This is a genomic window from Cryobacterium serini, assembly GCF_004404025.1.
Taxonomy (GTDB): Bacteria; Actinomycetota; Actinomycetes; order Actinomycetales; family Microbacteriaceae; genus Cryobacterium; species Cryobacterium serini.
In genome coordinates, this window is the sequence record NZ_SOHN01000007.1 from 1 (window position 1) to 56648 (window position 56648).

General features: G+C 63.9%; 54 protein-coding genes, 1 pseudogene and 1 riboswitch (1 of these 56 running past the window's edge). Of the genes and pseudogenes, 20 read left to right on the top strand and 35 right to left on the bottom strand.

Annotated features, from left to right (window positions below; genetic code table 11):
• Positions 1–168: 168 nt before the first annotated feature.
• From E3T51_RS17055 to E3T51_RS02370, 6 genes and pseudogenes are all read right to left on the bottom strand, one after another.
• A complete protein-coding gene (locus E3T51_RS17055) occupies positions 169–1299 on the bottom strand; it encodes a hypothetical protein (protein WP_241989131.1) in 1131 nt (376 codons plus the stop codon).
• 98 nt (positions 1300–1397) lie between these two features.
• Positions 1398–2885, bottom strand: a complete 1488-nt coding sequence (locus tag E3T51_RS02350; RefSeq protein ID WP_241989132.1) for a nitronate monooxygenase — start codon at positions 2883–2885, stop codon at positions 1398–1400.
• A gap of 245 nt (positions 2886–3130) precedes the next feature.
• The gene (locus E3T51_RS02355) at positions 3131–4417 is read right to left on the bottom strand and encodes a citrate synthase (protein ID WP_134527502.1); all 1287 of its coding nucleotides are present in this window, start codon (positions 4415–4417) and stop codon (positions 3131–3133) included.
• A 231-nt stretch (positions 4418–4648) separates the two neighbouring features.
• Positions 4649–5749: a succinyldiaminopimelate transaminase gene (gene dapC, locus E3T51_RS02360; RefSeq protein WP_277613340.1), complete on the bottom strand. Its 1101-nt coding sequence runs from the start codon at positions 5747–5749 to the stop codon at positions 4649–4651.
• 9 nt (positions 5750–5758) lie between these two features.
• Positions 5759–6090 (bottom strand): annotated as a pseudogene (gene fdxA, locus E3T51_RS02365) (ferredoxin).
• A gap of 80 nt (positions 6091–6170) precedes the next feature.
• Complete coding sequence (locus tag E3T51_RS02370) at positions 6171–7139, bottom strand: PIG-L deacetylase family protein (RefSeq protein WP_166806359.1); 969 nt, start codon at positions 7137–7139, stop codon at positions 6171–6173.
• A gap of 161 nt (positions 7140–7300) precedes the next feature.
• Between E3T51_RS02370 and efeU the strand changes: the two genes are divergently transcribed.
• The 3 genes from efeU to efeB are packed head-to-tail and all read left to right on the top strand — an operon-like array spanning position 7301 to position 10729.
• Positions 7301–8170: an iron uptake transporter permease EfeU gene (efeU, locus tag E3T51_RS02375; protein ID WP_134527068.1), complete on the top strand. Its 870-nt coding sequence runs from the start codon at positions 7301–7303 to the stop codon at positions 8168–8170.
• A 28-nt stretch (positions 8171–8198) separates the two neighbouring features.
• Complete coding sequence (gene efeO, locus E3T51_RS02380) at positions 8199–9371, top strand: iron uptake system protein EfeO (protein ID WP_134527071.1); 1173 nt, start codon at positions 8199–8201, stop codon at positions 9369–9371.
• Entirely contained in the window at positions 9368–10729 is a 1362-nt protein-coding gene (gene efeB / locus E3T51_RS02385; protein WP_255453207.1) for an iron uptake transporter deferrochelatase/peroxidase subunit, read from the top strand. Before efeO ends, efeB begins: the two co-directional genes overlap by 4 nt.
• Here efeB and E3T51_RS16660 read toward each other — a convergent pair.
• The 4 genes from E3T51_RS16660 to E3T51_RS02400 form a co-directional block, all read right to left on the bottom strand.
• Positions 10726–10866: a hypothetical protein gene (locus E3T51_RS16660; RefSeq protein WP_166806360.1), complete on the bottom strand. Its 141-nt coding sequence runs from the start codon at positions 10864–10866 to the stop codon at positions 10726–10728. The two genes, efeB and E3T51_RS16660, sit on opposite strands and share 4 nt — an antisense overlap.
• Positions 10867–10886: 20 nt before the next feature.
• Positions 10887–11189: a hypothetical protein gene (locus tag E3T51_RS02390; RefSeq protein ID WP_134527073.1), complete on the bottom strand. Its 303-nt coding sequence runs from the start codon at positions 11187–11189 to the stop codon at positions 10887–10889.
• Between the two features lie 106 nt (positions 11190–11295).
• Entirely contained in the window at positions 11296–13206 is a 1911-nt protein-coding gene (gene typA, locus E3T51_RS02395; protein ID WP_104192989.1) for a translational GTPase TypA, read from the bottom strand.
• Between the two features lie 145 nt (positions 13207–13351).
• Positions 13352–15040: a dipeptide ABC transporter ATP-binding protein gene (locus tag E3T51_RS02400; RefSeq protein ID WP_104193193.1), complete on the bottom strand. Its 1689-nt coding sequence runs from the start codon at positions 15038–15040 to the stop codon at positions 13352–13354.
• Positions 15041–15107: 67 nt separating this feature from the next.
• On the opposite strand from E3T51_RS02400, the gene E3T51_RS02405 reads away from it, so the two are divergent.
• Entirely contained in the window at positions 15108–15716 is a 609-nt protein-coding gene (locus tag E3T51_RS02405; protein ID WP_134527076.1) for a PH domain-containing protein, read from the top strand.
• Positions 15717–15733: 17 nt separating this feature from the next.
• Here the strand turns inward: E3T51_RS02405 and E3T51_RS02410 are convergent, their stop codons facing one another.
• From E3T51_RS02410 to E3T51_RS02420, 3 genes are all read right to left on the bottom strand, one after another.
• A complete protein-coding gene (locus E3T51_RS02410; protein ID WP_134527079.1) occupies positions 15734–16798 on the bottom strand; it encodes an ABC transporter permease in 1065 nt (354 codons plus the stop codon).
• Positions 16798–18330 carry an ABC transporter permease gene (locus E3T51_RS02415; protein ID WP_134527082.1) on the bottom strand — a complete coding sequence of 511 codons (1533 nt, stop codon included), beginning with the start codon at positions 18328–18330 and terminating at the stop codon, positions 16798–16800. Before E3T51_RS02415 ends, E3T51_RS02410 begins: the two co-directional genes overlap by 1 nt.
• Positions 18331–18425: 95 nt before the next feature.
• Entirely contained in the window at positions 18426–20231 is a 1806-nt protein-coding gene (locus E3T51_RS02420) for an ABC transporter family substrate-binding protein (protein ID WP_134527085.1), read from the bottom strand.
• Between the two features lie 533 nt (positions 20232–20764).
• Here E3T51_RS02420 and E3T51_RS02425 point away from each other — a divergent pair.
• Positions 20765–21556, top strand: coding sequence for a CPBP family intramembrane glutamic endopeptidase (locus tag E3T51_RS02425; RefSeq protein ID WP_134527088.1), 792 nt, complete (start codon positions 20765–20767; stop codon positions 21554–21556).
• 84 nt (positions 21557–21640) lie between these two features.
• Here E3T51_RS02425 and gcvP read toward each other — a convergent pair whose 3' ends face one another.
• The 5 genes from gcvP to E3T51_RS02450 form a co-directional block, all read right to left on the bottom strand.
• A complete protein-coding gene (gene gcvP, locus E3T51_RS02430; RefSeq protein WP_241989148.1) occupies positions 21641–24538 on the bottom strand; it encodes an aminomethyl-transferring glycine dehydrogenase in 2898 nt (965 codons plus the stop codon).
• Between the two features lie 27 nt (positions 24539–24565).
• Positions 24566–24937, bottom strand: coding sequence for a glycine cleavage system protein GcvH (gene gcvH, locus E3T51_RS02435; RefSeq protein ID WP_134527094.1), 372 nt, complete (start codon positions 24935–24937; stop codon positions 24566–24568).
• A gap of 53 nt (positions 24938–24990) precedes the next feature.
• Positions 24991–26154 carry a glycine cleavage system aminomethyltransferase GcvT gene (gene gcvT / locus E3T51_RS02440; RefSeq protein ID WP_134527097.1) on the bottom strand — a complete coding sequence of 388 codons (1164 nt, stop codon included), beginning with the start codon at positions 26152–26154 and terminating at the stop codon, positions 24991–24993.
• A gap of 184 nt (positions 26155–26338) precedes the next feature.
• Positions 26339–26434, bottom strand: a riboswitch (glycine riboswitch).
• A 34-nt stretch (positions 26435–26468) separates the two neighbouring features.
• The gene (locus E3T51_RS02445) at positions 26469–27074 is read right to left on the bottom strand and encodes a DNA-3-methyladenine glycosylase I (protein WP_104192998.1); all 606 of its coding nucleotides are present in this window, start codon (positions 27072–27074) and stop codon (positions 26469–26471) included.
• Positions 27075–27156: 82 nt separating this feature from the next.
• Entirely contained in the window at positions 27157–27759 is a 603-nt protein-coding gene (locus E3T51_RS02450) for an LON peptidase substrate-binding domain-containing protein (protein WP_134527100.1), read from the bottom strand.
• Between the two features lie 130 nt (positions 27760–27889).
• On the opposite strand from E3T51_RS02450, the gene E3T51_RS02455 reads away from it, so the two are divergent.
• A complete protein-coding gene (locus E3T51_RS02455) occupies positions 27890–28240 on the top strand; it encodes a LysR family transcriptional regulator (RefSeq protein WP_134527102.1) in 351 nt (116 codons plus the stop codon).
• Positions 28241–28440: 200 nt separating this feature from the next.
• Here the strand turns inward: E3T51_RS02455 and E3T51_RS16665 are convergent, their stop codons facing one another.
• Positions 28441–28584, bottom strand: a complete 144-nt coding sequence (locus E3T51_RS16665) for a hypothetical protein (protein WP_166806361.1) — start codon at positions 28582–28584, stop codon at positions 28441–28443.
• Positions 28585–28794: 210 nt separating this feature from the next.
• Here E3T51_RS16665 and E3T51_RS02460 point away from each other — a divergent pair, with 210 nt between their 5' ends.
• Both E3T51_RS02460 and E3T51_RS02465 read left to right on the top strand, forming a co-directional pair.
• A complete protein-coding gene (locus E3T51_RS02460; protein ID WP_134527105.1) occupies positions 28795–30003 on the top strand; it encodes a lycopene cyclase family protein in 1209 nt (402 codons plus the stop codon).
• Positions 30000–30941: a Brp/Blh family beta-carotene 15,15'-dioxygenase gene (locus E3T51_RS02465; protein ID WP_134527108.1), complete on the top strand. Its 942-nt coding sequence runs from the start codon at positions 30000–30002 to the stop codon at positions 30939–30941. Before E3T51_RS02460 ends, E3T51_RS02465 begins: the two co-directional genes overlap by 4 nt.
• 18 nt (positions 30942–30959) lie before the next feature.
• Here the strand turns inward: E3T51_RS02465 and E3T51_RS02470 are convergent, their stop codons facing one another.
• On the bottom strand, positions 30960–32624 hold the full coding sequence (locus E3T51_RS02470) for an ABC-F family ATP-binding cassette domain-containing protein (protein ID WP_134527111.1): 1665 nt from the start codon (positions 32622–32624) through the stop codon (positions 30960–30962).
• 194 nt (positions 32625–32818) lie between these two features.
• On the opposite strand from E3T51_RS02470, the gene E3T51_RS02475 reads away from it, so the two are divergent.
• Complete coding sequence (locus E3T51_RS02475) at positions 32819–34090, top strand: MFS transporter (RefSeq protein WP_134527114.1); 1272 nt, start codon at positions 32819–32821, stop codon at positions 34088–34090.
• Between the two features lie 77 nt (positions 34091–34167).
• Here E3T51_RS02475 and E3T51_RS02480 read toward each other — a convergent pair whose 3' ends face one another.
• The 10 genes from E3T51_RS02480 to E3T51_RS02530 all read right to left on the bottom strand — a co-directional run bounded on the left by E3T51_RS02480 (position 34168) and on the right by E3T51_RS02530 (position 40079).
• Entirely contained in the window at positions 34168–34887 is a 720-nt protein-coding gene (locus tag E3T51_RS02480) for a DUF2461 domain-containing protein (RefSeq protein WP_134527117.1), read from the bottom strand.
• A gap of 9 nt (positions 34888–34896) precedes the next feature.
• Positions 34897–35466 (bottom strand): HhH-GPD-type base excision DNA repair protein, encoded by a 570-nt coding sequence (locus E3T51_RS02485; RefSeq protein WP_104193006.1) that lies wholly within the window; start codon positions 35464–35466, stop codon positions 34897–34899.
• Between the two features lie 297 nt (positions 35467–35763).
• Positions 35764–35991 (bottom strand): DUF4177 domain-containing protein, encoded by a 228-nt coding sequence (locus E3T51_RS02490; RefSeq protein ID WP_174844552.1) that lies wholly within the window; start codon positions 35989–35991, stop codon positions 35764–35766.
• A 231-nt stretch (positions 35992–36222) separates the two neighbouring features.
• Positions 36223–36897 (bottom strand): SDR family NAD(P)-dependent oxidoreductase, encoded by a 675-nt coding sequence (locus tag E3T51_RS02495; RefSeq protein WP_134527119.1) that lies wholly within the window; start codon positions 36895–36897, stop codon positions 36223–36225.
• 123 nt (positions 36898–37020) lie between these two features.
• Entirely contained in the window at positions 37021–37269 is a 249-nt protein-coding gene (locus tag E3T51_RS02500) for a HepT-like ribonuclease domain-containing protein (protein ID WP_166806362.1), read from the bottom strand.
• A gap of 81 nt (positions 37270–37350) precedes the next feature.
• Positions 37351–37815: a nucleotidyltransferase domain-containing protein gene (locus E3T51_RS02505; RefSeq protein WP_241989149.1), complete on the bottom strand. Its 465-nt coding sequence runs from the start codon at positions 37813–37815 to the stop codon at positions 37351–37353.
• A 636-nt stretch (positions 37816–38451) separates the two neighbouring features.
• The gene (locus tag E3T51_RS17480) at positions 38452–38994 is read right to left on the bottom strand and encodes a DUF2695 domain-containing protein (RefSeq protein WP_134527128.1); all 543 of its coding nucleotides are present in this window, start codon (positions 38992–38994) and stop codon (positions 38452–38454) included.
• Complete coding sequence (locus E3T51_RS02520) at positions 38952–39506, bottom strand: GNAT family N-acetyltransferase (protein WP_134527131.1); 555 nt, start codon at positions 39504–39506, stop codon at positions 38952–38954. The genes E3T51_RS17480 and E3T51_RS02520 overlap by 43 nt, the downstream gene beginning before the upstream one ends.
• Positions 39503–39823 (bottom strand): HigA family addiction module antitoxin, encoded by a 321-nt coding sequence (locus E3T51_RS02525; protein ID WP_134527134.1) that lies wholly within the window; start codon positions 39821–39823, stop codon positions 39503–39505. The genes E3T51_RS02520 and E3T51_RS02525 overlap by 4 nt, the downstream gene beginning before the upstream one ends.
• Positions 39798–40079: a type II toxin-antitoxin system RelE/ParE family toxin gene (locus E3T51_RS02530; RefSeq protein ID WP_134527137.1), complete on the bottom strand. Its 282-nt coding sequence runs from the start codon at positions 40077–40079 to the stop codon at positions 39798–39800. The genes E3T51_RS02525 and E3T51_RS02530 overlap by 26 nt, the downstream gene beginning before the upstream one ends.
• 401 nt (positions 40080–40480) lie before the next feature.
• Between E3T51_RS02530 and E3T51_RS02535 the strand changes: the two genes are divergently transcribed.
• Positions 40481–41428 (top strand): SMP-30/gluconolactonase/LRE family protein, encoded by a 948-nt coding sequence (locus E3T51_RS02535; RefSeq protein WP_134527140.1) that lies wholly within the window; start codon positions 40481–40483, stop codon positions 41426–41428.
• 347 nt (positions 41429–41775) lie between these two features.
• Here E3T51_RS02535 and E3T51_RS02540 read toward each other — a convergent pair whose 3' ends face one another.
• Both E3T51_RS02540 and ychF read right to left on the bottom strand, forming a co-directional pair.
• The gene (locus tag E3T51_RS02540) at positions 41776–43227 is read right to left on the bottom strand and encodes a DUF2971 domain-containing protein (RefSeq protein WP_134527143.1); all 1452 of its coding nucleotides are present in this window, start codon (positions 43225–43227) and stop codon (positions 41776–41778) included.
• A gap of 109 nt (positions 43228–43336) precedes the next feature.
• Positions 43337–44410 (bottom strand): redox-regulated ATPase YchF, encoded by a 1074-nt coding sequence (ychF, locus tag E3T51_RS02545; RefSeq protein WP_134527146.1) that lies wholly within the window; start codon positions 44408–44410, stop codon positions 43337–43339.
• 64 nt (positions 44411–44474) lie between these two features.
• On the opposite strand from ychF, the gene E3T51_RS02550 reads away from it, so the two are divergent.
• Complete coding sequence (locus tag E3T51_RS02550; RefSeq protein WP_134527149.1) at positions 44475–45089, top strand: exonuclease domain-containing protein; 615 nt, start codon at positions 44475–44477, stop codon at positions 45087–45089.
• A 74-nt stretch (positions 45090–45163) separates the two neighbouring features.
• A complete protein-coding gene (locus tag E3T51_RS02555) occupies positions 45164–46597 on the top strand; it encodes a DNA recombination protein RmuC (RefSeq protein WP_134527152.1) in 1434 nt (477 codons plus the stop codon).
• Positions 46598–46713: 116 nt separating this feature from the next.
• Here the strand turns inward: E3T51_RS02555 and glpX are convergent, their stop codons facing one another.
• Complete coding sequence (gene glpX / locus E3T51_RS02560; protein ID WP_134527511.1) at positions 46714–47646, bottom strand: class II fructose-bisphosphatase; 933 nt, start codon at positions 47644–47646, stop codon at positions 46714–46716.
• A 208-nt stretch (positions 47647–47854) separates the two neighbouring features.
• On the opposite strand from glpX, the gene fbaA reads away from it, so the two are divergent.
• Both fbaA and E3T51_RS02570 read left to right on the top strand, forming a co-directional pair.
• Positions 47855–48880: a class II fructose-bisphosphate aldolase gene (gene fbaA / locus E3T51_RS02565; protein ID WP_134527154.1), complete on the top strand. Its 1026-nt coding sequence runs from the start codon at positions 47855–47857 to the stop codon at positions 48878–48880.
• 17 nt (positions 48881–48897) lie between these two features.
• Positions 48898–49479 carry a DUF6264 family protein gene (locus E3T51_RS02570; RefSeq protein WP_134527157.1) on the top strand — a complete coding sequence of 194 codons (582 nt, stop codon included), beginning with the start codon at positions 48898–48900 and terminating at the stop codon, positions 49477–49479.
• 18 nt (positions 49480–49497) lie between these two features.
• Here the strand turns inward: E3T51_RS02570 and E3T51_RS02575 are convergent, their stop codons facing one another.
• Positions 49498–50538: a 4-hydroxy-3-methylbut-2-enyl diphosphate reductase gene (locus E3T51_RS02575; RefSeq protein WP_104193195.1), complete on the bottom strand. Its 1041-nt coding sequence runs from the start codon at positions 50536–50538 to the stop codon at positions 49498–49500.
• A 135-nt stretch (positions 50539–50673) separates the two neighbouring features.
• Between E3T51_RS02575 and xseA the strand changes: the two genes are divergently transcribed.
• The 6 genes from xseA (at position 50674) to E3T51_RS02605 (ending at position 55569) form a co-directional block, all read left to right on the top strand.
• Positions 50674–51894: an exodeoxyribonuclease VII large subunit gene (xseA, locus tag E3T51_RS02580; protein WP_134527160.1), complete on the top strand. Its 1221-nt coding sequence runs from the start codon at positions 50674–50676 to the stop codon at positions 51892–51894.
• Positions 51895–51899: 5 nt separating this feature from the next.
• On the top strand, positions 51900–52154 hold the full coding sequence (locus E3T51_RS02585; RefSeq protein ID WP_104193023.1) for an exodeoxyribonuclease VII small subunit: 255 nt from the start codon (positions 51900–51902) through the stop codon (positions 52152–52154).
• The gene (locus E3T51_RS02590) at positions 52151–52804 is read left to right on the top strand and encodes a DUF4245 domain-containing protein (RefSeq protein ID WP_134527162.1); all 654 of its coding nucleotides are present in this window, start codon (positions 52151–52153) and stop codon (positions 52802–52804) included. Before E3T51_RS02585 ends, E3T51_RS02590 begins: the two co-directional genes overlap by 4 nt.
• Positions 52801–53451, top strand: a complete 651-nt coding sequence (locus E3T51_RS02595) for a carbonic anhydrase (RefSeq protein WP_104193025.1) — start codon at positions 52801–52803, stop codon at positions 53449–53451. The genes E3T51_RS02590 and E3T51_RS02595 overlap by 4 nt, the downstream gene beginning before the upstream one ends.
• Before the next feature lie 59 nt (positions 53452–53510).
• Positions 53511–54935, top strand: a complete 1425-nt coding sequence (locus tag E3T51_RS02600; RefSeq protein ID WP_134527165.1) for a class II fumarate hydratase — start codon at positions 53511–53513, stop codon at positions 54933–54935.
• 412 nt (positions 54936–55347) lie between these two features.
• Complete coding sequence (locus tag E3T51_RS02605; RefSeq protein WP_134527168.1) at positions 55348–55569, top strand: hypothetical protein; 222 nt, start codon at positions 55348–55350, stop codon at positions 55567–55569.
• A 123-nt stretch (positions 55570–55692) separates the two neighbouring features.
• Here E3T51_RS02605 and E3T51_RS02610 read toward each other — a convergent pair whose 3' ends face one another.
• Positions 55693–56648, bottom strand: the 3' portion of a protein-coding gene (locus E3T51_RS02610) for a PhoH family protein (RefSeq protein ID WP_420898400.1). 394 nt of this gene lie beyond the right edge of the window; only the last 956 of its 1350 coding nucleotides appear in the window; its start codon lies beyond the right edge, outside the window; it ends in the stop codon at positions 55693–55695.

Genomic DNA, 56648 nt, shown 5'->3' on the forward strand with positions numbered 1-56648 from the left:
CGTCGCCGTCGCCACTCCTCGATCGGGCACGTCACGCCTGTGGCCTTCGAGCTGCAATACTCGTCACAGGCCGCAAAGATCCAACTCGCCGCTTAACCCGTGTCCACTCTCCGGGGTCAAGGCCACACCGCCGGGCGGTGCCCGCCGAAGAGTGTGTTGGGGTCAGCATCAGCGCCGAGTTTGAGAAGTTGGGTGAAGGAATCCGCGGCGATCTGGTCGAGCGTGCGTGGGTCGTCTTTGACGCTCTTCGCCCACGCTGCCCGTTCCGGATCGACAAACCGCACCCCGCCACGCCGCGGACTGGTCAGGGCGTCGTAGGTTGCTATCCACATTTCGCCCTGCTCCGCCGGTAGTAGTGCGTGCAGGGTCACCATGCCGTCGGCCCGACGCCAGAGCGACCACGTCGTATCGTCGCGCCTGCTTCTCCCTCGCCAAAATACCGGCCGCATCCAGCTCGTCACGCAAGCGCCTGGCTCGTTTGAAGGCCTGCTCGGTATTCATTTTGGGGGCGTCGACGAGCAGCACGCGTAGGGCTGAGGCGAGCCTGTCAGCGGTGATGGCCTGGTCGAGGGTGCCCAGCCCACGAAGCAGGGCATCGCCGACGCCGGGTGAGAAAGCACCAGCGGCGACGGCGTGCATGATCGGTGCCTGCCAGGGAATGATTACCGGTTGCAGCACCGGCTGCAGCACCGGCACCGGCACCACCGGTGCGACCAGCACGACCGGCACGGCCGGCACGGCCGGGACGGCCGGGACCGCTGCGACAACCGGCAAGACCGGGCGAAGCGGGGCGTCGGGGAGCGGCTGATCGGGGTTCAACTCAGCCCAGACTGCCGCCCGATCTGCCTCCCGAGCCTCCCACTGGGCGGTTTGCCACTCCGTCTCCCGCTGTGCGTCGGCTGCCGTAGCCGCTTCCCTCGCGGCGGCCTCAGCCGCAGCCTGCGTGGCACGCACCGCTCTACGCTCAGCCTCCCGCACCTCGACCGCGCGGCGTTCAGCCTTTTCGGTCTCGCTCATCAGCACCCCAATGGCGAGCAGCCGACCAGCCTCGATGCGGCTCAGGCCGGTGGCGTGCTGCACCATCAGTGTCGGGTTGCCATACCCGTGCCGCGCCGCCAAACCCGACTGGCCCAGTTGCGGCCGGGATCGCTCGGCGATGGTGCCCGCCAGCAACGCCGCCACCGTGTGGCTTAGTCGCAGCAGATCCGCGATCGGACCACGCGCAGCGAGCACCTCGGCATCACTGAGACCGGAGAATTCGGCACTGGAGCCGCCGAGTGCGGCGACACCGGCCGCCACCTCGCCCGTGAACTCGGTCGCTAGGACTGTTCCGTGCCCCGCTGTCCGGAGGTAGCGCCCGACTGAACCGGCACTGCGCCGGTTCAGTTCGTAGGCTGCTATCGAGATTTAGATTCGAGGTAGGCTACAGCTTCGGTGGCGGACCAGCCTTGGGGGTGCGCGGCACGCAACGCGTTGACCCCGTCGAGGTCAGTACCGAGAGTGACCAACGGCAACTCCTCGTATCCATTTCGCCGGGTCTGGCTGAGTCCGACGTTGGCCGTGAGGGCGTTGCACAGGCATTTGCGGCCGGCGGCTTCTTCGCTGGAACCGCCCTTGCGCACAAACGTCGCGACCGGTTCGGCCGGGCAACGATAACCGAGCACTCCGGGGGCGCGTTCGTACGGCACCCGCAGATAACCGAGATCGCACAGGCGCGGGCGCTCTTCGTACAGGGTGCCCTCGGACAAGGTTCCGGGCAGCGTTGCGACTTTGAACGGGAATCCCGTCGAGGATGCCAGCGGATCGGTACGAATCTCCAGCCCCTGGCCGTCGATTTGGCGGAGCAGCTGCTCCCGCAGGGTCTCGTCGAGGCCGGATTCGGCCGCGAGGGCGAACAGCGTTCCCACCTGAACGCCGGCGGCGCCGATTGCGAGGGCTTCACTGACCCGCTCGGGGGTGCCGTAACCGCCGGCGACCCAGAACGGCAGGCCGACCGCTGCGACCTTCGCCAGATCGGCGTCATCCCGGGGGCCATAGACCGGTTGGCCGTCGTCGTCGAGCACGGCGCGTCCGCGCGGCGGAGCGTTGTGCCCGCCGGCCCGCGGCCCTTCAATGATGAAGCCGTCGGGACGGGTCGACTCCTCCCGGGTCAGGTACACAGCAAGCACATGGGCAGCGACGATCGCCAGAAAACGAGGCCGGTGTAACGGCGGCAGTCCTCCACCGGTCAGGGCTTCTGGATTGAACTCGACGGAATACCTGGTGGTGGAGTTCTCGACGTGCAGGTCGAGCGCCCGGGTCTCGTGCTGGGCCAGTCCGGTCAGCAGGGCAGGAATCTCGGCCGGAATTCCCGCCCCCATCAGCACATAGTCGACACCGGCCAACATCGCGCCGTAGGCCGCGCTCGGAGTGGCCAACTGCACCTTCTCGAGAAAATTGATACCGACCAGACCATCGTGGCCCTCCTTGGCCAGCCAGACTTCAACGAAGTTGGCCACGACACTCAGCTCGAGCGATTTTGCGAGCGGATGCTGGCTGACCTTGGCGATGGGAAGGTACGGATTTCCAGGGCCGCGACCGCCGAGGCGCAGGTACTTCCGCAGCACCCGGTCGGCGAGGGCCGGAACCGGGAAGTGAGCCAACGCTCGGCGCACGTGGCCACCCGCGTCGCCGTCCTGCAAGCGCCGAGCGATCACGGTGTCGAGAGCGGTACCGCTGACGACACCGAGCTGCCCCGCTTTCGACACCGCTCGGGCGAGCTGCCACGACGATACGGCAACGCCCATGCCGCCCTGGATGATGGTCGGCAGGGTCTGCGTCGGGCGCGCAGTCGTGGGGGTTGCCGTCGCGAGTGTCGCGGGCGCAGTCATCTCGAGCACAGTCATGGGCGAACCTTTCAGTGACGGACACCTCGGCTGGGCGCCCTCTCAAAGCGTATTCCCGTGCATATTCCGCCTCACGAATACGTTCCACCGATCCATTCCAAATCCGACGAAAGGTGAACGACGAAGGCGAACGGTGCGCGGCGAAAGGCGACGCATCCGTTGTCAACGAAGTAAAGTCGCCAAGGAACCGGCCGTGACGCCATCAATGCAAGGCCCGTGGATCAAGCCGCCGAATAAAAGCGGTGCTACCGCAGCGGGTAGTCTCGCGCCGGGGAGCCCACATAGAGCTGCTGCGGGCGACCGATCTTGGAAGCTGGATCCTCGTTCATCTCACGCCAGTGCGCGACCCAGCCGGGCAGACGCCCGATTGCGAAAAGCACGGTGAACATGCGCGTCGGAAAGCCCATCGCCTTGTAAATGACACCGGTGTAGAAATCGACGTTGGGGTACAGGCGACGTTCCTTGAAGTAATCGTCGTTGAGCGCGATGTGCTCGAGTTCCTGAGCAATGTCGAGCAGGTCGTCCTTGACGCCGAGAGCAGCCAGCACCTCGTGAGCGCTCTCCTTAACCAGGGTGGCGCGCGGGTCGTAGTTCTTGTAGACCCGGTGCCCGAAGCCCATGAGCTTCACGCCGTGTTCTTTATTCTTGACGCGTTCGACGTACTTTTCGACGCCCTGACCGGATGCCTGGATCTCACCGAGCATCGCCAGCACGGCTTCGTTAGCTCCGCCGTGCAGCGGTCCAAACAGCGCGTTGATGCCGGAGGAGACTGACGCAAACAGGTTGGCCTCGGTCGAGCCAACCATGCGCACCGTCGAGGTCGACGCGTTCTGCTCGTGGTCTTCGTGAAGCATGAGCAGGCGTTCAAGGGCCTTGCTGACGACGGGGTTGATCTCATAGGGCTCGGCCATGTTGCCGAAGTTGAGCTTGAGAAAGTTATCGACGAAGCTCAGGGAGTTGTCGGGGTAGAGAAAGGCCTGCCCGACGCTCTTCTTGTGCGCGTAGGCGGCCATGACCGGCAGCTTGGCCAGCAGACGAATGGTCGAAATCTCGACCTGCTCCGGGTCCTTCGGGTCGAGCGAGTCCTGGTAGAACGTGGACAGGGCCGAGACGCCCGACGCGAGAACGCTCATCGGGTGCGCCTTGTGCGGCAGGGAATCAAAGAACCGACGCATGTCTTCGTGCAACAGCGTGTGATGACGGATGCGATCGTCGAAGTTGGCCAGTTCGCTCGCGCTGGGCAAATCACCGTAGATCAGCAGCCAGGCCGTCTCGAGGAAGTTCGAGTTCTGGGCGATCTGTTCGATCGGATACCCGCGATAGCGCAGGATGCCGGCGTCACCGTCGATGTAGGTGATCGCGGAGCGGGTTGCCGCCGTGTTCACGAACCCGTAGTCCAGCGTGGTGAGGCCGGTCTTCTTCGTCAGGGTGGAGATGTCGATGCTCGACACGCCTTCCACACTGGTCAGGATCGGGAACTCTGCGCTCCCGCCGGGGAAAGTGATGGTGACCTTGTTGGGGTCAGCGCTCATCGGTTCGCCGGATGTTGTCTGCTGCGCGACGTCGGTCACGGAGCCTCCTCGGGTATCTCTGCCGGATGAAATGTGGCGACGCGTCACTGAATCGGCAAGTGATTAAGCTGCTGTGGTCGATTCCGCCGCGATTACAGCCTAATCGGCCTGACCACCTACTGTTGCATCAGCTAAGACTTCGCGCGGTTCGTTGGTGGAAGCCTACAGACCTCCGCCCAAACAGACCCTGTTTTAGACCAATAAGCGTGCCACGGCCGCGGCGATACGCTCGTCGGTCGCGGTGAGCGAGAATCGCACGTGCTCGGGGTAGACATCGCCATAGAACGGACCGGGACCGGCCAGAATGCCTAGGTCGGCCATCCGTTCGATGGATTGCCATGCGGGACGACCCTCGGTCGCCCACAGGTAGAGTCCGGCTTCGCTCTGATCGATGCGAAAGCCGGCCGCCTCCAGCGCGGGACGCAGCGCGGCGCGGCGCGCGCGATAGCGCTCCTTCTGCACGGCAACGTGCTCGTCGTCGCCGAGAGCGGCGATCATTGCCTCCTGCAGGGGCGCCGGAAGCATGAGCCCGGCATGCTTGCGCACCGTCAGCAGCCGCTTCAGTACGCCGCTGCAGCCGGCCGCGAAGGCTGCTCGATAGCCGGCCATGTTGGACTGCTTGCTCAGCGAGTAGATCGCGACGATGTTGCGCAGGTCGCCGTCAATAACTCGGGGGTCGAGGATGCTCGGGATTGCCTCGGCGTCCCAGGGGGCGTCCCAGCCGAGCTCGGCGTAACACTCGTCGCTCACGATCACCGCGTCGAGTTCGCGGGCACGGGCAACAGCAGCGCGCAGGTGATCGACCGACAACACTCCGCCGTCCGGGTTTCCGGGGCTGTTCAGCCAGATCAGCTTGGTCGATTCGGGCCACTCGGCCGGATCATCAGAGGCCAGGGCCGCCGCGCCGGAGATAGCGGCACCGATCGCGTAGGTCGGGTAGGCCGCCCGCGGGTGCACGATCGTGTCGCCCTCGCCGAGGCCAAGCATGAACGGCATGAGGGCCACGAGCTCCTTGGAACCGATCGTGGGCAACACGTTCTTCGGTTCGAGGCCGGTGACACCGCGGCGCCTTGCATACCAGGCGATGATCGCCTGCTGCAGGGCAGGCGTACCGACGGTTTGCGGGTAGGCGTGGGCATCCGTTGCAGCGCGCAGCGCATGCTGTACCACGTCGGGCGTGGCATCGACCGGCGAACCGATCGACAGGTCGACAATGCCGTCGGCGTGTTGCCGTGCCTGGGTCGCGAAAGGCACCATCTGATCCCAGGGGTAATCCGGCAGCGGCTTCAGCACGAAAATCGCTTAGTGCGCAACCTGCGGGGGCAGTGCGGAGATGACGGGGTGGTCCTTGGCGAGCACGCCGATCTTGGCGGCGCCTCCCGGGGAGCCGATGTCATCGAAGAATTCGACGTTGGCTTTGTAGTAGTCGGCCCACTGTTCGGGCAGGTCATCTTCGTAGTAGATGGCCTCGACCGGGCAGACCGGCTCACAGNCTCACAGGCCCCGCAGTCGACGCACTCGTCAGGATGAATATAGAGCGAGCGTTCGCCCTCATAAATGCAGTCCACCGGGCATTCATCGATGCAAGCACGATCTTTCACATCGACGCACGGCAGAGCGATCACATACGTCACAGGCTGGGGATTCCCTTCAAGAGCGGACTTCTGATTCTACGCCCCCTCGGTCAGGCCCCTTTCCGTATGACGCGGTGCGGCTAGGGTCGGCGCGGCGGAAGTTTCGGCCAGGCCAGCACGAAAGCCGCGATCAGCGCAGGAACAACGGTCCACAGGGTTCCGGGCAAGCCAGCCGGTACCAGGACCGACCCTCCGGAACCGCGCAGTGAGAGCACGAAAATGGTCAGGAGCAATCCCGTCGCGGCGAGGCCCACCACGAACCTGTCCCCCACTACAAGCCGCAGCCCGAGCAGTAACGCGCCGATGCCGACGAACGCGATTGCCAGGCCGATCGGAAGCGCCACACCGAACAGGGTCAGGGTGACCTGGTGAGCGATTGTTCCCAGCACACCAAAGAGGATGCCCAGAAGCAGTCCGCCGAGACCGCCCAAAGACCGGTTTGTTAGGGTCGGGCGAGCGGGTCGTTCGGTGGGCGCGGGCAGCGCTGTGCGCGGGGCATCCGTTCTCAGGAACGTTTCGGTGTCGGTGACGACATCGGTGGCCCCGTCAGCCAGGATGCGAGTGCGCTCGGCCAGGGTCCAGCGCGCGGGAAAGTGCGAGAGTGCGCGCAGTTTCTGGTCGAGGTGCGCGCCGACGTCGATTGCAATGAGACGCTGGCCGGCTGCCTGCCGAACCGTGCAGGCCAGAAACACCGGCAGGCCGGCCTCGTGCGCGGCGGCCTGCGCGACCACACGCAGACCGTCATCGACGGTGCCGACAACCACTGCGGTTGCGTCGAACGCGTCAATGGCCTCTCGAATGGTCGATTCGAATTCCTGCGCGGAGGCCTGCGGCAAGCGATGCCAGACACGCGCCCCGAGTTCGGCCAGCGCCGCGGAGATTGCGGCATCCATTTCGGTGTGAGCAACGGCGTAGAGCACAACCACCCGGGATCCATCGGCGCGCAACCGGGCGATCGTGCCGCCGGTAAGAGCGGATTCGTCGCCGGGCCGAGCATGCACGAACAGGATTCGCTCGCCGCTGCCGGACATGACCATGGGCGTACGCACCGTTTCTGCTCTGCGGGCTGTTCGTCTTGCCGGGTACTATCTGTCCCCGAAATGAATCATAACTAGACACGATCGCACCGGTCGGACTAGAGTCAAACTCGGTAAGGTTAGCCTTACCAATATGTTACCGAAACTGTCGGCCGAATCATTCAAGGAACCCCGTGCTCGCAAACTACCTGATCGGCCTGCGCGAAGGCCTTGAGGCCGCGCTGATCGTGACGATCCTCATCGCCTACGTCGTGAAGATCAACCGGCGCGACGTGCTGCCGCGCATCTGGCTCGGCATCGGCCTCGCCGTGCTGCTCGCCCTCGGCATCGGTGCTCTGCTCACCTACGGAACCTACGGGCTCTCGTTCACCGCGCAGGAGACCATCGGCGGGGTGCTGTCGATCATCGCGACCGGCCTCGTGACCTGGATGGTGTTCTGGATGCTGCGCACCGCGCGCGACCTCAAGGGACACCTGCAGGGCAACATCGATAAATACCTCCTCGGCACCGGCCTCGGACTCGTGCTCGTCGCGTTTCTCGCCGTCGGCCGTGAGGGCATCGAGACCGCCCTGTTCCTGTGGGCCGCCGTGCAAGCCACCGGCGCAACGACCATGCCGCTGCTCGGCGCTGCCCTCGGCATCGCGACCGCGATCGGCCTCGGTGCTCTGATTTACGCCGGCATGCTCAAGATTAACCTGTCGAAGTTCTTCACCTATACCGGGGCCATCCTCATTGTCGTTGCCGCTGGCGTGCTCTCCTACGGTGTGCACGACCTGCAGGAAGCCGGCATTCTGCCCGGCCTGCACGCCCTTGCCTTCAATGTGAGCGCCGCCGTGCCGCCGGACAGCTGGTACGGCACTCTGCTCAAGGGCACCTTGAACTTCTCCCCCGCCACCACCTGGCTGGAGATGTTCGCCTGGCTGGCCTACGCCGTGCCCACCCTGACCCTCTTCATCAAAAAGAGCCGCCAAGGTCGCACGAGCACTCACCCGGTTCAGGCCGCACCCCGGACGCCGGCGCCCGTTCCGGTTTCCGCGCACTGACTTCTCGTTTCTCTGCCAAAGGATCTTCATGCCTCGTGTCTTGCGTTCTGCCCGCCTGCTCGGCGTCGGTGTTCTCGGCGTCTCTCTACTCAGCGGCTGCGTCGCAAACGACCCGGCAGCCTTGCACACAGCCCTTACCGTAGACAGCAGCGCGACGGAGTGTGCGATATCAGCAAATGAGGCGCCGGCTGGCAGTATCCGCTTTTCGATCACCAATTCCGGCGATCAGGTGACCGAGTTTTACCTGCTCGCCGACGACGGCCTGCGCATCGTCGGCGAGGCGGAGAACATTGGCCCCGGACTCAGCCGCGACCTCGTCGTGCAGCTTGACGCCGGCAACTACTTCACCGCCTGCAAGCCGGGGATGACCGGCGATGGCGTCGGCAAGGCCGAATTCACCGCCACCAAAACGGATGCCGCCGCCGCCGCCGTCGACGTCGACCTTGCGGCCCAGATCGACACCGCCAACTCCGACTACGCCTCGTACGTCAGCGATCAGATCGACCAGCTCGTCACCGGCACCGACTCGTTCGCCGCCGCCTATATAAATGGGGACGACGACACGGCCCGCAGCCTGTACGCGTCGACCCGGGTGCACTGGGAGCGGGTAGAGACCATTGCCGAATCGTTCGGCGACCTCGACCCCAAGCTCGACCTGCGCGAGGCCGACCTCGAAGTGGGCCAGGACTGGACCGGCTGGCACGCGATCGAGAAGGACCTCTGGCCGACCGAAGCTGAAGCCGGCTTCGAGGCGTACAGCACCGAGAAACGCGCAGCCCTCACGCAGCAGCTCGTCGCCGACACCGCCACCCTGCACTCGAAGGTGCAGGGTTTGAGTTTTACCCTGTCGCAGCAGACCAACGGTGCCATCGGCCTGCTCGACGAGGTCGCGACCGGCAAGGTCACCGGCGAGGAAGAGACCTGGTCGCACACCGACCTCTGGGACTTTCAGGCCAACGTCGATGGAGCCCAGGTGCTCTACGACGGCGTGCGCCCAATCCTGCTGCAGACGGATGCCGAGCTGGCCGCTTCGCTCGACGCCGAGTTCGCCTCCCTGCAGGCGCTCCTGGACGTCCAGCGCGTCGGCGACGGATTCAAGCTCTACACCGATCTCACTCCGGCCGAGATTCGTGCCCTCGCCGATCAAGTCAACGCGCTCGGTGAGCCGTTGAACCAGCTCACCGCCGCGCTCGTACTGTGACGCGCAGCCTGAAGAGCAGCAGCACACGCGGTAAGCGGGCCCAGCCACGTGCGGCGCTCTCCGCCGGGCCCACCTCGGCCGCTCCGGCCACGGCAGCACGCGGCCTGTCGCGGCGGGGGCTCCTCGGCCTCGCCGGGGCCGGTGTCGCCGGGATCGGGCTCGGTGTAGCCGGGGATAGAGCTGCGGTGGCGGCGTCGTCGGGATCGGAGGCGGCATCCGTTTCGCCGGTCTACCCGTTCTATGGCAACCACCAGGCCGGCATTGTCACGCCAGCGCAGGATCGCCTGCACTTCGCCGCTTTCGACGTCTCCGCCGGCACCACGCGCGCCCAGCTGATCGAGCTACTGCGGGATTGGACGGTCGCAGCCGCTTCGATGGCCGCCGGGCAGGATATCGGGGAGTACGGCGCTGTCAGCGGCCCCTATGACGCACCGCCTGAAGATACCGGCGAGGCACAAGGCTTGCCAACGGCTGGCCTCACCATCACGTTCGGTTTCGGGCCGACCCTGTTTGAAACAGCGGATGGCGTCGATCGCTTCGGCATTGTCGGCCGCCGGCCGGCCGATCTGGCGCCGCTTCCGCACTTTCCCGGCGACGACCTCGACGCCGGCCGCAGCGACGGTGACCTGTGTATCCAGGCCTGCTCGAACGACCCCCAGGTGGCCGTGCACGCCATTCGCAACCTGTCCCGCATCGCGTTTGGGCGGGCCGCCCTCCGCTGGTCCCAGCTCGGATTCGGTCGCACCTCATCGACGTCAACGGCTCAGGCCACCCCGCGCAACCTGTTCGGCTTTATGGACGGCACGTCTAATATCAAAGCCGAAGAGCCTGAGGTCGTCGCCGACCAGGTGTGGGTGGCGACGTCCGACGGCCCGGCCTGGCTGGCGGGCGGCTCCTACCTGGTGGCGCGGCGCATCCGCATGACGATCGAGACCTGGGACCGCTCTATTCTGAGTGAGCAAGAGGCCGTGTTCGGTCGCACCAAGGGGTCAGGGGCGCCGCTCTCCGGCGGAACCGAATTCACCGAACCCGACTTCGTTCTGACCGGCCGGGAAGACCGTCCGCTCATCGGCGCCGCTGCACACGTGCGGCTCGCGCATCCAACCCAGAATAAGGGCATGAAGTTACTGCGCCGCGGCTACAACTTCGTCGACGGCAATGACGAGCTGGGCCGGCTTGAAGCCGGGCTGTTCTTTATCAGCTTTCAACGCTCGCCCGCCCAGTTCACCGCGGTGCAGCTCAACCTCGCCAAGCACGACGCACTCAACGAGTACATTCGGCACGTCGGCAGTGCCCTATTCGCCGCTCCGGGCGGCATCTCCGACGGTAGTTACGTCGGCGCGGCCCTGTTCGCCTAACCGAGCGCCGGAACCGGAGTGACGGTGTAGACAACGCCGTCGGGATTGCCAGCGACGACGACGCCGTACGCCGCGTTGGCCATTGTGACCACCTCAGCATCGACTCCGGCTACAACTTCGGTGAAGCCAGCCGCCAAAAGCTCAGTGCGCGCCTCCTTCAGGGGGTCGTTGAAGTGGCATTGACGGTGACCACCCAGGCACCGACTCCACTCTCGCCCAGGCCACCGGTCGCGAAGAGAATCTCTCCGTCGACCACGGGAATATCGGTCGGCCAGTCGGCGGGAAGTTGCCCGCCCAGGCTGACGTCGCCGCCCGTCGCGTCCTGCACCGCGCCATTCACGGCACCACTCACAGAGTCGCGCGCGTTTTCGCCCAGGGAGCAGCCCGCCAACAGCGGTAATGCGACTGCGGCTACAAGGAGGCCAAGCGTAACTCGTCGTGCCGGTCGGCTGGCAGTCATGTGAAACCTCTCAAATTCAAAACACCGGTATATCGCAGGAGCGCAAAAAGTGCTGCTTCGACTTGGTCAAAGCAGCACTTTTTGCGCTCGCGCAGAGGGGAACTGGCTAGTTCGCGTCCATCTTCTTCACGCGTGAAACCTGGCGTGAGCGAGCGGATGCCGTCAGCTCTACCTTGCGGATACGCACGGCGGCGGGGGTGACCTCGACGCACTCGTCTTCGCGGGCGAACTCGAGGCACTGCTCGAGCGAAAGCACCTTGGGCGGCGTCATCGACTCGAACGTGTCGGAACTGGACTGACGCATGTTGGTCAGTTTCTTTTCCTTGGTGATGTTCACGTCCATGTCGTCGGCGCGCGAGTTCTCGCCGATGACCATGCCTTCATAAACCTCACTGGTCGGCTGCACGAAGAACGACATGCGCTCCTGCAGGTTGATGATCGCGAACGGCGTGACAGCACCGGAGCGGTCGGCCACGATGGAACCGTTCGTGCGGGTGTTGATCGTGCCGGCCCAGGGCTCGTAGCCGTGCAGGATCGCGTTGGCGATACCGGTACCACGCGTGTCGGTGAGGAACTGCGTGCGGAAGCCGATCAGGCCGCGCGACGGAACGATGAATTCCATGCGAACCCAGCCGGTGCCGTGGTTGGCCATGTTCTCCATGCGACCCTTGCGGGCGGCGAGCAGCTGCGTGATGGCACCGAGGTATTCTTCGGGCGCATCAATGGTGAGGTGCTCGTAAGGCTCGTGGATCTTGCCGTCGACGCGCTTGACGACTACCTGCGGCTTGCCGACAGTGAGTTCGAAGCCTTCGCGCCGCATTTGCTCGACCAGGATGGCGAGGGCCAATTCTCCACGGCCCTGCACCTCCCAGGCGTCCGGGCGTCCGATGTCGACTACTTTGAGCGAGACGTTACCGACGAGCTCGCGGTCGAGGCGGTCCTTGACCATGCGGGCGGTGAGCTTGTGGCCCTTGACCTTGCCCATAAGCGGCGAGGTGTTGGTTCCGATGGTCATTGAGATGGCCGGGTCGTCGACCGTGATGGTCGGCAGGGGGCGCACGTCGTCGGGGTCTGCGAGGGTCTCACCAATGGTGATGTTCTCGATACCGGCTACGGCCACGATGTCGCCGGGGCCGGCGCTCTCGGTCGGGTAGCGGTCCAGAGCCTTGGTGATGAGCAGCTCGGTGATCTTCACGTTGCTGACGGTGCCGTCCTGCTGCACCCAGGCCACGGTCTGGCCCTTCTTGATGGTGCCCTGGAAGATGCGCAGCAGCGCGAGGCGGCCGAGGAACGGCGAGGCGTCGAGGTTGGTGACGTGCGCCTGAAGCGGGTGCGTGTCATCGTACGTCGGTGCCGGGATGTGCTTGAGGATGGCGTCGAACAAAGGCTCGAGGTCGTCGTTGTCGGGCAGCGTGCCGTCTTCAGGCTTGTTCCAGCTGGCGGCGCCGTTACGGCCCGACGCGTAGACGACGGGTACGTCGAGCACGGCGTCGAGGTCGAGGTCGGGAAAGTCATCGGCCATGTCGCTCGCGAGACCGATGAGCAGGTCCTGGCTTTCGGCCACAACCTCGTCGATGCGCGCGTCGGGACGGTCGGTCTTGTTGACCAGCAGGATGACGGGAAGCTTGGCTTCGAGCGCCTTGCGGAGCACGAAACGGGTCTGCGGCAGCGGGCCCTCTGAAGCGTCAACGAGGAGCACAACACCGTCGACCATCGACAGTCCGCGCTCGACCTCGCCACCAAAGTCGGCGTGGCCCGGGGTGTCGATCACGTTGATCGTGATGGGACCGTCCGCAGCGTGGATGCCCTTGTACGAAACTGCCGTGTTCTTGGCGAGAATCGTGATGCCTTTTTCGCGCTCGAGTTCGTTCGAGTCCATCGCGCGCTCTTCAACGTGGGAGTGGTCCGCGAAGGAGTCGGTCTGTTTGAGCATCGCGTCGACCAGTGTCGTCTTACCGTGGTCAACGTGAGCAACGATTGCAACATTTCGGAGGTTATTGCGTGTAGCAATCGCCATAAAAATAGATCCTTACGAAGAATGAGTGCCGCAGAGTCTCGCGCGCGACGAAGAATGGATACCAGGGGTCATAATGTGACCCAAAGTACTATCCTATCGTATCCACGTCAGCGCATCGGTGGGAGTGTCTGCTGCCCCGGTGCTGTCACCCCTTGGCGGCGTGACGGGCCTCGCGACGGAGGCGCTGTTCCACCGGATCCGGCACCGGGACCGCGCTGATCAATCGCTGCGTGTACGGGTCCTTCGGGGCACGCAGAATTTCGTCGCTCGTGCCCTGCTCCACAAGTTTGCCCTTATGCATCACCGCGATACGGTGGGCCAGTGCGTCGACGACCGCCAGGTCGTGGCTGATGAACAAGCACGCGAACCCAAGACGTTCCTGCAGCTCGTGCAGCAGGTCCAGGAATCGGGCCTGTACCGAGACGTCCAAGGCACTCGTGGGTTCGTCCGCGATCAACAGGTCCGGATGCAGGGCGAGCGCGCGTGCGATCCCGACGCGCTGTTTCTGCCCGCCAGACAATTCGTGCGGAAAACGGTTGCGGTAGCTGGTGGGTAGTTCTACCTGTTCCAGCAGTGTCTGTACGCGTTTGTCGAGGTCAGCGCCGCGCGCTTCACCGGACAGATAGAGGGGCTCTCCGATCGATTCTCCGATGGGCATTCTCGGGTTGAGCGATGACGCGGGATCCTGAAAAACGATGCCGGCTTTGCGGCGCAACGGCCGGAGATCACGCAGTTTCGCATGGGAAATGTCGATCCCACAGGAGATCAGCGTGCCGTCGGCGATCGGCAGCAGCCCGACAGCAGCACGACCCAGGGTGGTCTTGCCCGATCCGGACTCGCCGACCAGTCCAACGATCTCCCCGGGAAAGATCTGAAAGTCGATGGCCTCGGCTGCCCTGAATGCTGGAATGCGCCCGCGCTTGGGATAGTCAATGGAAACGTTTTGAAACTCAAGCACCGGTTTGACGCCTACCGGGCGGGCAACCTGCTGCCGGGCGACCGTTTCAATGCCTTGGCCCAGGTGCGGCACCGCGGCCAGCAACTGCTGGGTATACGGATGCTGCGGACGGTTGAAGATATCGTCGATCGGCCCGGCCTCGACCGTGAGACCGTTCTTCATCACCATGACCCAATCCGCCAGGTCGGCGACGACGCCCATGTCGTGCGTAATGAGAATGATGGCGCTGTCGAGTCTGGTGTGCAGGTTGCGCATCAAATCGAGAATTTCAGCCTGCACTGTCACGTCGAGCGCGGTCGTCGGCTCGTCAGCGACGAGCAATATCGGGTCGCAGGAAATTGACTGGGCAATCATGGCGCGTTGCCGCTGTCCGCCCGAGAGTTGATGCGGATACTTGTCGAAAGACAACGTAGGGTTGGGCATCTCAACGAGCGTCAATAACTCAATCGCACGCGTTTTCGCCTCGTGCGGCGACAGGTCGAAGTGCGAGCGCAGGGCCTCCACAATTTGAAAGCCGACCGTGTAGACCGGGTTGAGGGCCGTCATCGGCTCCTGAAAAATGGTGGCCACATCATTGCCGCGCACCTTGCGAATCTCCGACTCGGGAAGACCGCAGATTTCTTTTCCGAGAAGCTTGATCGAGCCGGTCGTGCGTGCATTTTGCGGCAACAGGCCGAGCAGCGCCATGGTCCCCGTGCTCTTGCCCGATCCGGACTCCCCCACGATGGCGAGCACTTCACCGCGGCGCACCTGATAGTTCATCTTGATAGCCGCCGGGTACAGTTCACCCTCGACCCAGAAATCCACATCGAGGTCGGTCACCTCGAGTACGGCCTCTGTCACTGGCCGGGAAGAAGAGCCATTGCCGGGGGACATGATTGCTTCGTTACTCATCAGCTGAGGTCCTGTCTGTGTTGAACGCGTCGTCTGTGAAAATGAACCCATGCCGATCTTCACGTTTCGTCCTGTATTTGGCCGGGTTCTGGCCGCCGTCGTGGCCGCGCTCTGCGCGGCGGGGTGTGTCGGCCTGGTGCTGGCCGACGACATTGAGAATCTGCTGCGCACCGTGCCACTGCTGCTGTTCTTCTCCGCAGCAGCAATGGCCATGTTTTGGCAGCCGCATATTGTGGTCGAAGAAGCGGGCATCACGGTCGTCAACGTGTTCCGCACGTTCTTCGTGCCGTGGCCGCACGTGGAGCGCATCGACACCCGTTACACCTTGACGCTGTTCACGGCCCAGCGGCGAATTTCGGTGTGGGCGGCACCGAGTCCCGGCATTCGCGGGGCGATCGCGATTGAGCGTTCCGACCTCCGAAATCTTGGCGATTCCGCCTACGGTACCGGTCGAAGCGTGCGGCCGGGGGATTCCGTGAGCACCGCGTCTGGACAGGTGGCATTCGTGCTGCGCCAGCGATGGGAAGCCCTGCGCGACACCGGAGCGCTGGACAGTGCCATCGTTGATCCGGATGCTCTCCGCGTCACCACCCATCGGGTCACCATTGTGGTGCTCGCCGGATTGCTCGCCGCAGCGCTGATCGGTCTTGTTTTGTAGAAGCCTGGGCATAAGCGCTAGACCGTGCTGGCGGCGCGCGCGCGACGGGCATCCGCTTTTGACAGCGCCTTCGCGGACGGCATCTTCTTCTGACGCGGGTCGAACGCGTCGCGCAGACCGTCACCGATGAAGTTCACGGTCAGTGCGATCACGATGATGAAGATGCCGGGCCACCAGAACAGCCATGGTCGGGTAGCGAAGGCTGCAACATTCTGGGCCACGATCAGGCCCAGTGACGTGTCGGGATTGCGCACGCCGTAACCCAGAAAGCTCAGGGCGGTTTCAGCCAGGATGGCGCCGGCCATGAGCAGGGTGGCGCTGACGATAATCACGCCGACAGCGTTGGGCAAAATGTGTTTGAAGATGATGCGCGCGTCGCTGGCCCCGGACACCCTGGCCGCATCGATGAACTCGCGTTCGCGCAGTGACAGGAATTCACCCCGCACCAGTCGGGCGAGCCCGGTCCAGGCGAAAAGCCCCAGCGCGAGGCCAAGAACCGCTGCGCCGAGTCCGGCAGCACCAATGGAACGCCCGATAACAGCACCCACCACGATGAACGGGATGGTGATGATCACGTCGGTGAAGCGCATAAGGATGGCGTCGCCGATTCCGCGGTAGAAGCCAGCGAGGGCGCCGATCAGCACCCCTATTCCGGTGCCGACCAGGCCGACCAGCAGCATGATCATGATGGATTGCTGGGTTCCGCGCATGACGAGGGCAAAGATGTCCTTGCCGATTTCGTCCTGGCCGAAGGGGTGCGGGCCAATGCCGAAGCCCGGGCCGGGGATCAGGTTCAACGTGGGAATGCCTCGATTAACCAGTGGCGGTGTCGCGTTCCAGTGCCAGGGCCACCACCCGGGGGTGTTCAGCCCCCAGACATGAATCCCGACCGAGCTGAAGGCCAGCACGATCACGAAGGCAAGAACGAAGATCGAAACCACGGCGCCCTTGTGGTGAAAAAACCGTTTACGAACGATCTGTCCCTGGCTGAGGCCGATGGTTTCACGTTGTTCGATCGAGGATTCGTCGAGCTGATTGCCAGCTCCCAGCGGGACCTGCAGGGACGGATTCGGATCGGACATTAGGACACCCTGATTCTCGGGTCGAGGGACGCATACAGGAGGTCGGCCAGCAGGTTGAATATGACGGCGAGGAGCCCGGTCACCACGAAGAAGGCCATCACCGGGTTGGGATCAACGTGGTCGATACCGTTTTGAAATAGCCTGCCCATGCCGCTCCACCCGAACACGGACTCGGTGATCACCGCTCCACCGATGAGCGCTCCAATTTCGAGCGCGATCACCGTCGCGATCGGGATGAGTGCGTTGCGCAGGGCATGGCGCACGACGACGGTGCGCTGGGTGAGCCCCTTCGACCGGGCCGTGCGGATGAAGTCCTGGTTCATCACCTCGAGCATGCTCGCCCGCGTGTAGCGCGTCAGGCTGGCAAAGGAGATGAGGATGATTGCGATGGTCGGCAGGAGCAGGTGGGTGAAGGTATCGATGCCCTGAATCCAGAAATTACCGCCGAGGTTAGGTGTCGTCGATCCGATGGTCGCCACCGGCCGCCCGTTGACCCGGCTGGAGTTGACGTAGTCGTTCCAATAGAGCAGATGACCATCGATAACGACCACCACTCCGATGATTACGGCGACGATGGCCGAGGTGCGGGCTGATTGCCACCGGTCTCTGCCACCAAGGAAGTACCCGATCGCGCCGCCCACGACGACAGCGCCCAAAGAGAGGGCGAAGAAGAGCGGAAGCGACATACTGCGAAAGACGAAGTAAGTCATCGGATAGTACAGGGCGATACCCACGGCGGCCGTGACGAGGGCTCCACGGACCGCGTTCTTGTCCTTGAGTCCCACCGAGACTGCCGTGACGCCGAGCGCAGCCGCCAGGGCGGTGATCACGACGCCGACGATGCCGACGCTCGGGGTGGTGAACCAGTCGGTCAGTTCGAAGTAGGCCAGCAGTGCGAGCGTTGACGCCGTCGCCACGCCGAGGGTGATCCACCGTCGCCGCGACGCACCACCAAGGAGTGACATCCACAGGAGTCCAGACACGATCGAGATTCCGATCATGATCGGCACTCCGATAACGGGGTCGGACAGCCAATTATTGAACCCGATCGCGATGTATTGCTTGAGCAGCACCGCCACCCAGAAGATAGGCAGAGAGAAAAAGAGAAAAGAAGCGAATGTGATCGTGTAGTCGTAACCGCTGTACTGACGCAGGGCCGTCGTGATGCCGACGATCAGTCCGACGATGATGGCGATGATCTGGGCACCGGTGACCAACTGCAGTGTTGATCCCATCGCCTGTTGAAGCAGGATCACCACGGGCAGGCCTTGCACGTTGACGCCGAAGTCACAGGCTCCGACGAAACACTGCCCGACGCCGCCGAGCCACAGGAAGTAGCGAAAGAAGGGGGGAACATCGAGATCGAGCCGCTGGCTGAGCGACGCCATGAGCTCGATCTTGTTTGGTGCGCTGCTCTCGCGGAGTTCCTTTAGCGGGTCCCCGGACAGGGCGACGAGCATGTACATCAGGAACGTTGCTGCGAGGAGCACGATGACGGCGGCAATCAGCCGCCGGAATACGAATGAAGCCATGAGCGGTGGCTACCTGTCTCTGGTCGGGGGAAGGCGCTGGGACCAACCGGTCCCAGCGCCTCAAATAGCACGTTGATCCAACGAAGAGTTTTCTCTTAGCTGGCGAGCTTCCAATCCCAGATGTTCCAGAAGATCGTCGGCGCCAGAATCGACGGGTCAATGCCCGTGACGCTGTCATTGAATGCCGTCACGCCGGGGAACTGGAAAAGGGTCACACCGTAGAAGTTCTCCCAGAGGATCTTGTCGATCTCCTGCTTCAACTCGATCTGCTTGGCCGGGTCGAACTCCAGGTTGAGCTTCTTGATCGCAGCGTCAGTATCGGCGTTGGAGAAGAAGTTGTGGTTGTTAATGCCACCGGTTTCGAAGGTCGGGCCGGAGTCGGTGACGCCCAGACTGGTCGACTGCCAGGCATAGAACGACGCGTCGTAGGCACCCGGGGTACCGAGGATTCCGCCCCATTCCGGGTTGCCCCCATCGATCACATTGAAGCCGGCGAGTGCTGCGCTGGTCTGGATTAGCGCGAATTCGTTCACGCGTCGCGGGTTGGTCGATGCATACAGAATTGTCACGTCAAGGTTGGTGGCGCCAGACTGGGCGATGAGGGCCTTGGCACCCTCGACGTCGACCTCGGCGTAGTCGGCCGAACCGTTGCCGTCGAGAGAGTCGTCGTAGCCCTCGGAACCCGGAACGAACAACTGCGAACCACGCAGAATCGCTTCGTCACCGACGATGGGCTTGATCAGCTTGTCGAGGATCTCCTGACGCGGAACGATTTTCATGAACGCTTCACGCAGTAGCGGGTCGTTGAACACGCCGCTCTTGCCTTGGTCGAACTGCAGATCGAGGTGCTCGTAGGTGCCTTCTTCACCCTTCAGGACCGTGACATTCTCGATCGCGTCCAGCGCGGTCACCAGGTCAGACGTGGACTGGGGAGAGATGACATCGACGTCACCGTTTTCCAGTGCCTGCACGGCAGCGAGCGGATCCGTGATGAAGCGCACGGTTACTTCTTCAATAGTCGGCGTGTTCTGGCCCGTGTACTCGGGATTGGCAGTCATGGTGATGTACTGATCGGCCACGAAGGCCGAGATCGTGTACGGACCGGTTCCGACGTAGAGTTCGGGGTCATCAGGCAACTCGGTGAAGTTGAAGCCGGAGTTCCAGAATGAGGAGATCTTGGCAAGCGATGCGGCGTCGTTGTCCTGAATGGCCGTAACGAGGGCGGCTTTGGCTTCCTCGTTATCGTCGAGTCCGAGGGCGTTCTTCGCCACAACGTGTGCCGGAAGCGGCGCGTAGAGGGCGAGCTCCCAGTCGACGTACGGTGACGAGTAGACCAGGGTCATTGAACGATTATCGTCGCTGATCTCGGGAACGTCACGTACGAGTCCCAGGCCCGAGTCGGCCTGGGCGCCGGAGTCGAAGTAGACGACGTCCTTAGGGAATGCATCGGTGAACTCACCGGTATCGGGGTCGGTAAAGTCGTCAGGGACGAAATCCGGCGTGTCAAGCGAACGCGAATTGGCCGCCCAGCTCAGCAGGAGATCAGAGGCGTCGACCGCGGTGCCGTCTGACCACTTGACGTCATCAGCGAGGGTGTACTTCACCGTGAGCGGGTCTTCAGAGACCATCTCATAGCTGCCGTATGACTCGTTCTGCTTCAACTCCGGCGTGTTGTCGTAGTAGTTGAACCAGTCGTTCGTCATGTAGGTGATGTTATTGTTCGCCGTGGCATTGCCAAAAGACGTCAGACCGTTGTACGAGAAGAACGGCTGGTTCCACGCGACGTCGACACTCGTTCCCTCATCAAGTCCGGATTCGGCCGTTGGCGCTGAACAACCGGAAAGGACCAGTGCTGCGGCCCCCACGGTGGCAAGAGCTGCCCCGATGCGTCTAAATCTCATAGTTCCTCCTGTGCGAAGTATGCACCGACCCAAGGTTTATGGCCCCCGAAGTCGAGCGTGGTTACTCCGACCATAGAGAGGGTCCACCGTCTTCACCTAGCATCGGGCGAAAACTGTTACACATTGGTAACCAGACAAACGAATAATCGTGACGAATGCACGATTATTGCGTTCGGGGGGCGCATTTCCATCAAAACGACCGTAGGCTCCGCAGGTCGTAGTGATTATTGCCGACCCAGACCGCACGTGGTTCCCGGCGAGCGGGTCGGAATTTTAGAGAGCCGCACCCGGCGAGTCAACCCAAATTTGGCCGCGAAATACGAGCCCGAGTTTGGGGTTGTGACGACAATCGTGTGTGAATTCTGCCCATAATGAGTGGATTGGCACGAACTGTTCCATGGTGCTATCTATTGCGCACTGGCTGGAGCCACTGGGCACATAGGCTATCGAAAGGGAAGTTGCCGCGGCGGGGCATGCCTGACGCGATCCACAGATTCGCGGCCCCATCATTAGGGCACTGGCAGGATAGGGTCATGCCGACAGTATCCGTTTCACGCCTTGTGGCGCCGCACCACACCCGGTATTACTGGGAGATCGGCATTGTGCTCGCGCTGTCGCTCGGGGCGTCGGCCGTGTACTCACTGGTGTCGATCGTGGCCAGGCTGACCGACACGACACCGCTCGCCGACCAGTCGGCGACGCTGAACGGCTCGCAGTCGACCCGCGAGTGGCTCGATTTCACCTACCAGTTTCTCGGCATCGCGTTCGGACTCGCGGCGGTGGCCCTGGTGCTGTACCTGCTGTGGCGACCCGGGCAGAACCCATTCACCCGGCTCGGATTCGACCTGACGCGTCCGCGCAAAGACGTGCTCGGCGGGTTTGGTCTGTTGCTGGTCATCGGCATACCGGGCCTCGCGCTGTATCTGGCGGGACGCGCGTTCGGCTTCACGGTGGCCGTGGTGCCCTCGCCGCTCGACACTTTCTGGTGGACCATACCGATTCTGGTCTTCGCCGCGCTGAAGGCCGCGCTGGTTGAGGAACTTATCGTAGTCGGCTACCTGTTCACCCGACTGCGCGAGCTCGGCTGGTCGACCTGGACCATCATTTTGAGCTCGGCCGTGCTGCGCGGCAGCTATCACCTGTACCAGGGCATCGGGCCGTTCTTCGGCAACGTGGCCATGGGCGTCGTGTTCGGCTGGTGCTACACCCGCTGGGGACGCACCACGCCGCTCGTAGTGACGCACTGGCTCCTCGACATTCTCTCGTTTGTCGGCTACCCCCTCGCACTGGCCTGGTGGCCGGGGCTGCTCGCCCCAGCCAGCTGAACCCGCGGGTGTGGGCTCAGCTGGCTGCGGTAGCGCCGGTTACCGTAGCGGCCACCGAAAAGCGGGGGGCGGTGGCCGCTCCCCCTACTCGAACGCCTCGGGCGGCGGGCAGGCGCAGACCAGGTTGCGGTCGCCGTAGGCGTTGTCGATGCGGCGCACCGGCGGCCAGTACTTGCCCCGCACCAGCGATGCGAGTGGATAGACCGCTGTGGCCCGGTCGTAGGGGTGCTCCCACTCCCCCTCGATCACCGACTGCGCGGTGTGCGGAGCGTTATGCAACGGGTTGTCGTCGGCGGGCCAGCGGCCGGCCGCTACGGCATCCGCTTCGGCCTTGATCGCGATCATGGCGTCGATGAAGCGGTCGATTTCGCCGAGGTCTTCGCTCTCGGTGGGTTCGACCATGAGCGTGCCGGCGACCGGAAAGCTCATGGTCGGCGAGTGGAAGCCGTAGTCGACGAGGCGCTTGGCCACGTCGTCCACGCTGATTCCCGTAGCCGCGGTGAGCGGGCGCAGGTCGAGGATGCACTCGTGCGCGACCAGACCGTTTTCGCCCGAGTAGAGCAGCGGGTAACTGTTCTCGAGGCGTTTGGCGACATAGTTGGCGGCAAGCACGGCTGCGCCGGTGGCCTGTTTGAGGCCGTCGATTCCCATCATGCGCACGTACGCCCAGGAGATCGGCAAAATGCTCGGGCTGCCGTAGGGCGCCGCCGAGACCGGTCCGCCGGCGTGCACGACGGTGGTGGTGGGTCCCCCGCTGCCGAGCAGGTAGTGCTCGTCGCTCTGGGCGAGCGGATGCCCGGGCAGGAACGGTGCGAGGTGTGCTTTGGCTGCGACCGGGCCGACTCCGGGCCCACCGCCGCCGTGCGGGATACAGAAGGTCTTGTGCAGGTTCAGGTGCGAGACATCGCCGCCGAAATCGCCATAGCGGGCGAACCCGAGCAGCGCATTGAGGTTGGCACCGTCGACGTAGACCTGACCGCCGGCGGCGTGCACGGCCTCGCAAATGGTGGCGACCTCGTGCTCGTAGACCCCGTGGGTGGAGGGGTAGGTGATCATAAGCGCGGCGAGGGTGTCGGCATGCTCGGCGATCTTCGCGTGCAGGTCGGCGAGGTCGACGTTGCCGAGCTCGTCGCAGGCCACGACGACGACGCGCATACCGGCCAGCGCAGCGGATGCCGCGTTAGTGCCGTGCGCGCTCGACGGGATCAGGCACACCGTGCGGTCGGTCTGACCGTTGGACAGGTGGTACCCGCGGATGGCGAGGAGGCCAGCTAGTTCGCCCTGGCTGCCGGCGTTCGGCTGTAGCGAGACGGAGTCGTACCCGGTGACGTCGGTGAGCCAGGTCTCGAGCTGGCGCACGAGGTGCAGGTACCCCTCGACATCCGCTCGAGGCGCGAAGGGGTGGATCCCGGCGAATTCGGGCCAGCTGACGGCCTCCATCTCGCTCGCCGCGTTGAGCTTCATGGTGCAGGAGCCGAGCGGGATCATGCCCCGGTCAAGCGCATAGTCGTAGTCGGCCAGCCGCTTGAGGTAACGCATCATGCTGGTCTCGGAGGCGTGCGTGTTAAACACCGGGTGGGTCAGGAATGTGCTCTCGCGACCCAGGTCGGTCGGCAGCCCGTGCTGCACAGCGTTGAAGTCCACGTGGCCGAACGCGTCGCGGCCGCCAAATGCGCCGACGACGAACGACAGGTCGGCGAGCGTCGTGGTCTCATCGACCGACACACTGATGGTGGTCTCGTCAACCTGGTGCAGGTTGTAGCCGCTCGCCGCTGCCTTCGCCATGACGTCGGCCGCGCTCGGCACGGAGACCCTGACCGTGTCAAAGAATGTGTCGCTCCGCACGTCGATGTCGATGGCACGCAGGGCGGCGACGAGGGCGCCAGCTCGCTCGTGCACCTGTTGGGCGATTGCGGTGAGGCCTTGGGGGCCGTGGTAAACCGCGTACATGCCGGCCATGACGGCGAGCAGCACCTGGGCGGTACAGATGTTCGAGGTGGCCTTGTCACGGCGAATGTGCTGTTCACGCACCTGCAGGGCAAGGCGGTAGGCCGGATGTCCGGTGGCATCGACGCTGACACCGACGAGGCGGCCGGGCAGCTGGCGCTCAAGCCCCTTACGCACGGCCATATAGCCGGCGTGCGGTCCGCCGAAGCCCATCGGCACACCGAAGCGTTGGCTGGTGCCGACAGCGACGTCGGCGCCGAGGTCGCCGGGCGATTTGAGCAGGGTGAGAGCCAGTAGGTCGGCGGCCACGACGGCGAGCGCCTTGCGCTCGTGCGCAAGATCGATGACCGCTTGCGGGTTCCAGATGCGACCGGATGCCGACGGGTATTGCACGAAGACGCCGAAATAGTCGCCGAGGTCCGCGGCGGTGGTCTGCTCGCTGAGCGCGACCTGGACGAGCTCGATGCCGAGGGCAGCGGCGCGATTGGCAAGCAGCGCGTGGGTCTGGGGAAAAGAATCCGTGTCGACGATGAATCGGCGTGAGGTGGATTTGGACGCGCGCAGGGCCAGCAGCATGCCCTCGACGACCGCCGTGGACTCGTCGAGCATCGACGCGTTGGCGGTGGTCAGACCGGTGAGGTCGGCAATCATGGTCTGAAAGTTGATGAGGGCTTCGAGCCGGCCCTGTGAGATCTCGGGCTGGTACGGCGTGTACGCCGTGTACCAGCTGGGGTTCTCGAACACGTTGCGTTTGATCACGGCGGGCGTGAACGTGTCGTAATAGCCGAGGCCGATCATGGAACGTTTGACCGTGTTGCGTCCGGCCAGGGCGCGCAGTTCGGCGACGGCTTCGTTCTCGGTCGCGGCGGGCGGGAGGGCGCTGTCGCCATCCTGCCGAAACAGGTCTGCCTGAATCGACGCCGGCATGGCGGCGGAGACGAGGTCATCCACCGAGTTATAGCCGAGCGTGGCGAGCATGTGGGACTGGGCGTCAGCATCCGTTCCGATGTGGCGCTGGGTGAAGGCCGTGGGCATCTGCTGCCGAACCTGCGTTTCCATGAGCTACTCGCCGATGAGGGCCGAGTATTCGGCCTGGCTGAGAAGGGTGGGCAGCGTGTCGAATTCAACCTTGATCAGCCAACCTGCGCCGAACGGATCGCTGTTGACCAGCTCGGGGCTCTCGACCACGGCATCGTTGGTGGCGGTGACGGTGCCGTTGACCGGTGCGAACAGTTCGCCGACCGACTTGGTCGACTCGATTTCGCCAACAACCGTGCCGCCGGCGACCGTGCTGCCCACCGCGGGCAGTTCGACGAAGACCACGTCGCCGAGCTTCTCAGCAGCGTAGGCGGTGATGCCGACGGTCGCGATGCTGCCGTCGACCAGAATCCACTCATGCTCGGCGGTGTATTGCAGTTTCGATGTGTCTGTCATGGTGTTGCCTTTCGCAGGTTGAACGGATTCAGGGCTATTTCAACAGGGCGGAGCTATTTGACGCGCTTATAGAACGGAAGCGAGGTGACAGTAGCGGGAAGGCGGGTACCCCGCACGTCGACGTAGACCTCGGTGCCGAAGCGGGCGAGGTCGAGGGTGACGTAGGCCATGGCGATCGGGTAGCCGAGGGTCGGCGACAGGGCGCCGCTCGTGATGACGCCGTCGGACGTCTCGGCGTCGAGGCTGCGGAAAATCTCGTAGTCGGCGCGACCGGCACGCTTGCCGGCGGCGATCAGACCCACCAAAACGGATGCCCCGGCCTCCGGCCCCGCTTCGATCGCGGCGCGGCCGACGAAGTCGTTCTCCTTGCCCAGGTTGACCACCCGGCCAAGGCCGGCCTGCGCGGGGAAGGTGTCCAGGGTCAGCTCATGACCGTAGAGCGGCATGCCGGCTTCGAGCCGGAGGGTGTCGCGACTGGCGAGACCGGCCGGAACGAGCCCTTTATCAGCGCCGGCGCTCGTGAGTGCATCCCACAGCTCCCGGGCGCGCCCAGCCGCGAGGTACAACTCGAAGCCATCTTCACCGGTGTAGCCGGTGCGAGCCACCAGAACTGGCTGACCGCGGAAGGAGGCATCCGTGATGCGGTAGTACTTCATGAAGTGCAGGTCCGCGCCGAGGTCGGTCAGGCCCTCGGTGGCGTCAAGAATCGCGAGAGCGTTCGGGCCCTGCACGGCGATAAGGGCGTACTCGTCGCTCTGGTCGACGACGCTCACGGCAAAGCCCTCGGCACGGGCGCGCAGCGCATCGAAGGCGGCGAACCGATTGCCGGCGTTGGCCACGACGAGAAACTTCGTATCGCCGAGGCGGTAGACGACGAGGTCATCGATGATGCCGCCGTTCTCGGCGAGGAGCAGGCTGTACTTGGCCTGCCACAGCTCGATGACCGAGAGCTTGCCGGCCAGCGCATAGTCGAGGTAGGCGGCGGCATCCACGCCCTCCACCAGAATTTCGGCCATATGCGACAGGTCGAACAGGCCGGCTTCGGTGCGCACGGCGTGGTGCTCGGCCAGATCACTCGAGTAGCGCACCGGCATCTGCCAGCCAGCGAAGTCGGTGAAGCTCGCACCGGCATCGACGTGCACCTGGTGCAGCGGCGAGAATCGCTCGGTATTTCGTGAATCGGGGGAGCCGGGGGTGCTGGAATCGGCCGAGGTCATGAGTTCTCCGGGTGACAAGGCCGAACAGGTGCGGCCGTTTGCGTGCGAGGCTCGGTTGAGCTTCGTGGGAACTCCCCCTCTGTCGTTCGTGCCTGAGAGCTTCACCAGCGCAGATGCACTGACTTTCACCGTGGGCGAGATTGTAAACCGCGCAGGGCGTGTTCAATCTACTTTTCAGAGTGGCCAGTTCGATGCGGTACGAGTACCTGAGAGATTGTCGGGGAGGATTGCTCCTTCGGTGTTCGCACGCCTTCGCGTCGAACTCTCCCGCATCGTCCGTATGACCCGATGTTCAGTTGTGACTTGCTGCCAGCCTAGCCCCACACCCCGCTGCTGCCACGCCGATGACTGTCGACGAGGTGGGTATCGATGATGCCGATCGCTTCCATGAGGGCGAACATCGTGGTGGGACCGACGAAGACGAAGCCGACCTTTTTGAGTGCTTTCGAGAGGGCAACGGATGCGTCGGAGCTGGTGGGCACGTCGGACTGCGTTCGCGGCGCTGGCGTGGCATCCGGTTGGAATGACCAGACAAAATTCACCAGGCCACCGCTTTCGCGAAGGGCGAGCGTGGCCCGCGCGTTTGTGATCGTGGCGCGAATCTTGAGGCGATTTCGCACGATTTTCTCATCGTTCAACAGCCGCACCACGTCGTCCTCATCGAAGGCGGCGACCCGCTCGGGGTCAAAGTCGGCGAAGGCCGCCCGAAACCCGGGGCGCTTGCGCAGAATGATCGCCCACGACAACCCCGACTGAAATGCCTCGAGGCTGATCCGCTCGAACAAGCCGTGCTCATCGCGCACGGCCACGCCCCACTCCGTGTCGTAGTAATCGCGCAACATCGGGTCGACCGAGGCCCAGGCAGGGCGGGCGAGCCCGTCGGGGCCGACGATCGCGCCGGGAGCGGGTAGTTGATCCATACAAACCATTAGACACCGGACCGCGTCGAAGCCCGTCGCCTGGCCGCGACTGTGCGGCTATTTCGCCGGCACAGTGACACGCTCACCAGGCCAAAGACTCGGCGGCGGCCTCGGTCAGGTCGATGATGTTGTCCAGCAGTGCCGCCATCGTGTCGGAGCGCAGGAGTGTGATCTGGTCGAGGGGACCGACCGGGGCAATCGCGGCGAGCTGCCAGGCGGCGGCGGTCGGATCGTGGGAAAGCTCGACATCGGGCGACCACTCCTGGTCGGCGAATTCACTCGCGAGCGACAGGGTGCGGCGAACGACCTGCTCAGCCTGTTCTCGTCTCGGCAACAGTACGTCGTCCCACGTTAGGTCGGGCAGCTCCCGCACCGTGGCGAGCGGATGCGGGTCCTCCGGCATCCACTCGGTCACCTCGATTCTGCGCTCGCCCTGAACCACCAGCCCCAGGTAACCCTCCGGCGCTTCGAGCTGGGTGACCCGGGCGACGGTGCCGACGCTGAAGCGACGTTCGCCGCCGCCGACTTCCTGCCCGCGTTCGATCAGTACGACGCCGAACTCGGCCGGCTCGGAATCCAGTACCCGGGCCAGCATGATCAGGTAGCGTTCCTCGAAAACACGCAGTTGCAGCGGCATGTAGGGAAACAGTACGGATCCCAAGGGAAACATCGGCAGGGTCGTCATGCACCCAGCGAACCACGTTGATGGCGTTCGGCCAAGCCCCCGAGGGCTAGTTTGCGGTGGGCCGCATCGTTTTCGACGCGTAGCCTAGAAGGTCAGGCGTGCACTTTGCGCCAACGACGAAAGGCTGTTCGTGGACATCACCCTGCTGGGGCACTTCGTGGCCGCCGCTGAGGCACCCGATTTCACCCGTGCCGCCCAAGCACTCGGCGTAACCCGCGATACCCTCAGCTCTTCGGTGAAGCAGGTCGAAGCCGAACTCGGCTACGCGCTGTTCGACAGATCAGCCGAGAGCACAACGCTCACCGAGATCGGGGTTGCCTTTCTCGATGACGCACGCCAAGAGCTGGCTCAGGCAGCCGGGCACGGTGCACAAACCGGCGGCGGTTCCGGTGGCGGCAAAGCCAAAGCCAACAAGGGCAAGGGCCGCGCTCCCGCGGTGAAGGGCCAGCCGAAGCTCGGCAAGAAGCGCCAGTCCCGCTGATTTAAAACAATCGACCGGCGATCCACGCGGCCTCGCCTCACCATCTCGTCGGCTGATCAAACAAACGGAGCCTGCACGACCGATTATCGGTCTGATGGGCTCCATTCACAGCGCAGATTTTGTCGACTATTTCTGGCGATTCTGAACGATACCGTGGCGGGTCGGCCGTCGAGCGCCTGGGTCAGTTCAACGAAGAGCACCTAGAAGATGCACGCAAACGGATGCGCGGAGAGCAGACCGAAGATGCCGCGGGTGAGGTTGTCCGGCGTCATTTCAACGGGGCAGCCCCGAGCGATCATGAGGGCAGCAGCAAGAATGAGTCGCGAACGCAGGCTGCTCTGCATGCTGTGTCAAGAAAATCGCTGACCGTACGGAGCTAAAACAAATGACTACGTAACTCAGCTAGGTATATTAGGACACCTACTCCAATCCATGGAGACAGGTAGCAATTATGAGCAGTTGTTCTCCCGTTGATTCTTTAGCTGTCGCAGCCGACTCGATCGGCCTACGGATTCACCCCATCTCCGCATGTGGTTTAGAGAAATAGAGATCAAATGAACTCTGTCGTAGACGCTGACCTCGTGGTGCTGGGTGCGGGACTGGCGGGGCTCAGCCTGGCGGCCCGGCTGGCGCGCGCGCCATCCAGCCCGCGCGTGGTCGTCATCGAACCGCGCACCGCGTACCAGGACGACCGCAGCTGGTGCTTTTGGCAGTCAAAACAACATGAACTGTCACACCTCGTTTCCCAGCGCTGGACGACGTGGAGCTTTTCTGATTCCGCAGGCAGCGCGGTTCGGCACCACGTTCCGGACTTGTTCTACCAATACATTCGGGGCATCGACTTCTATTCCAGCGCGCAGGCCGACATCGCCCAGTCGCCGCGTGTAGACCTGCGTCTCGGTGTGCGCGCCGAAAGGGTGAGCGCAGTGCCGAATGGTGTGCGGGTCGAAACCAGTGCTGGCACGCTGTTGGCCCGCCAGGTGATCGATACGCGACCACGGCCCGCTGCGGCGATGCTTTACCAGAGTTTTGTAGGTGTTGAATTCGAGTGTGACTGGCCGCATCCGTTCGATCCGACCGAGGTGACACTGATGGGTTCGCTTGCCGCCGATAAGGACGGCCTGAGCTTTGTGTACGCGCTGCCATTGGGTCCGAACCGAGCCATCGTGGAGTGGACCCGCTTCGGCGTAGCGCCGATCAACCGGGAACTTCTGGCCGGTGAGTTGGACCACGTTTTAACGGGCCTGGGTCTGGATGACGTTCGTCGGGTGCGCACCGAGGGTGGGGTGCTGGCCATGGGACTGGGCCGCCAGACCGGACCGGAGATACCCGGGGTGGTGCGTGCCGGAAATGCGGGCGGCGCTTTGCGAGCCGCCTCCGGCTATGGATTCTTGCGTATTCAACGATGGGCGCAAATGTGCACGGATCGCCTTCTGGCGGGGCAGGAGGCGGTGGGGCATCCCGAAGAACCCTGGCTGCGACGCACCTTCGACCGCATTTTTCTCCAGGCCGTCCGCAAGCACCCCGAACGCACTGCAGAGTACTTTCTCGCTCTGGCCCGCGGTGTGCCGCCAGCCACCCTGGTGCGTTTCCTCAGCGACGGCGCCCGGGCCACTGACTATGCCAAAATCATTTTCAGCCTGCCCTGGAGCCCGTTCATCGCTCAAGTGGCCGCTCCCACGGTCTTCACCTCAGCATCGCTCGCACAGGCCAGGCTGGTCGCTACGCCCACTGCGACCACGTGCTCGGGCTGGACTCAATGAAGGAGCAGGTCGCCGCTTCCCGAGTCGGCACCGCCCGCGCAACGGCCTGGCTCCGCCATATCCCCATCGAAACGATGGTGTTCTCCTGTCTGGCCCTGACGACGCTGGGCGTGCTCGCGGTCGGCCTGCCGATGCCCTCGCCTATGCTCCAGGTCGTACTCCTCGGCGTGCTCGTCGCCGTGCTGGGTTTGCCGCACGGTGCCCTTGATCCGCTCATCGCGCGTCGCGCCGGCGTCTGGCGCACCCCGCTGGGTTTTGCTGCGTTCAACACGGTATACATCGTCGTTGTGGTCGGTGTCGTGCTGCTCTGGCTGGTCGCCCCAGTGCTGAGCTTGGTTGCGTTCCTGATCGTGTCGGCGCTGCATTTCGGGTCTGATTGGAACGCTGATCGTGGCGTGTGGCTGCGCTTTCTCGCCGGATTCGGGCTGCTGAGCGTACCAGCCTTCTCACATCCGGATCAGGTGGGCGCTGCTTATGTGGTGCTTGCCGGTGCCGGTGGCGCAACGGTGGCAGGCGTGCAGGCCGAGCTGGCCCCGCTCGCCCTGGCCGGGCTGCTGGTGGCGGCCGTCGCCGCCGTGCGGCATCGGCCGCATGAGAGCGTGGAAATCGTGCTCACGTCGGTGCTCGCATTGGCCTGCGAGCCGCTGCTCTTTTTTTTGGTGTATTTCTGTGCGCTGCACAGCTTTCGGCATCTCCGGACGGGGTTTGCCGAGGAACGTGGCGGCGGACGGCTACCGACCCTGATCGTGGTGGTGTACACCGTGGCGCCAATCCTCGCGGTCGGTGCTCTGCTGTTCGTCATCAGCCCCGGCGGCGTTATACCGGAGCAGATTCTGCAGGTGGTGTTCATCGGTCTGGCCGGTCTCACCGTTCCGCACATGATCGTGGTGACCCACGAAAAACGACACCACAAGAAGTTGATAGCCCTGCCCGGGTAAGCCCTTTGGACCTGACCGTCAAACCTCGAGAACTCGGCCCGCGTCGACGTTCCAGTGGCGGTCGGTATGCACGTTCTCGAGCATGCGCCGGTCGTGGGTGACCAGCAGTAGCGTTCCTTCATAGCTGGCGAGCGCCTGTTCCAGCTGTTCGATCGCGGCGAGATCGAGGTGGTTGGTCGGCTCGTCGAGAACGAGCAGGTTGACGCCGCGCGCCTGCAGCAGGGCCAACCCGGCGCGCGTGCGCTCCCCCGGCGACAACTCGTCAACGGGCCGGTTCACGTGGTCGGCTTTGAGTCCGAACTTGGCCAGCAACGTGCGCACTTCGGCGGGTGAGAGTTCGGGAACGAGCAACTCGAAGCTCACGGAGAGTGGCCGGGCACCGGCGAGAAGGGCCCTCGCCTGGTCAATTTCACCAATCAACACGCTGGTTCCGAGGTGTGCGCTGCCGGCATCCGCTTTCTGACGGCCGAGCAGGGCACGCAGCAGCGTGGACTTGCCCGCGCCGTTCGGGCCGGTGATGCCGATGCGTTCACCGCCGTTGACCTGCAGAGTCACGGGCCCGAGCACGAAGTCGCCCTGCCGAAATTCGGCGTTGCTCAGGGTGGCCACGACGGCGCTCGAGCGCGGGGCTGACCCGATGGTGAACTCGAGTTGCCACTCCTTGCGCGGCTCGTCGACCTCGTCGAGGCGGGCGATGCGGCTTTCCATCTGGCGCACCTTTTGCGCTTGCTTCTCGCTCGACTCGACCGAGGCCTTGCGCCGGATCTTGTCGTTGTCCGGCGCCTTCTTCATGGCGTTGCGCACGCCCTGGCTCGACCATTCCCGTTGCGTTCTGGCCCGTCCGACGAGGTCGGCCTTCTTGGCGGCGAACTCGTCATAGTTCTCCCGGTTGTGTCGCCTGGCCGTTTCGCGTTCCTCAAGGTACGACTCGTAGCCGCCGCCGAACACCCGGTTCACGCCCTGGGCCAGGTCGAGTTCAAGCACGCGGGTGACGCAGCGGGCCAGAAATTCCCGGTCGTGGCTGACCAGCACGACTCCGCCGCGGAGGCCCCTAACGAAGGCTTCGAGGCGTTCCAGCCCGTCGAGATCGAGGTCGTTGGTGGGTTCGTCGAGCAGCACGATGTCAAAACGGGAGAGCAGCAGGGCGGCGAGCCCGACGCGCGCGGCCTGGCCACCGGAGAGCGCCGTCATCAGGCTGTCGGCGGTGAGTGTGGTGCCGAGCGCGAGACCGAGGTCGGCGAAAACAAGGGGCAGCCGCTCGTCGAGGTCGGCAGCCCCGCTGGCCAGCCAGCGTTCGAGCGCGGTCGAATAGGTGTCGGCCGGGTCGATTCCATCGGTACGCGGCGAGGTATCCCCGAGAGCGGATGCCGCGGCATCCATTTCGCGGGTTGCTTCGGCGCAGCCTGTGCGCCGGGCAATGTAACCGGCAATGGTTTCGCCAGGGACTCGTTCGTGTTCCTGCGGGAGCGCGCCGACGAAGGCATCCGCCGGACTGAGGGTGATGGTGCCGGCTTGCGGCTCGCTGCGCCCGGACAGCAGATTCAACAGGGTGGATTTGCCGGCGCCGTTGGCACCGACCACGCCGACTACATCACCGGGCGCGACCGTGAGATCGAGCGATTCAAAAAGGGTGCGGTGCGCGTGGCCGCCGGCCAAGCCCTTGGCCACGAGTGTTCCGGTCATTGCTCAATGGTGCCATTTATTGCGCGGGACGCAGTGCAGCCAGCCGTCCGGGCGAGCTATGTGAGCAGCGTTCGCACGGCTTGCCTGGCTTGACTCTTTACGCGCGAGGCGTACACGACTTAGTAAAGTGAGCTGCAGACGGTGGATCGGCAAAGCGCTACTGCCAGCGCGAGGCCGCAATCAGAAAAGTACACATGATGAACAACGACACGATACCCGCCGAACCGACGAAGTTTCCGATCACTCCGGTTGCGCACACAGCGCTGCAGAAGCGCGTCGTGCGGGTGCTCATCACCGGGCAGATCCTCGGCGGGATCGGCATGGGCGCGACCCTGTCCCTCGGCGCGCTGCTCGCTGCCCAGTTGTCGGGGTCGAGTGCCTGGTCGGGCATGGCCGCGACTATGAGCACCCTCGGCGCCGCGATCGTGGCCATACCGCTCGCTCGGCTGGCGCAGGCCCGCGGGCGTCGCGTGTCGCTCGCGACCGGCTCACTCGCCGCTGGCACGGGCGCGATACTCGCCATCACCTCGGTGTCCGTCGACAGCTTTCCCCTGCTGCTTCTCTCGCTCATGCTCCTCGGTGCCGGCTCGGCCACCAATCTCCAGGCGCGCTTCGCGGCCACCGACCTCGCCACCCCGCGTTTTCGGGCCCGCGACCTGTCAATCGTGGTTTGGTCGACCACGATCGGCGCCGTACTCGGCCCGAACCTGTTCGGACCGGGCGAAGTGCTCGGCGCAGCCCTCGGCCTGCCGGCGATGACGGGTGCCTTCGCGTTTTCGCTCACCGCAACGGTCGCCGCCGCCTTCGTCTATGCGCTCGGGCTGCGACCCGACCCTCTGCTGACCGCGCTGGCGGCACGCACGGCGAGCGCGGGCATCCGTCGGGCCAGCGGTGGTCTGTCGATTTTGCGTGACAATGCGGCGGCGCGGTATGCCGTTGTGGTCATCGCGCTCAGCCACGCCACCATGGTGGCCCTGATGTCGATGGCTCCGGTGCACCTGCGTGACCACGGCGCTACCCTCACCATCGTTGGACTGACCATCAGCCTGCACGTGGCCGGGATGTACGCCCTCTCCCCCGTATTCGGCGCGCTCGCCGACCGTGCGGGTCGACTCCCGGTCATTCTCGGAGGACAGTCCCTGCTGCTCGTCGCTCTCACCATCGCTGCGCTTAGCGACGGATCACAGGGCACGATGACGCTCAGCCTGATCTTTCTGGGACTGGGCTGGTCTGCATCCGTTGTGGCCGGTTCGGCGCTCGTATCGGAAGCCGTTCAGATCGAGGATCGCTCGTCGTTGCAGGGATTCTCTGACCTCACCATGAACGCGGCCGGCGCGCTCGGCGGCGCGATCGCCGGTCCAATTTTGGCGCTGGGCGGGTACTCCGGGCTCGGCATCGCTGCTATGCCGCTCGTCGCGATCGTGGTGGTCTGGTCGATGTTGCGACTGCGCGGCACGCACGCCTAAACTTCGCAACACGCCACGCCGTATGTTCAGCCTCTAGCGAGCGCTGAACCGCTACAAACGGATGTTGCCGATCGCGGTCAGGCCGAGCGCCGCCGGCCAGTAGCTGCTTCCTGCTCGAGCGGGGTAGCGCGGGCCAGCGGAATGTTGAGAAAGTCGACGACCGGCGCGAACGCGCGAAATCGCTCAATGACGATGTCGGTGAAATTCTCATCGAGCGCGACGTCGCCGGGCAGGTGCGCGACGAGTGCCCAACTCCGATTGAGCAACAGGTCGGCCGCCGGATGGTCGACCGGGAAGCCGCGTGGCGGGCGGATGAGCTTGTTGCCGCCAAACGGCTGCGCCACCTTCTTGAGCGCGGGCGCGGCGAGCAGGAATCGCAGCACGGTGTGGTGGTCGAGCACATAGTCGCGAATGGCGCGCAGCTGCGGCGGCTGCGGGCTGTAAGCACCGCCCGCCATCATGACGCCGTGCACGCCGACCTGCAGAAAGAATCCGGCTCCCCCGGCCTTTTCCAGCCCGCGCGGAGGCCAGTGCGCGGCCAGATGAGTCTTGTACGGCGATTTGTCGTTGGAGAACCGCACGTCACGATAGATGCGCATCATGGCTTTGTTCGGCGGACGGACGTAGGCGGCGGCGAAATCCCCGAGCGCAACGTTGAGCGCCTCGATGACCAGGAGCATCCGCTCTTTTAACTCGACCTCGTAGAGTGGTTTGTGCTCCTGGAACCATTCGCGTTCGTTGCGGTGCTCGAGTTCGTCGAGAAAATCGAATGTCTGTTCGCTGAAATGAGGGCCCACTACGCGAGACTACGCCTTCGCTGCAGCCTTCGCGGCCCGCTTGGTCGCGCGCACCCGGGTCAAGGATTCGGGATCGACGATGTCGGCCACCGACCGGTACGCGCCGTCTTCGCCATAGGGAGCGGACGCGTCACGCCAGCCCTCCGCGTCGACCCCGAGTCGTTTGCCGAGGAGTGCGAGAAAGATCTTCGCCTTCTGCTCGCCGAACCCGGGCAACGCCTCGAGCCGGCGCAGGATCTCGGGGCCGGTCGGGTCGTCAGCGGTCCAGATCGAAGTCGTGTCGCTGTTCCAGTCGCTCACGATGACCGCAGCGACTTCCTGTACGCGTTTGGCCATCGAGCCGGGAAATCGGTGCACGGCGGGAGACTGGCGAAACAGCAGGACGAAGGCGTCGGCGTCGTAGGCGGCGATCGCGGCCGGGTCGATCGCTCCGATGCGGTCACGAATTTTGGCCGGGCCGACGAAGGCGGTTTCCATGGCGACCTGCTGGTCAAGCAGCATGCCCACAAGCAGGGCGAACGGGTTCTCGCTCAGGAGAGCGTCGGCGGCGACATCGCCGGTGAGGTGCAGGGTTGTCATTCGCTCATTGTGCCACTGCACTGCTGTGAGGTCAGCACTCCACCGCGGTCAGCCTGGGGGTGTGGCCCACGTCGCACGCGATTCCGTGGGGACCAAGCGCGTGTGACCCGATCCCGGCCAAACGTAAAGGGGGAATCTTGGCTGTGAACGAAAATCGAGGGGCAGCCACGACTGACCTGTCGACCCGAATCAGCGTCTTCAACCTCGACTCGGTTGAGCAGTCGAAGTTGCAGCTAGAGGTCGGGCCGACCGAGGCGAAGCGCTCGCTGGTCGGGGTTTTACGAACTCGTGCCCGACTCAGGCGATGCGCTCGAACACCATTGTCGCTTGCACACGATCGCCGCCTCCGAAGCCCTTACTGCCCGACGCCGCGGTTGTAATGGTGTGCAGTCGGTAGCCGAGCGCGGCCTGCGAATTAATCGCATTTTCCAGCTCCGTGAGATTGCCGGAGCCAGTGCCCAAAAACTTTTCCTTAAGCACGATCTGGATCACTACGTACATACCCTTTGCCGCCATCTTTGCCATACCTTTCACCGCCCCGCAGTCGAGGCATCAACACAGGAATCCAACGTTACAGGCGTTGAACCCAATCGCCGCTCAGTACATTTCGTCAGCTGCGAACATCTGGAACACCGTCCATGCCTACCGGCGTCGGTGTCGATCGAGGCTCGAACCTGCACAGCCATCGGTCCAACACAGTGCAACCCGTGGCGGGCACCGCGCGAAGCCCGATGCCGGATGCCGGATGCCGCGACGCTACTCCCGGCCGTCCTCGAGCGGGATGAGCATGGTGCGGAACGGACCGGCAACGGCGTGGAGGTCCCAGATACGATCGGCGACGCCATCAATGCCATTGGGCAGCTGCAGCTGTGGGATACCGCCAGGGATCACAAGTTGATTGACACGGATGCCCTCATCCTCAAGCGCATCGTGGAGCATCTCGCCGTAGGCGCTCTCGGCGGGGAAGGCCACCGATGTTCCGGCGTAGCCGGCCCGTGCCTTCACGGAGGTCCCGCCGTTGATCATGATGACGCTGCCGCTACCGGCCTGACGCATCGCCGGGAGCACCGCACGCACCGCGTGAATCAGCCCGAGGGCCGAGAACTGCAGCGCCTCTAACGCCAGCTCGGGTGTCATCTCAAGCACCGGCTTCAGGTAGTCGCGCGATGGGAGTGGGCTATATTGCAGCGCGGTGATGGGCCCGAGCTCTGCTGCGGCATTCGCAAGGGCAGTCTCAAGCGACGCCGGCGTGCGGACATCCGCAGCGTAAGCACTCGCGGTGAAGCCGGCAGCGGTGAGCTCGGCTGCCATGGCGTCTAGTTTCGACTGGTTTCTGGCGATCAGGGCAATTGAGAAGCCTTCGCGCCCGAATTTTCGCGCAACTGCTGCGCCGAGTCCCGGTCCGGCTCCGATGATGGCAATGACAGGCACGATGGTCTCCTTCGATTGATGCTGCTGTGACGACTATCGCGACGAGATTAATTCTAAACGTTGAAACGGAATCCACCACATTCCGTCAGGCGCTGAAACTCGACACCCTCACGTGGCGCCCGTCTACCCGGCGTCAGCGTCGAGCGCAGACCGAGCTCGGTCGACCATCCGTGCAAGCGGCTTCTGCCAAGCCGGAAGATCAACAAACAGTGTCACCCAGGTCAGTTCGCGGTTGATCTGATCGTACTGATGGATGATGAAGTTTCGGTTGGCGACGGCCAGCGCCCACTCGACTCCATCGGGCGCGAGCACATCGAGCCTCGACATCCGATTTGCGGCTTCACCGAGCTTCATCATCAGCGAGATGGGCATCCTTGCCACGCTTGACAATCTCAGCGGCCCGATCGAGCCAGCCATCGATGTGCAGCAGTTGTTGGACCACCTCGCGACCCATCACAACAGCACCGCGTCACGCCGGATATCGTCGTCGATCTTCGGTTTCAGACCGCCGTACGAAATGAGGTCGACTTCCCGGCCGAGGACCTTCTCGATCAGCTGTTTAAACCTGATGAACGCGAATGACGAAGTGCCTGGCGGCGCATCCACGAGAAGGTCAATGTCCGAACATTGGTGGGCCTCGCCACGGGCAACCGAGCCGAACACAGCCAGGCGCCGGTAGTCATATTCCGCCGCCAGGGCCTTCAGCACCGGAGCAGCCGCATCCAGCAACTCCTCGGGACCGATGCCCGCGAAGTCAGGGCTGTACCGAAGCTGCTGGCTGACCGCCGGCTGCGAGACACCCACTGCGTCACCTACCTGCTGCTGACTCATCCCCGTGGCGAGCATCGCACGAAGCGAGAGAACGCGGCGCAGGCGCGTACCATCTTCGTCATGGCGCGCACGCGCATACTCCGTCACGAGCGTCAAAAGGTAACCTTATATTCGCAGCACTGTTACGTCCAGCGTCTTTTCGGCCGTGCGTGCACGGGTGTCGGGCACAAGCTGCGGCATTGTCGTGTTCGTCATGGCCATTTGTCTGCCTCCGTCCAACGCCAACCAATGGCCCAGACAGGATCCTGATACGTTGAAGCGAAACTCCACCACGTTTCGTCACCGATCACCGCTAAAGAATTGACTTTGCTCTCGCTGTACAGTCCAGTTGAGAGTAATGCAGCAGATATTGCCCAACTTCCGACCGTCCTCAAGCGGGATGAAGATGGCGCACTGCTCACATCGCGTGGATTAGCCCGAGTGCCGAGAATTGCAGGGCCTCTAACGCCAGCACGGGAGTCATCTCAAGCAACGGCTTCAAGTAGTCGCGCGAAAGGAGCGGGCTATCTTGCAGTGCGGTGATAAGCCTGCACGCCAATATTTCGTTCTCGGACGCATCGCCGCGCAAATGCACTTAACCGAAAAGAAAGCAGCGCGTGTCGGGTGACGCCTAGCCCTACGTGTTCCCGAGTCGCTACGCGCTCTTACATCACATAGAACCGGTTGAGCGCCTGATAGCGAGCTAGACGTTGAAGCGGAACTCCACTGCATTCCGAAGTCGAATCACCGGTACCGCGAGCGTGAAGTGCGTTCCCAGTTCGCACACGGTTTAGTCGAGCCCCGTCGTGTTGTCTCGCACGGGGACATGTTGTCGGGTGGTTTGGGGTCCGCCCACTCGTCAAAATCATCCGAGGCAACGGATTCATTCGCCTGCGACCAAAGCCGCGTGGCGGGCTCATAGGTATTCATGAACATTTCGCAATCGCAACAACACGCGCCCATCGCTGAGAGCCGCGCTAGCAGTTCCGTGGCGCGAGGGGCAACGCTATCTCGATATTGCGAAGCGAACCGGTGGGTGCCGTCGCACCCGAACTCGTCGACTTGGCGAGCCACGAAGCAGACAAGACATTCGCCGGCCGTGGGAGTCATGAGCGTCGAGGCGGCATCGTGAAGGATCCGCTCTGCCCGTTCGGTGATCGATATGCGTTCCATGTGGAAACCCTGCCACGAACCTCCGACATCGGAATTCGACCACGTTCCGACGGTGAGAAACATTTCATCGTTCACCACGCGCGTCCACGCAGATCGATCGTGCCGACGGGCCATGCGGCCAGCTCGGAGGCGACCGGCAGCACCATGAGCGGATGCCCCGGCGCATCGCCGGCCGGCCGGCCGTCCCGCCCGATAGACCACTCGGCCGCGTAGACTCGACGCCACCCGCACGTTGTGTAGAACGGCACCACTTCTTCCCGGCATCCGAGGTAGCCGAAGTCGAAGCCCCCGGCATCCAGCATTGACTGCGCCGCGCTGGCCATGAGCCGATTCCCCAACCGCTGACCGCGCGCTCGCTCAGATACCAGCACTCCTCCGACGCCTGCGATGATGACCTCGACATCACCCACCCCGATGACGCGACGCGCCCAGCCTACGTGTCCGACGATATCATCACCGGATCGACAGATCACGTGGCGATCATGAGGAGCGTAGCCATACGGCTGATCCGAATCCCATGGTCCGAAATCATAGAAATACTCGTCGTTGAACAGCCGCGCCAGCTGGTCGAAGTCTCGCGCCCCCAACGCATTGTGCGCGGCTACCTCGATCGAGCGATCGGTCACGCGACCTTCAGCGGTGTGATCAATGCAACCTTGTCCCGCAGCGCCCGGCGCTCGCGACGCAGCTCGTAGTTGGACTGCAGGTTCATCCAGAACTCTTCCGATGTTCCGAAGTACCGCGCCAGGCGGATCGCCGTGTCGGCCGTGATGCCCCGCTTGCCGTGCACGATCTCATTGATCCGGCGCGGCGGCACCCCAATGCTGACCGCGAGCTTGTTCTGCGTGATCCCGAAACCGTCGATAAAGTCCTCCATCAGGATCTCTCCCGGATGGATCGGCTCGATCCGGTCGTTTTCAGTGGTAATCGACGAGTTCGACATTGTCCGCTCCTCCTTCTCTCCAGTTGAAGCAGATGCGCCACTGGGCGTTCACCCGAATGCTGTACTGACCACGACGGTCACCGACCAGCCGCTCCAAACGATTCCCCGGAGGGATCCGAAGATCCTCGACATCCGTGGCCGCATTAACCAACTCGAGTTTCCGCAGGGTCGCTCGCTGCACCGTGCGGTCGACACCCTTGACGTACTGCTCATGCCAGATCTTTCCAGTGTCCTTGCTACCGAACGACCTGATCACAAGATCAGTGTATAACGCAGCGCGTCAATAACGTTAGACGCTAAAGCGGAACTCCACCGGATTGCGTCACCAGGCAACGTGACGACAGAAATCGCTTACCAAGGCACAGCCACGGCCTCAGCGGCACGGTAGCCTCCAGCCACGGCCGGTGAAGCTGCGTCGATTTTGGGTCCACAGGGGGGCGGAACGAGAATGAGCGACATTACTCTGGCACGCGATTTGGTTCCGGATCGATGTACCGCTCTTCCTATGCTGCAATTGTCCCTCCCGCTCATCGAAACGAACGATCAGGCGCGGCGGTGGTCTCCTGTGACCTCACGATTCAACGACCGGCCCGGTGATTTTCGCCCGAGGCCGATCAGGCCTATTGGCAGCGTCCGAGCGGGACTACTGTTATCGCCATGATCAGTCGCATCGTCGCACGCACACTGTCCGCCGCCGCATTGGGTGCTCTCTTCCTTGTTTCAGGGCTACCCGCAGTCCACGCCGCACCGCAGTCACGGTCCGGTCATTTCGAGGATGTTATCGCGCTTCCCGACGGATTCCAGCCCGAGGGAATCGCGATCGGCCCGCGCGGCACTGCCTACGTCGGCTCACTCGCCGACGGCGACGTCTACGTCTTCGACGTGCGCACCGGCGAGGAGATCAGGACCCTCGAGGGCCCGGGCACTCCGTCGGTCGGTCTGAAGATCGACAACCGCGATCGGCTTTTCATCGCGGGCGGGCCCACCGGCGAGGCGCGGGTCGTGGATGCCGCCACGGGCGACCTCCTGCAGAGCTACGCCCTCACCGATGCGCCAACGTTCGTGAACGACGTCGTTATGACTCGCGACGCCGCATGGTTCACCGACAGCCAGCGAGCGCAGCTCTATAAGCTCCCCCTCGGACCGGGCGGCGCACTCCCCGGGGCGGATGCGATCGAAGTCGTCTCTCTGTCGGGCAGCTGGATGCAGCAGCCGGGCTTCAACGCGAACGGCATCGCGGAGACCCCCAACCATCAAGCGCTTCTGGTCATCCAGTCGTCCACGGGCATTCTGTTCCGCGTCGACCCTGAGACCGGCGTCGCCGCGGTCGTTGATCTGGGTGGGCTCCTGCTCCCCAACGGTGACGGGCTGCTCGTCGCCGGGCGCACCCTGTACGTCGTGCAGAATCAGTTGAACACCGTCGCCGTTATCCGCCTCAATGCAGCCGGGACCAGCGGCGAGCTCATCGACCGGTACACGGACCCCGACTTCCAAGTGCCCACGACGATCGCGAGGTTTGGCAACGGGCTCTACCTCCCGAACGCCCGCTTCGGCACGCCCCCGGCGCCCGACACTCCCTACTCGGTGGTGCGCATCGATCGGTGACCACCGCCTGCAGACGCACTTCCCCCGCGTTTAGGTCACGAACCCGGAGGTGGCAGTCCCGCCACCTTGGCGCGGTCCAGGCCGCGGCCGGTGAACGCCGCTACCTCGACGGGAACTCCGCTCTGCGTCAGAATCGACTCGATCCCGGCACGACCACGCGGGCCCGACTTCACCCTGACACGTACCACGTCGTTTGGAGGTGATGCGGCACCACAATCAGAATCGGTACCCCGACCGTATCTCTCTTGCCGCCAAAGGCATGCCCTCTACACGTTGAAGCGGAACTCCACCGCGTTCCGTCACAAAATAACCTCTGTGCGTGCGTCCAACGACAGTCCTTCAGACGACTAGCTTCCTGTTCGCTCCCCACGAAGTTCGTCGAACTTTGACCGGGCATCGGGTATGGCTTCAATCAGACTTGCTAGTACTTGACTCGACGTTTCCAGTACTTCATCCAGATTCGTGTCACGTCGATCTCGGTAGAGCTCCTGCCGCTTATTGCCTCCACTTGCCCACTCCTCCGTCGTAATGCACGAGTGCAGTCGCCCCGCACCGTTTGGCATGATCTGGAGAGCGATCGCCATGACACAAGTGAAGCTGTACTGGGGTTGGTGTTCAGCAACCACCATATGGCCGGCCTCGTAGGCGATAACCTCGCCCGGAACGCCCGCCCGATTGCGCCGGTCTTCCGGCGGGATCGCAGTTGCTTGGGGGTAAGAATTGAAGACAACGCCCGGCCAGGTCGCATACAGCTCAGGCTGGTCCGCGAGCCCTTCATGCCATATCCGGAGCAGGGGCGCCGCCGCCTGCATCGCCGCCTCACGGTCGATGTGCGCGATCCGTTCCGCCGCTTCGAGTGAGGCTAGCCGCTGGGTGAGATCGCCCGAGCGTCGCGGTGGGATCGTCGAGGCGGTCACCGACATGGGCCTGGGTGCGGACTCGGACTCTGCGTGCGTTTCCCTCCGGAACAGTTGAAGAGTGCGGTTGTGGAACGTCGCTCGGAGCACTTCCACGTCGTCGAAGCCTGCCAGCATTACGAGCAAGGCTGGGATCCGGTCATTCGGGAAAGTCTCTCCCAGTACCACGCCGGTGAGGGCCTCAGAGATGTCGAAGTAGTGAGGCTCGATGGAAAGGTCTGTTCGAACCAATCTGAACTCGGACTCACTGGCCCAATCCGCGTGTTTGCGGAAAAAGACTCGGTCGCGATGAACGTTTGCGTATTGAAGCGCGACCGCGTCGAGCCCGAATTCCGCGGCCTGCGCGAGGCTAATGCCATGCGGGCCGACGCCGAATTCCGCACCGCGATATCGGACCGGCCCATAGAACTGATGGACCGCGTTCCCCTGCGCAGCCTCAAAGGCGGCCACGAGCCGGTCACGGTCGAACCGAAGACACACACCCGCGTGGCTGGCCCCATAGTGCGCCCAGAGTGACAAGTGGGACCAACCGCGGAGCGCGTCCGGTTGCATTACTGAACCCGGCAATTCCCAGTCTTGGGTGAAGCATGCCACCTTCGAGTGCCCCCGAATGTAGCGATCGATGTCTTCCCAGATACTGAAGACATCCTGTTCAGACGATTCGCCGCGGGGAAGCTTGCCTTCAAGGTTCGGCCGCAGAGGCCGAGACTCCCAAAGGTCATTTGTCCCCGCGAAAGGCGACATCCGGATAGTGCGATTGGCAAGAATGCCCAGAATGGCGGCGTCCGACGAGGTGTAGTGATAGAGGTTAGGCGTCAACAACCTTGGGGCGGCGGCCAACTCTTGCTCGAGAAAGTCACCGACTTCATCACCGCTGATCACGTTATCCCAATCCAAAAGACCTGATGGAATGACCAGTAGACATTACCGGCACATCGGTAACGCTAGACGTTATCCCGGAACGCGCCTAAACGATGAATGTGGAATTCAACTACACATTAAAACGAAATTCCACCACGTCGCCGTCCTGCATGACGTACTCCTTGCCCTCGATGCGCGCTTTGCCTTTGGACCGAGCCTCAGCGATCGAACCGGCGGCCATGAGGTCCTCGAAGGAGAAGATCTCCGCCTTGATGAAGCCCTTCTGGAAGTCGGTGTGGATCACTCCGGCGGCCTGCGGCGCAGTCCAGCCCTTATGGATGGTCCAGGCGCGGCACTCTTTCGGACCGGCCGTGAGATAGGTCTGCAGGCCAAGGGTGTCGAAGCCGATGCGGGCAAGCTGGTCAAGACCGCTCTCGGCCTGACCGGTCGAGGCGAGCATCTCGGCGGCGTCCTCGGCATCGAGTTCGCTCAGTTCGCTCTCGAGCTTGGCATCGAGAAAGACGGCGTTCGCCGGAGCGACGAGCGCTGCAAGGGTGTCGAGGCTCGCCTGGTCCTGAAGAACGGCCTCATCGACGTTGAAGACATAGATGAAGGGCTTGGCGGTGAGCAGGCCAAGTTCGCGAATCGGCTCGATGTCGAGCGTGGCCGAGGACAGCGGCTGCCCGCCGTCGAGGATTGCCTGAGCCTTGAGCGCGGTCTCCAGGACGAGCGGCGCCATCTTGCGCCCCTTGACCTCCTTCTCGAAGCGCAACACGGCCTTCTCGAGCGTCTGCAGATCGGCGAGGATCAGCTCCGTGTTGATGGTTTCCATATCGCCGGCCGGGTTGACTTTGCCGTCGACATGCACCACGTCTGGGTCGGCGAATCCGCGGATGACCTGGGCGATGGCATCCGCTTCGCGAATGTTGGCAAGGAATTTGTTGCCGAGGCCCTCACCCTCGCTCGCGCCACGCACGATGCCGGCAATGTCGACGAATGACACCGGTGCCGGCAGCAGGGCTTTGCTGCCGTAAATGGTTGCCAGGTCAGCCAGGCGCGAATCGGGCAGGTTCACGATTCCCACATTGGGCTCGATGGTCGCGAACGGATAGTTCGCTGCGAGCACGTTGTTCTTGGTCAGGGCGTTGAAGAGGGTGGACTTACCCACATTGGGGAGTCCGACGATTGCAATAGTAAGAGCCACGAGAGATCATTCTACCGGCAGCGCGGGACGCGGGCTCTGTCGGTGGCCCGTGAGAGCATAAGGTGTGCTGAATTTTACCGCGATCGATTTCGAAACCGCCAACTCCTCTGGCGCCTCGGCGTGCTCCGTCGGAATGGTGAAAGTTCGTCACGGCGTCGTCGTCGATTCAGCCTATTGGCTCATTGCCCCGCCTCCCGGCCACGACGAATTCTCCGCGTGGAATACCCGTATCCACGGCATCACCGCAGCGGATGTCGTGGGTGCAGCCACCTGGGCCGAACAGCTTCCGCAGCTGGTCGCCTTCGTCGACGGCGACGATCTCGTGGCCCACAACGCTGGGTTCGACCTCGGCGTAATCAAGACGGCATCGCTCGTGACCGGCCAGCCGGTGCCCGACTTTCGCTATGTCTGCAGCCTGCAGGTGGCCCGCCGCACCTATCACCTGGAGTCGTATCGGCTGCCGGTGGCGGCCATGGCGGCCGGCTTTGAGGACTTCTCGCACCACAACGCGCTTGCCGATGCCGAGGCGTGCGCGGCCATCATGATTCACGCGGCTGCGCGCCACGAAGTTGACACACTTGAGCAGCTCGCCCACGTGACCCGGGTCAAGGTCGGCGTAATCGGGCCGGTAGCCACCCGGGAGCACGCGTCGACGCACGGTCCGATGGCCCTCAACTAGCCAGGGCCAGCCAGCAATTCGCCTGATCCGAGTGTCATTTCAGCGATGTCGGTGGACACTGGCAGACTTCATGCATGGATCCAATGCTGAGTTTGATTGTCGGTCTTGTCGTCGGTGCCGCGTTGGGCGCCCTGCTCGCGCTGGTGCTCCTACAGCGTCGCGGCGCGGGCGCTACCGGCCACGGCCCGCTCGTTGACGATCCCGCTGTGCTTGAGGCCCGCCATCAGGTCGCCCTCGCCGAGGCTCGGGCCAGTGAGGCCACCGTTCGCGGCGCACTGCAGAGTGAGCTCTCGGCCGCCCTCGCCACCGTCGACGGCCTCTCCGCGCAGATTGAGCACGACCGAGCCGCTGCACGGGAGACCGGCGAACGGCAGCGTTCTGACCGGCAGCTGCAGTTCGAGCGAGAGAAACGCGAACACCTCGTACTCGAAGCCCTCAGCCCGGTGCGTGAGACCCTGCGCACCATGCAGGAGAAAGTCACCGAGCTTGAAACCCAGCGCAGCGAACAGTACGGATCACTCTCAGAGCAACTCAAACAAGCCCAGATTTCTGACCATCAACTGCGGGTGACCACCGAATCCCTCGCGAGCGCGCTGCGTTCCAACAGCACCCGTGGTGTTTGGGGGGAGACCCAACTGCGGCGCGTGGTCGAAGCCGCCGGCCTGGCACAGTATGTGGATTTCAACACGCAGACCAACATCACCACCGATGCCGGGCTCGGCCGGCCCGACATGGTCGTGCGCCTGCCCGGAAACAAGTCGATTGCGATCGATGCCAAAGTTCCCCTCGAGCACTATATCGAGGCGAGCACCATTCCCTACACGGCCACCGGCGAGGAGGGCGCCCGCCGCAAATTACTGATCGACAAGCACGTGAAAGCCGTGCGCGCCCACATCGACGCGCTCGCCAAGAAGACCTACTGGGAAGGTTTCGATGCCAGCCCGGAGTTCGTGATCGCGTTCATACCGAGCGAGTCCCTGCTATCGGCGGCGCTCGAAGCCGACCCGTCAATTCTGGATTACTCGTTCAGTAAACGGGTGGCCCTGGCGTCACCGGTGAATCTGTGGGCGGTGCTGAAAACGGTGGCCTTCACCTGGCAGCAGCAGGCGGTGACCGATGAGGCGCAGAAACTTTTCGACCTCGGCAATGCCCTCTACCAACGGCTCGGTGCGCTATCGGGCCATGCCGAGTCGCTGCGCAAAGCGCTGGAGCGCACGGTGGACAGTTACAACAAGTTCGCCAACTCGCTCGAATCCCGAGTGCTCGTGACCGCCCGGCAATTTCCCGGGATCGACCAGACCAAGATCGGGCTGCTCACCGAACCCACCATCATCCACGATTCCCCGCGCAAACTGACCGCGCCCGAGTTGGAGGCGCCAGCATCCGACCGTGTCACGCTGGAGCATCCACTCGAAGTAGACGGCGCTGAATTGAACGAGGCGAAGCACAGTGTGATCAACCGACGTCTCGCTAGTTGCAACGAATCTGATTCCGAGATCCACGTGTGAGACGGCGCCCGCAGCGTCATACGCCGTACCGGTGACCAACGAAACTGCACGCCTCACTTCTGAGATCAGAGTCGAGGCGTGCAGTTTCGGTCACGTCTTAGCGGTCAGTCGCGTGCCTACAGCCACTTCTCGGCGAGGTGCTCCGCGATGACGCGACGTGCCGTGCCCGAACGCGAGCGCAGCACGATGCTTTCGGTGCGGATCATCGGGCCCTTTCGACGCACGCCGTCGACGAGTCCGCCGTCGGTCACACCGGTCGCCACGAAGAACGTATTGTCGCCACTGACCATGTCGTCGACCTCGAGCAGCTTATCGATGTCGAGCCCGGCTGCGACGCCACGAGCGCGCTCAGCGTCGTCTTTCGGGGCGAGACGTCCCTGCATGTAGCCGCCGAGTGCCTTGAGTGCGCAGGCCGTGGTGATGCCTTCCGGGCTTCCGCCAATACCGACACACATGTCGATGCGAGTCTCGTAGCGAGCGGCATTGATTCCGCCAGCGACGTCGCCGTCGAGCATGAGACGTGTGCCCGCACCGGCACTGCGAATGGCATCGATCAAGCCGGCGTGGCGCGGACGGTCGAGCACGGCGATCGTCATTTCACCGACAGGCTTCTTCATGGCCTGCGCCAGATCACGGATGTTGTCGGCGATCGACTGGTCGAGGCTGACGACGCCACGACCGGCCGCACTGGTGACGATTTTGTCCATGTAGAAGATCGACGAGGCGTCGAGCATGGTGCCACGGTCCGACACTGCGATGACGGAGACCGCGTTCTGACGGCCGGCGGCCGTAAGGCTCGTGCCGTCAATCGGGTCCACGGCGATATCGCAGGCAGGACCACGGCCGTTACCGACATGCTCCCCGTTGAAAAGCATGGGAGCTTCATCTTTTTCGCCCTCACCGATAACGATAAGGCCGTCGAAGTTGACGGTGCCCAGGAAGGCGCGCATGGCGTCGACGGCGGCCTTGTCAGCGGCGTTCTTATCGCCGCGGCCGATGAAGGGCACAGCACGGATAGCGGCGGCCTCGGTGGCGCGCACGAGCTCCATAGCGAGGTTACGGTCGGGGTGTTGAAACAGAGTGGCGGTCTCGGTGCTGTTCAAAAGGTCCTCCCGGACGTAAGTTCGACTTCGATTACGACGGATGCGCGGCGGGTCGCGCGAAGTGTCCGCCCGAGTCACCTTATCGCGAGGGACCACACCGAGGCGGGCGTCGCTAGACTCGGGTCACACCCCCGCACATTTTCGAGGAGAAGCAATGCCCATCGCAACCCCCGACCAGTACGCCGCAATGCTCGACACAGCGAAGACCGGCGGGTTCGCCTATCCGGCGTTCAACGTGTCGTCGTCGCAAAGCATCAACGCCGTTCTCCAGGGCCTGACCGAAGCAGGTTCCGACGGCATCATTCAGGTCACGACAGGCGGAGCTGACTACTTCGCCGGGCACACCGTGAAGAACCGGGCCTCTGGCGCCCTCGCCTTCGCCCGCTTTGCGCACTCGGTCGCGGACAACTACCCGATCACCGTCGCACTGCACACCGATCACTGCCCGGAGGGCGCACTCGGCGACTTCGTCATCCCGCTCATCGAAGCCTCGGAGTCTGCGGTCGCCGATGGCGGCCACCCCATCTTCCAGTCGCACATGTGGGACGGTTCAGCCATCGCCCTCGACAAGAACCTTGGCATCGCCACCGACATTCTGAAGCGCACCCGCGCGATCAACGCCATTCTCGAAGTTGAGATCGGCGCCGTCGGCGGCGAAGAAGACGGCGTCCAGGCCGACGTGAACGAGAACCTGTACACGACCCTCGACGATGCGATCAAAATGGTCGAGGCCCTCGGCCTCGGCGAGCAGGGCCGCTACATGGCAGCCCTCACCTTCGGCAACGTGCACGGCGTCTACCAGCTTGGCAACGTGAAGCTGCGCCCGGAACTGCTCAAGGAGATCCAGACCGGCCTCTCCACCAAGTTCGGACTCGCCGCGCTGCCCCTCGACCTGGTCTTCCACGGCGGCTCCGGCTCGACCGATGCCGAAATCGCCGAAGCCGTCGCCAACGGTGTCGTGAAGATGAACATCGACACCGACACCCAGTACGCTTTCACCCGCTCGATCGCCGATTACATGTTCAAGAACTACGACAGCGTGATCAAGGTCGACGGCGAAGTCGGCAACAAGAAAATTTACGACCCGCGCGCGTGGGGCAAGGTGGCCGAGTCGGCCATGGCCGCTCGCGTTGTCGATGCCACCCGCCAGCTCGGCTCAGCCGGGCACTCAAACAGTTAGAGCACGCAGTTAGAGCAATGTCAGAAAACCCGAACTCCGTTCCACCCCCCGCCAACGACCCACGCCCACGGCCCCAGTACGGCGAACTCGCCCCTGAGGGCTGGACCTGGCAACCTCCGGTGGAAAAAGACCGGGTAGATGCTGCTCCCGTCCCCGACCCCGCCTCTGGGGCGGGGACGGCACTGCCGCCGCAGGCGACCAACCCGCCTTTTCGGTCAGCATCCGCCCCACGCATCGTGCCCGGCTGGGACCGGCCGTGGACCGTGGGGCTGTTGGCTTTCGGGCTTCTCGCCACTGTCTACGGCGTGTTCTCGCTGGGCGGATTCCCGATCGCAATGCAGGCTTTTTACACCGACCAGGGCTTGGGTACCTACACTCCGGCGGCGTCCATCGGCGCAATCACGACGATCGGGGCTATCACGCTCGTGTTCGTCTGGCTGGCCGCGACCGCGGTATCCGTGCGACTGCTCGTTCGGCGTCGACGTGCGTTCCTTGTGCCCATCATCGGTGGTGCCGTATCGCTGGTGGTGTTGTTTGCTTTCACCATGGCTGCGTTGTTCATCGACCCGACCCTGATCGAGTTCCTCAGCCGCCAGTAGCTGAGGCGATCGAGCCGTCTACTCGGCCGGTGCGGCGCGCCCGCCGAAAGCGCGCACATCCGTTTCGCCAGAGAGGTCCTTGCGCAGTTCCTTGGGCAGCGAGAAGATGAGGTCTTCTTCGGCGGTCTTGACCTGCTCCACATCGCTGTAACCGGCGTCGGCGAGGGCCTCGAGCAGTTCGTCGACGAGTTCTTCGGGAACGGATGCCCCACTCGTCACCCCGACAGTCGCCGCGTTGTCGAGCCACTCCTGCTTGACCTCGCTCGCGAAGTCGACGCGGTATGCAGCCTTGGCGCCGTATTCCAGGGCCACCTCGACCAGGCGCACCGAGTTGGACGAATTGGCGGAACCGACCACGATCACCAGGTCGGAGTCGCGGGCGACCTTCTTGATGGCGACCTGACGGTTCTGGGTGGCGTAGCAAATGTCGTCGCTCGGCGGATCCTGCAGGTTGGGAAAGCGCGCCCGCAACCGGCGCACGGTCTCCATGGTTTCGTCGACGCTCAGCGTGGTCTGCGAGAGCCAGACCACGCGGTCGGGGTCGCGCACGACGACCGTGTCGGCTTCCTCCGGGCTGCCGACGAGGGTGGTGTGCTCGGGGGCCTCACCGGCGGTGCCCTCGACCTCTTCGTGGCCTTCGTGGCCGATCAGCAAAATCTGAAAGTCGTCGCGGGCGAAGCGCACGGCTTCGCGGTGCACTTTGGTCACGAGCGGGCAGGTGGCGTCGATGGCTTGCAGGCCGCGCTCGGCAGCGGCATTGACGACGGCCGGTGAAACGCCGTGAGCGCTGAATACGATGTGCGCGCCGTGCGGCACCTCGTCAACCTCGTCGACGAAGATGGCGCCCAAATTCTCAAGCTCGGAGACCACGTGAATGTTGTGCACGATCTGCTTGCGCACGTAAACCGGGGCGCCGTAGTGTTCGAGCGCTTTCTCGACCGCGATGACCGCACGGTCGACTCCGGCGCAGTAGCCGCGTGGGGCAGCGAGCAGCACGCGTTTCTGTCCGACCACCGGGGTATCCTTAAGCCTGTTGCGGGCGCTGGGAATGCGCGGCATGCCCAGGCCGATAGCGGTCGGCTTACTTGTAGTGTGCGCGCTGGTGTTCACCGCCTCAGTCTACGCACGCACGACCGAAGAACTCTGGGAGGACCCGACTGTGCCCACAGCCACCACAACACCCAGGACCGCCGAATGACGGATGCCCCCGCCACCGTCGAAGCACCGTGGCCGGTCGCCCTGCTCTCGGGCAAGATTCGCGGCTACATCGAACGTCTCGGCATGGTCTGGGTGGAAGGTGAGATCACCCAGTGGGGGGCCAGCGGCGGCAACGTCTACGGCAAGCTCAAGGACCTCTCCGAAGATGCCACGGTGAGTTTCACGATCTGGTCGTCGGTGCGCGCCAAACTCACCGCCGACTTCAAGGCGGGTGACCGCGTCGTCGCGCTGGTCAAGCCCAACTTCTGGGTCAAGGGCGGCACGCTCACCATGCAGGCCTTCGAAATGCGCCACGTTGGACTCGGCGACCTGCTCGAACGGCTTGAACGGCTGCGCAAGCAACTCGCGAGCGAGGGCCTGTTCGACGCCTCCCGCAAGAAGCGCCTGCCGTTTCTGCCGCACTGCATCGGCCTCGTCACCGGCAAAGATTCCGACGCCGAGAAAGACGTCATTCGCAACGCCCAGCTGCGCTGGCCGGCCGTCAACTTTCGGGTCGCTTACGCCGCCGTGCAGGGTGATCGTGCCGTCGGCGAGGTTACCAATGCCATCGCGCGTTTCGACGCTGATCCCGAGGTCGACGTGATCATCGTCGCCCGCGGCGGCGGCGACTTTCAGAACCTGCTCACCTTTAGCGATGAAAGCCTGGTGCGCGCCGCAGCCGCCTGTCTGACGCCGCTGGTCAGCGCGATCGGGCATGAAGCAGACCGTCCGCTGCTCGACGAGGTGGCTGACCTGCGCGCGTCCACCCCGACCGATGCCGCCAAGCGCGTCGTTCCCGACGTCAGCGACGAACTAAACCGGGTGCAGCAGGCTCGGGCGCGTCTCAGCAGTCGGCTCACCGGCATCCTCTCGTCGGAAATCGATCGTATTTCGCAGTTGCGCAGCCGACCCGTGCTCGTCGACCCGCAGTGGATCATCAATTCCCGCAGCGAAGACCTCACCCGCTACGTAGCGCGTGGCGCCGAACTGACCGGGCGCATTCTCGAACGCGCCGGGGCCACCGTGGTGGAACTGCGCTCCCAGCTGCGTGCCCTCTCGCCCCAGGGCACGCTCGACCGCGGTTACGCGATCGCCCAGCTGCCCGACGGCCGAGTGCTGCGCCGCGCCGATGATTCCCCGGTCGGTACCGAGCTGCGGCTCACCCTGGCCAGCGGAACCGTCGCCGCCATCACGGCCCCCGGCGCCGCGTCGAAATAATTAGAATGGATGCCATGACCTCGCCTGCCCCCGCCATCAGTGATCTCAGCTACGAACAGGCCCGCGACGAACTCATTCGCGTGGTGAACGACCTCGAGCAGGGCTCGAGCACCCTGGAGCAGTCCCTGGCGCTCTGGGAACGCGGCGAAGCCCTCGCCCGCCGCTGCGAAGAATGGCTGATCGGCGCCAAAGCCAGGCTCGACGCGGCCCGCATCGCTGCCACAGCGCCCACCACAGAAGACGCCGCGCCCACCAGATGAGCCGCGCTCCCAAACCGCCGCGCGTCGTCGCCGAGCTCGGTCGGCCGGAAACTCCGCAGGAGACCGCCGACCGGCTGGCCGAGAATTCGCGCAAGTACCGCTCGCACAAGACCGTGAACAATCTCGTGCTCTCGCTGCTCGTGACGGTGGGCGCCGTGCTTGTACTCGTGCTGCTGGTGCCGCGCAACGATAACCCGATCGCTCGCGACGTCGACTACGCAAGCATTGCCGCCCAGGTGCAGCCGGTCGTTGATCACCCCCTGGCCAGCCCCGACCTGCCGGACGGCTGGAACGCCAACGACGCTGAGTGGCAGGCCGGCACCAACGGTCAAGTCCCGTCCTGGTACATCGGATTGATCACACCCGACAACCAGTTCATCGGTTTCAACCAGGCCTTCGACGCGAACCCCACCTGGCTCGCCCAGAAGCTGCCCGACTCCCCCGTCGTCGACACCGCCAGCATCGCGGGCGTCACCTGGGACGTCTACCGCAACAGTGCCCCCGTCGCGGATCGGGGCAATTTCGAGTACGCGCTTGTGACCACCGCCGGCTCGAGCACCTATCTGCTGATCGGTACGGCGCCCACCGGCGACTTCGAAACGCTCGCCACCGCGTTGGCTGCCAATGTGGCAGAGAATAGAGCCCCATGAACCCCACACCGACTGCCACGCCGTCTCCGGCAGAAGCCTGGAACGAACTGCGCGAGGGCAACGTGCGCTTCGTCGCGGGCTCCCCGCGGCACCGCCAGGACGTCGACCGCCGGGCCGAACTGGTCGGCCAGCAAACCCCGCACGCCGCCCTGTTCGGCTGCAGCGACTCCCGACTCGCCGCAGAAATCATCTTCGACCAGGGCCTCGGCGACCTCTTCGTCGTGCGCAATGCCGGCCAGATTATCTCAGAGTCGGTACTCGGCTCCCTTGAATATGCCGTGGCCGTGCTGCACGTTCCGCTGATCCTCGTGCTCGGCCACGACGAGTGCGGTGCGGTGCGCGCCGCCATCGACTCTCAGGCAGCGGATGCCCCGGCCCTGCCGGCACACATCACGCACGTTATCGAAAAGATCGTTCCGGCGGTGCGTCGGGTGAGCGGGCAGCCGGCATCCGCTTTCGTCGACCCCACCCAGATCGATGCCGGCACCGTGGGCCGGGAACATCTCAAAGACACTGTCACCGAGCTGCTCGAGCAGTCCGAGGTGATCAGCGCGGCCATCGCAGAAGGTACATTGGCTATCGTCGGCGCGAACTACGTTCTTCGCGAGGGACACGCCGACCCCAACATCGTGGTGGGCGTCATTTAGACCAGACCATCCGCGCACCCGTTGCGCACAGCACGACTCTCATACAGCACCGAAAGGGAATGCACACAGTGGTGGACACCTCCGCACAAACCGGCTACCGGATCGAACACGACACGATGGGTGAGGTCCGTGTTCCAACGGATGCTCTCTACGGTGCCCAAACCCAGCGCGCCGTCGAGAACTTTCCAATCTCCGGCTCCACGCTCGAGTCGGCGCAGATCGCGGCTCTCGCCCGCATCAAGAAGTCGGCGGCTCTCGCCAACGCGCAGCTCGGCGTGCTCGATGCGGACATCGCCGACGCCATCGCCTCGGCCGCTGACGAAGTCATCACCGGGCAGTTCGACAGCGAGTTTCCGATCGATGTGTACCAGACCGGCAGCGGCACCTCTTCGAACATGAACATGAACGAGGTCCTGGCGACCCTCGCGACCCGCGCCCTCGGCCGCTCGGTGCACCCGAACGACCACGTCAACGCGAGCCAGTCCTCGAACGACGTGTTCCCGACTTCGGTGCACATCGCTGTCACCAGCGCCCTGATCGACGAGCTCATCCCCTCGCTCGACCACCTCGCCGTCTCGTTCGAGGCCAAGGCGGAACTCTGGAAAGAGGCCGTCAAGGCCGGCCGCACCCACCTGATGGATGCCACCCCCGTCACCCTCGGCCAGGAGTTCGGCGGCTACGCCCGCCAGATGCGCCTCGGCATCGAGCGCATCCGCACCGCCCTCCCCCGCGTTGCCGAAGTTCCCCTCGGTGGCACCGCGGTCGGCACCGGCATCAACACCCCCTACGGCTTTCCACAGCTCGTCATCGAATTGCTCGTGCAGGAAACCGAGCTGCCGATCACCGAAGCGCGCGACCACTTCGAAGCGCAGGCCAACCGCGACGGTCTGGTCGACGCTTCCGGGGCCCTGCGCACCATTGCCGTCTCGCTGACCAAGATCTGCAACGACCTGCGCTGGATGGGATCCGGCCCCAACACCGGGTTCGGCGAGATCAGCATCCCCGACCTGCAGCCCGGGTCGTCGATCATGCCCGGCAAGGTCAACCCGGTCATTCCGGAAGCCGTGCTCATGGTCTGCTCGCGCGTCATCGGCAACGATGCCACCATCGCCTGGTCGGGTGCCTCGGGCTCGTTCGAGCTCAACGTTGGTATCCCGGTCATGGGAACCGCCCTACTCGAGTCGATCCGGCTGCTGACCAACGCAACCCGCGTCCTCGCCGACAAGACCGTCGACGGTCTCGAAGCCAACCTCGAGCATGCTCGGGCCCTGGCCGAGAAGTCGCCGTCGATCGTCACCCCGCTCAACCGTGTCATCGGCTATGAAGCCGCTGCCAAGGTTGCCAAGAAGGCCGTCGCCGAGGGCCTCACCGTGCGTGAGTCCGTTATCGCCCTCGGCCACGTCGAACGTGGCGACCTCACGCTCGCCGAACTCGACACGGCCCTCGACGTGCTGAGTATGACGCGCCCCCCGCAGAAGAAGTAGCAGCTCCACCCACAGCGAGTGTTGCCGATGCGCCCGGGCGCTATCGGCAACACTCGCCGGCGTTAACCAGTCGACCTGAGTGCGGTGGCGGATTGCCTCGGCGGGGATTGCTTGGCACCGAGCCCGACGATGCCTGCGGATGTAGCTTCGGGCACGATCCAACACTCTGTGCCATTTGCCCAGTGCTCTCTCGACCGAGCTGGTCCCACGTGGCTACGACGGCACGGAAGGGTTGGCCGCGCACTCATCCAAGCGATGTTGTGCGATGCTCACTCAAAATGTATCCGTTCCGGTGTCCGCGGGGCTGCTCCACACCACCAGTGGATATTTTGAGTCCCTCAGCGCAAACCGCTTTCGGGGATATCGCGCGGTAATGTTTGGGAGGCTGCGATGGTGCCGAGGGAGTGAATCAGTGCGAGCGGTAATTTTGGGCGGAAGGGGAGCCATCGGAGGAGCGACGACGGATCCGCAGCGGGGACGGCACCCCTGGCTCTCGGCTCATCCCATCGTGCTCGACACAACTGCAGCTACTCAGCTGGGGTACGTGCCCGTGGCGACCGGAATCGACCTGCTCGCGGATGAAATCGACTGGGTGACCGCGCAGCACGTTGCCCCGTCGTCACGGGTTTTCTGACAAGTCCCCGCTGCGGCCCACTCCAGGCTCGCTTGGACCAAGGGGCCAGGCGAGCGGATGTCCTGTTGCCTCGAGGTCACCAGCGGCGACGACGCGACCACACGCATCCGCTCCCCTGCCGAGCTACATAACCTCGTTGCCTTCCAGCATCTCCGTCACCAGCGCCGCGATCGCGCTGCGCTCCGACCGGGTCAGGGTCATGTGTGCGAACAGCGGATGCCCCTTCAGCGTTTCGATCACGCTGGCCACGCCGTCGAAGCGGCCGACCCGCAGGTTGTCGCGCTGGGCGACGTCGTGGGTGAGCACCACGCGCGAGTTCTGACCGATGCGGCTCAGCACGGTCAGCAGCACGTTGCGCTCGAGCGACTGCGCCTCGTCGACGATCACGAAGGCGTCATGCAGGGACCGGCCGCGAATGTGAGTGAGCGGGAGAACCTCGAGGATGCCGCGCTCCATCACCTCTTCGACCACATTCTCCGAGACGATGGCGCCGAGGGTGTCGAAGACCGCCTGCGCCCACGGCCCCATTTTCTCGCCCTGGTCACCGGGCAGAAAACCGAGGTCCTGGCCGCCGACCGCATACAGGGGCCGGAAGACCATGATCTTGCGATACTGCTGGCGTTCCAGCACTGCCTCCAAACCCGCGCAGAGGGCAAGCGCCGACTTTCCGGTTCCGGCTCGACCGCCGAGCGACAGGATGCCGATTTCCGGGTCGAGCAGCAGGTCAATCGCCAGGCGTTGCTCGGCCGACCGACCGTGCAGGCCGAAGACGTCGCGGTCGCCACGCACGAGCTTGAGCGTTCCCCGGCTGGTCACCCGGCCAAGGGCCGACCCGCGGTCGGAGTGGATAACCAGGCCCGTGTTGATCGGCATGTCCTGCACCGTGCGGGAGTCGAGCATCTCCTTGTCGTAGAGCACGCTCATCTGCTCGGCGCTGAGGGTGATCTCGTCCAGCCCGGTCCAGCCGGAATCGACGGCGAGTTCGTGCCGGTATTCGTCGGCGGCGAGGCCGAGAGACGCGGCTTTCACCCGCAGCGGCAGGTCTTTCGAGACGACGGTCACGGTCATGCCATCGTTGG

Excerpts from the sequence above, each read along its gene's own strand:
- E3T51_RS02350 (WP_241989132.1), bottom strand. The coding sequence starts at position 2,885 with ATGACTGTGCTCGAGATGACTGCGCCCGCGACACTCGCGACGGCAACC.
- E3T51_RS02355 (WP_134527502.1), bottom strand. The coding sequence starts at position 4,417 with ATGAGCGCTGACCCCAACAAGGTCACCATCACTTTCCCCGGCGGGAGC.
- efeO (WP_134527071.1), top strand. The coding sequence starts at position 8,199 with ATGCCTCGTGTCTTGCGTTCTGCCCGCCTGCTCGGCGTCGGTGTTCTC.
- E3T51_RS02390 (WP_134527073.1), bottom strand. The coding sequence starts at position 11,189 with ATGACTGCCAGCCGACCGGCACGACGAGTTACGCTTGGCCTCCTTGTA.
- typA (WP_104192989.1), bottom strand. The coding sequence starts at position 13,206 with ATGGCGATTGCTACACGCAATAACCTCCGAAATGTTGCAATCGTTGCT.
- E3T51_RS02400 (WP_104193193.1), bottom strand. The coding sequence starts at position 15,040 with ATGTCCCCCGGCAATGGCTCTTCTTCCCGGCCAGTGACAGAGGCCGTA.
- E3T51_RS02405 (WP_134527076.1), top strand. The coding sequence starts at position 15,108 with ATGCCGATCTTCACGTTTCGTCCTGTATTTGGCCGGGTTCTGGCCGCC.
- E3T51_RS02410 (WP_134527079.1), bottom strand. The coding sequence starts at position 16,798 with ATGTCCGATCCGAATCCGTCCCTGCAGGTCCCGCTGGGAGCTGGCAAT.
- E3T51_RS02415 (WP_134527082.1), bottom strand. The coding sequence starts at position 18,330 with ATGGCTTCATTCGTATTCCGGCGGCTGATTGCCGCCGTCATCGTGCTC.
- E3T51_RS02420 (WP_134527085.1), bottom strand. The coding sequence starts at position 20,231 with ATGAGATTTAGACGCATCGGGGCAGCTCTTGCCACCGTGGGGGCCGCA.
- E3T51_RS02425 (WP_134527088.1), top strand. The coding sequence starts at position 20,765 with ATGCCGACAGTATCCGTTTCACGCCTTGTGGCGCCGCACCACACCCGG.
- gcvP (WP_241989148.1), bottom strand. The coding sequence starts at position 24,538 with ATGCCCACGGCCTTCACCCAGCGCCACATCGGAACGGATGCTGACGCC.
- gcvH (WP_134527094.1), bottom strand. The coding sequence starts at position 24,937 with ATGACAGACACATCGAAACTGCAATACACCGCCGAGCATGAGTGGATT.
- gcvT (WP_134527097.1), bottom strand. The coding sequence starts at position 26,154 with ATGACCTCGGCCGATTCCAGCACCCCCGGCTCCCCCGATTCACGAAAT.
- E3T51_RS02445 (WP_104192998.1), bottom strand. The coding sequence starts at position 27,074 with ATGGATCAACTACCCGCTCCCGGCGCGATCGTCGGCCCCGACGGGCTC.
- E3T51_RS02450 (WP_134527100.1), bottom strand. The coding sequence starts at position 27,759 with ATGACGACCCTGCCGATGTTTCCCTTGGGATCCGTACTGTTTCCCTAC.
- E3T51_RS16665 (WP_166806361.1), bottom strand. The coding sequence starts at position 28,584 with ATGCAGAGCAGCCTGCGTTCGCGACTCATTCTTGCTGCTGCCCTCATG.
- E3T51_RS02460 (WP_134527105.1), top strand. The coding sequence starts at position 28,795 with ATGAACTCTGTCGTAGACGCTGACCTCGTGGTGCTGGGTGCGGGACTG.
- E3T51_RS02465 (WP_134527108.1), top strand. The coding sequence starts at position 30,000 with ATGAAGGAGCAGGTCGCCGCTTCCCGAGTCGGCACCGCCCGCGCAACG.
- E3T51_RS02470 (WP_134527111.1), bottom strand. The coding sequence starts at position 32,624 with ATGACCGGAACACTCGTGGCCAAGGGCTTGGCCGGCGGCCACGCGCAC.
- E3T51_RS02475 (WP_134527114.1), top strand. The coding sequence starts at position 32,819 with ATGATGAACAACGACACGATACCCGCCGAACCGACGAAGTTTCCGATC.
- E3T51_RS02485 (WP_104193006.1), bottom strand. The coding sequence starts at position 35,466 with ATGACAACCCTGCACCTCACCGGCGATGTCGCCGCCGACGCTCTCCTG.
- E3T51_RS02490 (WP_174844552.1), bottom strand. The coding sequence starts at position 35,991 with ATGGCAAAGATGGCGGCAAAGGGTATGTACGTAGTGATCCAGATCGTG.
- E3T51_RS02500 (WP_166806362.1), bottom strand. The coding sequence starts at position 37,269 with ATGCCCATCTCGCTGATGATGAAGCTCGGTGAAGCCGCAAATCGGATG.
- E3T51_RS17480 (WP_134527128.1), bottom strand. The coding sequence starts at position 38,994 with ATGGCCCGTCGGCACGATCGATCTGCGTGGACGCGCGTGGTGAACGAT.
- E3T51_RS02525 (WP_134527134.1), bottom strand. The coding sequence starts at position 39,823 with ATGTCGAACTCGTCGATTACCACTGAAAACGACCGGATCGAGCCGATC.
- E3T51_RS02535 (WP_134527140.1), top strand. The coding sequence starts at position 40,481 with ATGATCAGTCGCATCGTCGCACGCACACTGTCCGCCGCCGCATTGGGT.
- E3T51_RS02555 (WP_134527152.1), top strand. The coding sequence starts at position 45,164 with ATGGATCCAATGCTGAGTTTGATTGTCGGTCTTGTCGTCGGTGCCGCG.
- glpX (WP_134527511.1), bottom strand. The coding sequence starts at position 47,646 with ATGGAGCTCGTGCGCGCCACCGAGGCCGCCGCTATCCGTGCTGTGCCC.
- fbaA (WP_134527154.1), top strand. The coding sequence starts at position 47,855 with ATGCCCATCGCAACCCCCGACCAGTACGCCGCAATGCTCGACACAGCG.
- E3T51_RS02570 (WP_134527157.1), top strand. The coding sequence starts at position 48,898 with ATGTCAGAAAACCCGAACTCCGTTCCACCCCCCGCCAACGACCCACGC.
- E3T51_RS02575 (WP_104193195.1), bottom strand. The coding sequence starts at position 50,538 with ATGCCGCGCATTCCCAGCGCCCGCAACAGGCTTAAGGATACCCCGGTG.
- xseA (WP_134527160.1), top strand. The coding sequence starts at position 50,674 with ATGACGGATGCCCCCGCCACCGTCGAAGCACCGTGGCCGGTCGCCCTG.
- E3T51_RS02585 (WP_104193023.1), top strand. The coding sequence starts at position 51,900 with ATGGATGCCATGACCTCGCCTGCCCCCGCCATCAGTGATCTCAGCTAC.
- E3T51_RS02590 (WP_134527162.1), top strand. The coding sequence starts at position 52,151 with ATGAGCCGCGCTCCCAAACCGCCGCGCGTCGTCGCCGAGCTCGGTCGG.
- E3T51_RS02595 (WP_104193025.1), top strand. The coding sequence starts at position 52,801 with ATGAACCCCACACCGACTGCCACGCCGTCTCCGGCAGAAGCCTGGAAC.
- E3T51_RS02600 (WP_134527165.1), top strand. The coding sequence starts at position 53,511 with ATGCACACAGTGGTGGACACCTCCGCACAAACCGGCTACCGGATCGAA.